General features: G+C 42.8%; 67 protein-coding genes and 1 tRNA gene (2 of these 68 running past the window's edge). 35 read left to right on the top strand and 33 right to left on the bottom strand.

The genetic code is table 11. The features are described 5' to 3' along the window. Positions 1-10: the 3' end of a phosphoribosylformylglycinamidine cyclo-ligase gene (purM, locus tag ASULF_RS08585; RefSeq protein ID WP_015591333.1), read on the top strand. It extends 977 nt beyond the left edge of the window; 10 of the gene's 987 nt are visible here — the last part of the coding sequence; the start codon falls outside the window, past its left edge; its stop codon occupies positions 8-10. Positions 11-29: 19 nt separating this feature from the next. On the opposite strand, the gene queC is transcribed toward purM, so the two are convergent. Further along, a complete protein-coding gene (gene queC / locus ASULF_RS08580; RefSeq protein WP_015591332.1) occupies positions 30-734 on the bottom strand; it encodes a 7-cyano-7-deazaguanine synthase QueC in 705 nt (234 codons plus the stop codon). A gap of 72 nt (positions 735-806) precedes the next feature. On the opposite strand from queC, the gene ASULF_RS08575 reads away from it, so the two are divergent. Then, complete coding sequence (locus ASULF_RS08575) at positions 807-1,934, top strand: radical SAM/SPASM domain-containing protein (protein WP_015591331.1); 1,128 nt, start codon at positions 807-809, stop codon at positions 1,932-1,934. A gap of 33 nt (positions 1,935-1,967) precedes the next feature. On the opposite strand, the gene ASULF_RS08570 is transcribed toward ASULF_RS08575, so the two are convergent. Then, positions 1,968-2,186 carry a hypothetical protein gene (locus ASULF_RS08570; RefSeq protein WP_015591330.1) on the bottom strand — a complete coding sequence of 73 codons (219 nt, stop codon included), beginning with the start codon at positions 2,184-2,186 and terminating at the stop codon, positions 1,968-1,970. A 52-nt stretch (positions 2,187-2,238) separates the two neighbouring features. Between ASULF_RS08570 and ASULF_RS08565 the strand changes: the two genes are divergently transcribed. Genes ASULF_RS08565 through ASULF_RS08545 form a run of 5 tightly spaced genes read left to right on the top strand, consistent with a single transcriptional unit; the run spans position 2,239 to position 5,960 of the window. Continuing rightward, positions 2,239-3,378, top strand: coding sequence for a hypothetical protein (locus ASULF_RS08565; protein ID WP_015591329.1), 1,140 nt, complete (start codon positions 2,239-2,241; stop codon positions 3,376-3,378). 14 nt (positions 3,379-3,392) lie between these two features. Continuing rightward, positions 3,393-4,754, top strand: a complete 1,362-nt coding sequence (serS, locus tag ASULF_RS08560; protein WP_015591328.1) for a serine--tRNA ligase — start codon at positions 3,393-3,395, stop codon at positions 4,752-4,754. A 10-nt stretch (positions 4,755-4,764) separates the two neighbouring features. Further along, complete coding sequence (locus tag ASULF_RS08555) at positions 4,765-4,965, top strand: hypothetical protein (RefSeq protein WP_015591327.1); 201 nt, start codon at positions 4,765-4,767, stop codon at positions 4,963-4,965. Positions 4,966-4,972: 7 nt separating this feature from the next. Next, positions 4,973-5,476 (top strand): flavodoxin family protein, encoded by a 504-nt coding sequence (locus tag ASULF_RS08550; RefSeq protein ID WP_015591326.1) that lies wholly within the window; start codon positions 4,973-4,975, stop codon positions 5,474-5,476. 43 nt (positions 5,477-5,519) lie between these two features. Beyond that, positions 5,520-5,960 (top strand): TIGR00725 family protein, encoded by a 441-nt coding sequence (locus tag ASULF_RS08545; protein ID WP_015591325.1) that lies wholly within the window; start codon positions 5,520-5,522, stop codon positions 5,958-5,960. Positions 5,961-6,094: 134 nt separating this feature from the next. On the opposite strand, the gene ASULF_RS08540 is transcribed toward ASULF_RS08545, so the two are convergent. The 4 genes from ASULF_RS08540 to ASULF_RS08525 all read right to left on the bottom strand — a co-directional run bounded on the left by ASULF_RS08540 (position 6,095) and on the right by ASULF_RS08525 (position 9,541). Further along, positions 6,095-7,243, bottom strand: coding sequence for a (Fe-S)-binding protein (locus tag ASULF_RS08540; RefSeq protein ID WP_015591324.1), 1,149 nt, complete (start codon positions 7,241-7,243; stop codon positions 6,095-6,097). Between the two features lie 160 nt (positions 7,244-7,403). After that, positions 7,404-8,486, bottom strand: coding sequence for an LLM class flavin-dependent oxidoreductase (locus tag ASULF_RS08535; RefSeq protein WP_015591323.1), 1,083 nt, complete (start codon positions 8,484-8,486; stop codon positions 7,404-7,406). Positions 8,487-8,631: 145 nt separating this feature from the next. Beyond that, a complete protein-coding gene (locus ASULF_RS08530) occupies positions 8,632-9,057 on the bottom strand; it encodes a DUF22 domain-containing protein (RefSeq protein WP_015591322.1) in 426 nt (141 codons plus the stop codon). Between the two features lie 16 nt (positions 9,058-9,073). Next, a complete protein-coding gene (locus ASULF_RS08525) occupies positions 9,074-9,541 on the bottom strand; it encodes a hypothetical protein (RefSeq protein ID WP_015591321.1) in 468 nt (155 codons plus the stop codon). 285 nt (positions 9,542-9,826) lie between these two features. On the opposite strand from ASULF_RS08525, the gene ASULF_RS08520 reads away from it, so the two are divergent. From ASULF_RS08520 to ASULF_RS08470, 11 genes are read left to right on the top strand one after another with little or no spacing between them, the layout of a single operon-like run. Next, on the top strand, positions 9,827-10,285 hold the full coding sequence (locus ASULF_RS08520; RefSeq protein ID WP_015591320.1) for an NADH-quinone oxidoreductase subunit J: 459 nt from the start codon (positions 9,827-9,829) through the stop codon (positions 10,283-10,285). Beyond that, the gene (locus ASULF_RS08515) at positions 10,278-10,589 is read left to right on the top strand and encodes an NADH-quinone oxidoreductase subunit K (protein WP_015591319.1); all 312 of its coding nucleotides are present in this window, start codon (positions 10,278-10,280) and stop codon (positions 10,587-10,589) included. The genes ASULF_RS08520 and ASULF_RS08515 overlap by 8 nt, the downstream gene beginning before the upstream one ends. Next, a complete protein-coding gene (locus tag ASULF_RS08510; RefSeq protein ID WP_015591318.1) occupies positions 10,586-12,025 on the top strand; it encodes a complex I subunit 5 family protein in 1,440 nt (479 codons plus the stop codon). The genes ASULF_RS08515 and ASULF_RS08510 overlap by 4 nt, the downstream gene beginning before the upstream one ends. Next, complete coding sequence (locus ASULF_RS08505; protein ID WP_015591317.1) at positions 12,025-13,935, top strand: NADH-quinone oxidoreductase subunit 5 family protein; 1,911 nt, start codon at positions 12,025-12,027, stop codon at positions 13,933-13,935. Before ASULF_RS08510 ends, ASULF_RS08505 begins: the two co-directional genes overlap by 1 nt. Beyond that, on the top strand, positions 13,936-15,165 hold the full coding sequence (locus tag ASULF_RS08500) for a proton-conducting transporter transmembrane domain-containing protein (protein WP_015591316.1): 1,230 nt from the start codon (positions 13,936-13,938) through the stop codon (positions 15,163-15,165). It abuts the gene before it with no gap. Between the two features lie 9 nt (positions 15,166-15,174). After that, positions 15,175-15,540, top strand: a complete 366-nt coding sequence (ndhC, locus tag ASULF_RS08495) for an NADH-quinone oxidoreductase subunit A (RefSeq protein WP_015591315.1) — start codon at positions 15,175-15,177, stop codon at positions 15,538-15,540. Then, positions 15,533-16,594: an NADH-quinone oxidoreductase subunit NuoB gene (gene nuoB / locus ASULF_RS08490; RefSeq protein WP_015591314.1), complete on the top strand. Its 1,062-nt coding sequence runs from the start codon at positions 15,533-15,535 to the stop codon at positions 16,592-16,594. The genes ndhC and nuoB overlap by 8 nt, the downstream gene beginning before the upstream one ends. 4 nt (positions 16,595-16,598) lie before the next feature. Beyond that, the gene (locus tag ASULF_RS08485; protein ID WP_015591313.1) at positions 16,599-17,840 is read left to right on the top strand and encodes an NADH-quinone oxidoreductase subunit D; all 1,242 of its coding nucleotides are present in this window, start codon (positions 16,599-16,601) and stop codon (positions 17,838-17,840) included. Between the two features lie 9 nt (positions 17,841-17,849). After that, on the top strand, positions 17,850-18,929 hold the full coding sequence (nuoH, locus tag ASULF_RS08480) for an NADH-quinone oxidoreductase subunit NuoH (RefSeq protein ID WP_015591312.1): 1,080 nt from the start codon (positions 17,850-17,852) through the stop codon (positions 18,927-18,929). Between the two features lies 1 nt (position 18,930). Next, a complete protein-coding gene (locus ASULF_RS08475) occupies positions 18,931-19,656 on the top strand; it encodes a 4Fe-4S binding protein (protein WP_015591311.1) in 726 nt (241 codons plus the stop codon). A 5-nt stretch (positions 19,657-19,661) separates the two neighbouring features. Beyond that, positions 19,662-20,708: a Coenzyme F420 hydrogenase/dehydrogenase, beta subunit C-terminal domain gene (locus ASULF_RS08470; RefSeq protein ID WP_015591310.1), complete on the top strand. Its 1,047-nt coding sequence runs from the start codon at positions 19,662-19,664 to the stop codon at positions 20,706-20,708. A 12-nt stretch (positions 20,709-20,720) separates the two neighbouring features. Here ASULF_RS08470 and ASULF_RS08465 read toward each other — a convergent pair whose 3' ends face one another. The 8 genes from ASULF_RS08465 to ASULF_RS08430 all read right to left on the bottom strand — a co-directional run bounded on the left by ASULF_RS08465 (position 20,721) and on the right by ASULF_RS08430 (position 28,187). Continuing rightward, complete coding sequence (locus ASULF_RS08465; RefSeq protein WP_015591309.1) at positions 20,721-21,287, bottom strand: DUF447 domain-containing protein; 567 nt, start codon at positions 21,285-21,287, stop codon at positions 20,721-20,723. 20 nt (positions 21,288-21,307) lie between these two features. Next, the gene (locus ASULF_RS08460) at positions 21,308-22,174 is read right to left on the bottom strand and encodes a triphosphoribosyl-dephospho-CoA synthase (protein ID WP_015591308.1); all 867 of its coding nucleotides are present in this window, start codon (positions 22,172-22,174) and stop codon (positions 21,308-21,310) included. Positions 22,175-22,486: 312 nt separating this feature from the next. Continuing rightward, positions 22,487-23,176: a DNA alkylation repair protein gene (locus ASULF_RS08455; protein WP_015591307.1), complete on the bottom strand. Its 690-nt coding sequence runs from the start codon at positions 23,174-23,176 to the stop codon at positions 22,487-22,489. A 1-nt stretch (position 23,177) separates the two neighbouring features. Next, positions 23,178-24,050 (bottom strand): SPL family radical SAM protein, encoded by an 873-nt coding sequence (locus tag ASULF_RS08450; RefSeq protein WP_015591306.1) that lies wholly within the window; start codon positions 24,048-24,050, stop codon positions 23,178-23,180. Positions 24,051-24,150: 100 nt separating this feature from the next. Beyond that, on the bottom strand, positions 24,151-24,561 hold the full coding sequence (locus ASULF_RS08445) for a hypothetical protein (RefSeq protein WP_015591305.1): 411 nt from the start codon (positions 24,559-24,561) through the stop codon (positions 24,151-24,153). Positions 24,562-24,708: 147 nt separating this feature from the next. Then, a complete protein-coding gene (locus ASULF_RS08440) occupies positions 24,709-25,410 on the bottom strand; it encodes a hypothetical protein (protein ID WP_015591304.1) in 702 nt (233 codons plus the stop codon). A 133-nt stretch (positions 25,411-25,543) separates the two neighbouring features. Next, positions 25,544-26,359 (bottom strand): hypothetical protein, encoded by an 816-nt coding sequence (locus ASULF_RS08435; protein WP_015591303.1) that lies wholly within the window; start codon positions 26,357-26,359, stop codon positions 25,544-25,546. A gap of 409 nt (positions 26,360-26,768) precedes the next feature. Further along, complete coding sequence (locus ASULF_RS08430) at positions 26,769-28,187, bottom strand: 4-hydroxyphenylacetate 3-hydroxylase N-terminal domain-containing protein (RefSeq protein WP_015591302.1); 1,419 nt, start codon at positions 28,185-28,187, stop codon at positions 26,769-26,771. 318 nt (positions 28,188-28,505) lie between these two features. Between ASULF_RS08430 and ASULF_RS08425 the strand changes: the two genes are divergently transcribed. After that, complete coding sequence (locus tag ASULF_RS08425; RefSeq protein ID WP_015591301.1) at positions 28,506-28,733, top strand: DUF5371 family protein; 228 nt, start codon at positions 28,506-28,508, stop codon at positions 28,731-28,733. Between the two features lie 37 nt (positions 28,734-28,770). After that, positions 28,771-29,394, top strand: a complete 624-nt coding sequence (locus ASULF_RS08420) for a hypothetical protein (protein WP_015591300.1) — start codon at positions 28,771-28,773, stop codon at positions 29,392-29,394. Here ASULF_RS08420 and ASULF_RS08415 read toward each other — a convergent pair whose 3' ends face one another. Together ASULF_RS08415 and ASULF_RS08410 are read right to left on the bottom strand one after the other, a co-directional pair. Then, positions 29,395-30,174 carry an enoyl-CoA hydratase/isomerase family protein gene (locus tag ASULF_RS08415; protein WP_015591299.1) on the bottom strand — a complete coding sequence of 260 codons (780 nt, stop codon included), beginning with the start codon at positions 30,172-30,174 and terminating at the stop codon, positions 29,395-29,397. Between the two features lie 44 nt (positions 30,175-30,218). Then, positions 30,219-30,413 (bottom strand): hypothetical protein, encoded by a 195-nt coding sequence (locus tag ASULF_RS08410; RefSeq protein WP_015591298.1) that lies wholly within the window; start codon positions 30,411-30,413, stop codon positions 30,219-30,221. Between the two features lie 116 nt (positions 30,414-30,529). Between ASULF_RS08410 and ASULF_RS08405 the strand changes: the two genes are divergently transcribed. Beyond that, positions 30,530-32,005, top strand: a complete 1,476-nt coding sequence (locus ASULF_RS08405) for a DNA-directed DNA polymerase II small subunit (protein WP_015591297.1) — start codon at positions 30,530-30,532, stop codon at positions 32,003-32,005. A 69-nt stretch (positions 32,006-32,074) separates the two neighbouring features. On the opposite strand, the gene ASULF_RS08400 is transcribed toward ASULF_RS08405, so the two are convergent. The 9 genes from ASULF_RS08400 to ASULF_RS08360 form a co-directional block, all read right to left on the bottom strand. Further along, positions 32,075-33,502, bottom strand: a complete 1,428-nt coding sequence (locus tag ASULF_RS08400) for a TrkH family potassium uptake protein (protein ID WP_015591296.1) — start codon at positions 33,500-33,502, stop codon at positions 32,075-32,077. 4 nt (positions 33,503-33,506) lie between these two features. Then, on the bottom strand, positions 33,507-34,823 hold the full coding sequence (trkA, locus tag ASULF_RS08395; RefSeq protein WP_015591295.1) for a Trk system potassium transporter TrkA: 1,317 nt from the start codon (positions 34,821-34,823) through the stop codon (positions 33,507-33,509). Positions 34,824-34,877: 54 nt separating this feature from the next. Next, positions 34,878-35,597: a twin-arginine translocase subunit TatC gene (gene tatC, locus ASULF_RS08390; RefSeq protein WP_015591294.1), complete on the bottom strand. Its 720-nt coding sequence runs from the start codon at positions 35,595-35,597 to the stop codon at positions 34,878-34,880. A 405-nt stretch (positions 35,598-36,002) separates the two neighbouring features. Then, positions 36,003-36,458 (bottom strand): hypothetical protein, encoded by a 456-nt coding sequence (locus ASULF_RS08385; protein WP_048098197.1) that lies wholly within the window; start codon positions 36,456-36,458, stop codon positions 36,003-36,005. A 63-nt stretch (positions 36,459-36,521) separates the two neighbouring features. Continuing rightward, positions 36,522-37,073, bottom strand: coding sequence for a hypothetical protein (locus tag ASULF_RS08380; RefSeq protein WP_015591292.1), 552 nt, complete (start codon positions 37,071-37,073; stop codon positions 36,522-36,524). 122 nt (positions 37,074-37,195) lie between these two features. Further along, positions 37,196-37,687 carry an FtsZ/tubulin family protein gene (locus ASULF_RS08375; RefSeq protein WP_015591291.1) on the bottom strand — a complete coding sequence of 164 codons (492 nt, stop codon included), beginning with the start codon at positions 37,685-37,687 and terminating at the stop codon, positions 37,196-37,198. A gap of 12 nt (positions 37,688-37,699) precedes the next feature. Then, on the bottom strand, positions 37,700-37,945 hold the full coding sequence (locus tag ASULF_RS08370) for a hypothetical protein (protein WP_048098196.1): 246 nt from the start codon (positions 37,943-37,945) through the stop codon (positions 37,700-37,702). Between the two features lie 134 nt (positions 37,946-38,079). Further along, a complete protein-coding gene (locus ASULF_RS08365; protein WP_015591289.1) occupies positions 38,080-38,418 on the bottom strand; it encodes a hypothetical protein in 339 nt (112 codons plus the stop codon). Beyond that, on the bottom strand, positions 38,415-38,744 hold the full coding sequence (locus ASULF_RS08360; RefSeq protein ID WP_015591288.1) for a protein disulfide isomerase family protein: 330 nt from the start codon (positions 38,742-38,744) through the stop codon (positions 38,415-38,417). Before ASULF_RS08360 ends, ASULF_RS08365 begins: the two co-directional genes overlap by 4 nt. Before the next feature lie 229 nt (positions 38,745-38,973). Here ASULF_RS08360 and ASULF_RS08355 point away from each other — a divergent pair, with 229 nt between their 5' ends. Genes ASULF_RS08355 through ASULF_RS08325 form a run of 7 tightly spaced genes read left to right on the top strand, consistent with a single transcriptional unit; the run spans position 38,974 to position 44,536 of the window. Continuing rightward, positions 38,974-40,671 (top strand): methylmalonyl-CoA mutase family protein, encoded by a 1,698-nt coding sequence (locus tag ASULF_RS08355; RefSeq protein ID WP_015591287.1) that lies wholly within the window; start codon positions 38,974-38,976, stop codon positions 40,669-40,671. A gap of 10 nt (positions 40,672-40,681) precedes the next feature. Then, positions 40,682-41,101, top strand: coding sequence for a cobalamin B12-binding domain-containing protein (locus ASULF_RS08350; protein WP_015591286.1), 420 nt, complete (start codon positions 40,682-40,684; stop codon positions 41,099-41,101). A gap of 13 nt (positions 41,102-41,114) precedes the next feature. Then, positions 41,115-42,152, top strand: coding sequence for a methylmalonyl Co-A mutase-associated GTPase MeaB (meaB, locus tag ASULF_RS08345; protein WP_015591285.1), 1,038 nt, complete (start codon positions 41,115-41,117; stop codon positions 42,150-42,152). 13 nt (positions 42,153-42,165) lie between these two features. Then, positions 42,166-42,663, top strand: a complete 498-nt coding sequence (locus tag ASULF_RS08340; protein ID WP_015591284.1) for an ATP:cob(I)alamin adenosyltransferase — start codon at positions 42,166-42,168, stop codon at positions 42,661-42,663. An 8-nt stretch (positions 42,664-42,671) separates the two neighbouring features. After that, positions 42,672-42,953 carry a winged helix-turn-helix domain-containing protein gene (locus tag ASULF_RS08335; RefSeq protein WP_015591283.1) on the top strand — a complete coding sequence of 94 codons (282 nt, stop codon included), beginning with the start codon at positions 42,672-42,674 and terminating at the stop codon, positions 42,951-42,953. 27 nt (positions 42,954-42,980) lie between these two features. Continuing rightward, complete coding sequence (locus tag ASULF_RS08330) at positions 42,981-43,763, top strand: carbon-nitrogen family hydrolase (RefSeq protein WP_015591282.1); 783 nt, start codon at positions 42,981-42,983, stop codon at positions 43,761-43,763. A 44-nt stretch (positions 43,764-43,807) separates the two neighbouring features. Continuing rightward, the gene (locus ASULF_RS08325) at positions 43,808-44,536 is read left to right on the top strand and encodes a histone deacetylase family protein (RefSeq protein ID WP_015591281.1); all 729 of its coding nucleotides are present in this window, start codon (positions 43,808-43,810) and stop codon (positions 44,534-44,536) included. 75 nt (positions 44,537-44,611) lie between these two features. Here ASULF_RS08325 and ASULF_RS08320 read toward each other — a convergent pair whose 3' ends face one another. After that, the gene (locus ASULF_RS08320) at positions 44,612-46,183 is read right to left on the bottom strand and encodes a PAS domain S-box protein (protein WP_015591280.1); all 1,572 of its coding nucleotides are present in this window, start codon (positions 46,181-46,183) and stop codon (positions 44,612-44,614) included. Then, entirely contained in the window at positions 46,170-46,325 is a 156-nt protein-coding gene (locus ASULF_RS12045; protein ID WP_015591279.1) for a hypothetical protein, read from the bottom strand. The genes ASULF_RS08320 and ASULF_RS12045 overlap by 14 nt, the downstream gene beginning before the upstream one ends. Positions 46,326-46,447: 122 nt before the next feature. Between ASULF_RS12045 and ASULF_RS08315 the strand changes: the two genes are divergently transcribed. From ASULF_RS08315 to ASULF_RS08305, 3 genes are read left to right on the top strand one after another with little or no spacing between them, the layout of a single operon-like run. Then, entirely contained in the window at positions 46,448-47,140 is a 693-nt protein-coding gene (locus tag ASULF_RS08315) for a peptidase U32 family protein (protein ID WP_015591278.1), read from the top strand. After that, positions 47,106-47,990, top strand: a complete 885-nt coding sequence (locus ASULF_RS08310; protein ID WP_236609677.1) for a peptidase U32 family protein — start codon at positions 47,106-47,108, stop codon at positions 47,988-47,990. Before ASULF_RS08315 ends, ASULF_RS08310 begins: the two co-directional genes overlap by 35 nt. After that, a complete protein-coding gene (locus ASULF_RS08305) occupies positions 47,991-48,929 on the top strand; it encodes a peptidase U32 family protein (protein ID WP_015591276.1) in 939 nt (312 codons plus the stop codon). It begins immediately after the preceding gene. A 250-nt stretch (positions 48,930-49,179) separates the two neighbouring features. Here the strand turns inward: ASULF_RS08305 and ASULF_RS08300 are convergent, their stop codons facing one another. The 6 genes from ASULF_RS08300 to ASULF_RS08285 form a co-directional block, all read right to left on the bottom strand. Then, complete coding sequence (locus tag ASULF_RS08300) at positions 49,180-49,656, bottom strand: VIT1/CCC1 transporter family protein (protein ID WP_048098374.1); 477 nt, start codon at positions 49,654-49,656, stop codon at positions 49,180-49,182. A gap of 419 nt (positions 49,657-50,075) precedes the next feature. Next, a complete protein-coding gene (locus tag ASULF_RS12040) occupies positions 50,076-50,231 on the bottom strand; it encodes a hypothetical protein (RefSeq protein ID WP_169336402.1) in 156 nt (51 codons plus the stop codon). A 15-nt stretch (positions 50,232-50,246) separates the two neighbouring features. After that, positions 50,247-50,642, bottom strand: coding sequence for a type II toxin-antitoxin system VapC family toxin (locus tag ASULF_RS08295; protein ID WP_015591273.1), 396 nt, complete (start codon positions 50,640-50,642; stop codon positions 50,247-50,249). Beyond that, a complete protein-coding gene (locus tag ASULF_RS08290; RefSeq protein WP_015591272.1) occupies positions 50,639-50,857 on the bottom strand; it encodes an AbrB/MazE/SpoVT family DNA-binding domain-containing protein in 219 nt (72 codons plus the stop codon). The genes ASULF_RS08295 and ASULF_RS08290 overlap by 4 nt, the downstream gene beginning before the upstream one ends. 102 nt (positions 50,858-50,959) lie before the next feature. Continuing rightward, positions 50,960-51,127: a hypothetical protein gene (locus ASULF_RS12035; RefSeq protein ID WP_015591271.1), complete on the bottom strand. Its 168-nt coding sequence runs from the start codon at positions 51,125-51,127 to the stop codon at positions 50,960-50,962. 177 nt (positions 51,128-51,304) lie between these two features. Continuing rightward, positions 51,305-51,379: transfer RNA gene (locus ASULF_RS08285), tRNA-Arg, on the bottom strand. A gap of 152 nt (positions 51,380-51,531) precedes the next feature. Here ASULF_RS08285 and ASULF_RS08280 point away from each other — a divergent pair. The 4 genes in view from ASULF_RS08280 to ASULF_RS11585 are tightly spaced (at most 29 nt apart) and all read left to right on the top strand, a layout consistent with a single transcriptional unit that may run on beyond the window. Next, positions 51,532-52,509 carry an ATP-grasp domain-containing protein gene (locus ASULF_RS08280; RefSeq protein ID WP_015591270.1) on the top strand — a complete coding sequence of 326 codons (978 nt, stop codon included), beginning with the start codon at positions 51,532-51,534 and terminating at the stop codon, positions 52,507-52,509. 3 nt (positions 52,510-52,512) lie between these two features. Further along, a complete protein-coding gene (locus ASULF_RS08275) occupies positions 52,513-53,223 on the top strand; it encodes a dolichyl-phosphate beta-glucosyltransferase (protein ID WP_015591269.1) in 711 nt (236 codons plus the stop codon). Positions 53,224-53,230: 7 nt separating this feature from the next. Continuing rightward, positions 53,231-54,196 carry a lysylphosphatidylglycerol synthase transmembrane domain-containing protein gene (locus ASULF_RS08270; protein WP_015591268.1) on the top strand — a complete coding sequence of 322 codons (966 nt, stop codon included), beginning with the start codon at positions 53,231-53,233 and terminating at the stop codon, positions 54,194-54,196. A gap of 29 nt (positions 54,197-54,225) precedes the next feature. After that, on the top strand, positions 54,226-55,487 hold the 5' portion of the coding sequence (locus ASULF_RS11585; RefSeq protein ID WP_015591267.1) for a flippase-like domain-containing protein. Its footprint extends 340 nt past the window's final position; only the first 1,262 of its 1,602 coding nucleotides appear in the window; the start codon lies at positions 54,226-54,228; its stop codon lies off the right edge, out of view.

Below are 55,487 nucleotides of genomic sequence, written 5' to 3'. Positions count from 1 at the left end.
AATCGATTGATTTTTGGTTGATTTAGCTGTCAAACTTCATTCTTCTTTTCCTCGTAAATTTTTACAGCTTCATTCCATTCTTTTTCAGTTAACAGAGGATCTCTCGCATTGTTCATGAGAAAAGCCTCTGTTCTTTCGAGGCATGTTCCGCAACTCAGACAGGGTCTTTCCTTACCTTCATAGCAACTCCATGTGAGCTCATAGGGCACACCGAGCTTCAGACCGAGGCCAACGATCTCTGATTTCTCTATGTCCACAAACGGAGCCTTAAGCTCAACAGGTGTCCAGAGGTTTGCCAGATACAAGGCTGCATCCATCACCTTTACGAACTCCTTTCTGCAGTCAGGATATATGCTGTAGTCGCTCTTGTGTGCGGCATAGTACACCTCTCTGATGTTCTCTTTGACCGCATAGCCTCCAGCTATTGCGAGCAGTATCATGTTCCTGTTTGGGACTATTGTCAACTTCTGCGTCTCTTCGGTATAGAAGTCCTTTGGAACCTCTTCTCCACCGGTTAGTGAGCCTCTGGAAATTAGTTCATGGATCGAAGTGATATCAACGACTTTGTGCTTAATTCCCAATAGTTTTGCTATTTTTTTCGATGCATCAACCTCTCTCGCATGTTTCTGCCCGTAGATGAAAGTCAGTGCGTGAACTTCGTAGCCCTTGCTGATCAGATAGTACAGCAGCGTTGTGGAGTCCACCCCACCGCTGAAGATCAGTACAGCATGCATGAATGAACCTCTTCAAACCTTCATAAAAATTTTCGGGAAAAGTAAGATAAAGGCTGGTGTCGTACTGGCTATATGATCCAGATTGAAGTTACAAGCTCATGCAATCTCAGATGCTCATACTGCTTCAGGAAAAATAATGGTAGAGATATTGATCTCGAGATAATCGAGAAAATAGCCGATAGCGATGATGAGTTCGTTCTCTATGGCTATGGAGAGCCCTTGCTGAATAAGAATCTTGAAAAGATCGTGAGCAGGCTGAATGGTAAGATAACGATAAACACGAATGGCACGATAGACGCTGAAATCCCGGCAGACAGGATAGGATTCTCAATGGACTCGCTGAACAGGTATTATCTGCAGAAGATGAGAGGAGTTGAGCCAGAGAAAATAGAGAGAAATCTGAAAAAAGCTGATGGTAGCTTCATACAGGCCGTAATCACGAGGGATAACCTCGATGACCTCAGCAACATTGTCAGGTTTGCTGGAGAAAACGGTCTGGATGTTTTTCTGACAAATGCTGTGCCACCGAATGAGAAGATTTATACCAAAGTGCTTTACTTCGAGCCAAGCAGGAAGGTTGTGGATCTCGTCCTAAGCCTGAATCTGGATGAAGATTTCATAATAAGAGCTCTTAAGGACTGCTCTGCTGGACATGGAGATTGCATCGAGCTCTACAGAAAGATTCATGATATTGCTGGCAGAGAGGGATACATGGTAAACATTCCGTACATCCTCGAATCCGTTGACAGGATTAACTTGGCTCTGAACTCAGAGAGAAGGATGCTTGAGCTTGAAGAGTTGGCGAGGGATTTTGGCATAGATCTAATCAAGCCAAAATTCTTTGGGGATGCAAATGCTAGAGAGTGTCCGTACAGAGATTCTCTTTTTGTTAGATCTGATGGAAAAGTTTCAAGCTGCATGATTCTATCGAGAAGTCATAGGGAATTTCTGAACAACCACTGGAGGGATGTTCCGGAATTTATTGTTGGAGATCTGAACTCCCAGGACATTGATGATGTCAGAGAGAGTCTGGCAAGCTTTGAAAGTATAAGAGCGAATATGAGGAACTTTCCATGGTGTGCAGACTGTGCACATGTCAACGGATGCTGGTATATTGCTCACAACGAGGACTGCTACACAAACCACCCGTCATGCGGGGAGTGTCTGTATAGTTCGGGAATAGCAAAGTGCCTTTTTTAAGCTCGTCAAGTTAGCTGCCAGATCTAAAAAACTTCAGAGAAATCTGATCTTCAGCTTACCCTCCTTCTCGAGCTTGCCGACATAGCTCAGAAACTCGGTTACTGTCATGTTCATGCTTTCAGCAACCTCGCTTATGCTACCACTCCTGAGCTTCTTCTCTTTTCTCTGTTTGGTATTCTTGAGGGTAAAATGCTCACATATCTCAGCCATACCTCCACAGCTTGAGAAGTAAATGCAGAAGATGCAGGACATCAGAAAATGTTTATGGAAAAAAGAAATAAAACTTTCGGTTTTTCAGATAAATATGGAAAAAAGTGCGGCAAGAAGGCTCGCGATAATTCTGCTGATCTCATTTACGGCATTTCTACTCTCTACATACACGGTTCATGACGTATACCAGGAAAGAACCATCAAGATTTACGATGAGGTAAGGCATACGATGGAGGAGATACGGCACAAGAAAATCGATGTTCCTGTCAAGGTTGTGGACATGGAGTGGGTTCTGGAAAGGTGGGGATCTTCAACCGTGTCTGAAGAGGAAGCAAAAAAGGAAGAGATGTTTTACAAATCCCTCCTTATCGTACCATCCAATTTCAGCTTTAAGAGGAAGGTGGATAGTGAGGTGGCTGGTTTCATGGCATTCTACTGGAAGGATGCCGTTTATGTGGTAAGGGAAAACTTCGATCCATACTCCAACAGCGGGAAGGAGGCTTTGGCCCACGAACTCGAACATGCGATTCAGGACAGATACTTCACCATCAAAGCGGGAGATACACACGATGGAGAGAAGGCTTACAGCGCGTTGATTGAAGGCTCTGCAGTAATCGCCGGATGGCTGTATGTAAACAAGAGCATTGAGAAAGAGCTATCAAAAATTGAAAACGAGACTGAGTGCAAGTTCGAGATAAACAGAGGTTTTGATGATAGCCTCCACTTGCTCTACTTTTTCCCGTACAAGTTCGGCACGCTGTATGCTGGAAAGATGTATCTTGAGACTGGGGATCTGGACAACGGCTATTTGAACCCTCCAAAAAGCACAAAGGAGATCTTAGAGGGCAAGAAATCCTTTATAAAAGTTGTCGGTAATTGGGATGTTGAGGGATACGATCTTATAAGAAACGATACGCTTGGGGAGTTCTTTACATACATTTTCCTGTCAACTCATTTAAGCGACTGCGAAGCCTTAGAATCAGCTAAAGGCTGGAATGGAGATAATTTCAAGCTGTTTCGATTGAACAACTCATTTGTCTTTTTCTGGAAGATATGCTTCGAAACTGAAAAAGATGCTGATGAATTTCAAAATAGCATTACTCAACTTTTAAATACAGTTGGGGTTAAAAAAGGCGATTACTGGGAAACTGGTTTGAAAGGAACCATCAACGAGATAATAAAATTTAAAAGGAATGGTAGAGAAATCTTGATTGAAGGGATGGGAAAGATCTGATAGGGTGAGAGCAAATGTGGAGCATCCTTAAATCTCTGAGGGAAAATCCCAAAATACTGATCGATTCTCAGAAAAAGAGAGACGGTGATCTTGAGATAGTGGAGAGAGCAATCGAACTCGATAAAAAGTGGAGGGAAATGAGATATCAGCTTGACAAGCTGAGACACGAGAGAAACAAGATCTCAAGGGAGATGAAAAATCTGAAGGGAAGGGAAAGAGAGAAAGCGATGAAGAAAGCGAAAGAAATAGCAAGTATGGTCAAGAGCAAGGAAAAAGAGCTTAAAGAGCTTGAAAATGAGCTGAATGAAGTTTTGCTTTCGATTCCAAACATCCTTCATGATTCTGTTCCCATCGGTAGGGATGACAGCGAGAATGTCGCGATAAAGTACTGGGGTAAGCCCAAGGTGCCGAAGGTATTTGAGGAGGAGTTTAGAAGGCAACATGGTTGTGAATACGAGGTCATAGAAAAACCGCCCGTGCCTCATGCCGATGCGGTTGAGGTCTTCGGGTTGGCTGATATCGAAAGAGCAGGGAAAGTTTCCGGTTCGAGGTTTTATTATCTGCTTGATGATTTGATATGGCTTGATTTTGCCCTGATAACCTATGCTTTAGATTATCTATCCAAAAAAGGTTTCAAGATAGTTTCTCCACCCTATATGATGAAGAGGAGGGCGTATGAAGGAGTTACAACTTTTGATGATTTTGAGGAGGTAATCTACAAGGTTGAGGATGAGGATCTCTATCTTATAGCAACCTCAGAACACCCCATAGCCGCGATGCACATGGATGAGGTGCTGGAGGAGAAGGAGTTGCCCCTGCTGTATGCTGGCGTTAGCCCGTGCTTCAGGAAGGAAGCTGGGGCACACGGGAAAGATACGAAGGGCATCTTTAGAGTCCATCAGTTCAACAAGGTTGAGCAGTTTATCTTCTGCCTGCCTGAGCAGTCATGGGACTGGCACGAAAAACTGCTGGAGAATGTTGAGGATCTCTGGCAGGGACTTGAGATACCGTATCGTATAGTAAACATATGCACTGGAGATATCGGGATAGTTGCAGCCAAGAAGTACGATCTTGAGGTCTGGATGCCGTCCCAGGGGAAGTACAGGGAGATGGTTTCATGCTCGAACTGCACTGACTGGCAGAGCTACAGGCTAAACATAAGGTTTGCAGAGGAGAGGGGCAAGCCGACCAAGGGCTTCGTGCATACGCTGAACTCCACAGCAATAGCAACCACGAGAGCTATAACCGCAATTATAGAGAATTTTCAGGAAGAGGATGGCAGGATAAGGATCCCGAAAGTTCTGAGGAAGTATCTTGAGAATATAGACTCTGCACCCAAGGACTATATCGTTCCGAAAATGAAAAAAGCTGAATAGGGGGGATTGGATGGGTTCTGGATCGGATTCCGAGTACTACCTGTTCGAGTGCCCGAAGTGCGGGGATGTGAACAAGCATAAAGGGAAGGTACTGGATAAGGCTGAGGGGGAGAACATCATCGTTTTGAAGGTGAAGTGTGAGGACTGCAATAGCGTTGGGCTGATAAAGATCCTTAAGCCCGGAAACATCGAAATCTTCGATTTTGATTGAGTTATGGATGAAAATTGATTTAATTTATTTTTCCTGGAGTGGGAGAACTGCTAAGGTCTTCAGCTATATTGAAAAGTTTTTGAAAGATAGGGGCTATGATGTTTCAAAAAAAGAGATAAAGCCCTTGAAGGGCAGGAGCTATGCATTCTGGCTTATCCTGTCTTTTATACCGAATCTCGGGGTTGAGATAGAAGACGTACGCATAAATTCTGACATAATCTTCCTTGGAAGCCCGAAATGGACACTCAACTGCCCCCCAGTTACAGAATTCATTAAAAAATACGATCTTTCTGGGAAGGAGATTTTCATCGTTTTAACTTACGGCGGATTTGATGAAGAGAGGTATCTCGAGAGTCTTAAGCAGAAAATAATGGAAAAGGGGGCAGCTGTTAGAGATACAATCCTTTTAAAGAGGAAAATAATCGATTCCGGAGGTTTTGTAGAAGTTGTTGAACCATGGCTGAAGGAAATCTCCAGAATTAATTTCGAGCAGAGGTTCGAGCAGTATTAAATTTGGCAGTATTATATTTAAATCTCTCAAATAGATATCGATTATGAAGCAGATTGGAGTTATAGGGGCTTCGAGATGCGATGCTGAGATTTATGAGATAGCTTATGAAGTTGGAAGGCTGATCGCAAGGAGGGGATACATTCTGATAAACGGTGGGCTTGGTGGGGTTATGGAGGCAAGTGCAAAGGGTGCGATGGATGAAGGTGGGTTGGTCATAGGTGTGATTCCCTATTCAGACAAGAATTTGGCGAATGAGTACTGCACGGCAGTTATAGCAACCAACATGGGACATGCGAGGAATATGATCATTGTGCACTCGAGCGATGCTTTAATCGCTGTGGATGGTGGTTATGGGACTGTTTCTGAGATGGCAATCGCCTTAAAGGAGGGAAAGAGGGTTGTGGCGATAAAACCGAAGGTAATTCTAGATGGGCTTTTGGTTGCGGAGAATGCTGAGCAGGCTGTGGATATGATTTCTGATTGACTTGCTTTCTTTTCCACTTTACAGCAGATGGTAGGATTATTGTCATCACAGCTAACTTAAGTAGCAGATTAAGCAATAAAAATTCAAAAATTCAAAAATATTGTAAAATGACCAAATAGCAAAAAATGAAGAAATCACTCGTATGCTGACTCGTAAATAAGCTCGATTATATCCTTGACAGTTACTCTGTCATCCACCTTCTCCATCTTGACTCCATCCTCTAACATCAGCAGGCAGAACGGACAGGCTACTGCGAGAATTTCTGCACCAGATTCGGCAGCTTCAATTGCTCTAACTCTCGCTGGCTGGATCTCCCCTTCGTAGTCTCCAACTATGTTTCCAGCACCTCCACCACAGCAGAGAGACATCTCCCTGTTGCTCTTCATCTCCACAAGCTCGACACCCGGAATCATCTGCAGGATCTCTCTAGGGAGGTCGTATATCTTGTTGTATCTGCCGAGGAAGCAGGAGTCGTGGTAGGTTACCTTCTTGTTTATTGGCTTTTTGAGTTCAAGCTTTCCACTTTTTATCGCATCATAAATTATTTCAAGAATCAGCTTGACTTCATACCCCTCGTACTCATTCTTAAAAGCGTTAAAGCAGTGCGGGGAGTGAGTGAACAGCCTTTCCACTCCGTACTTGTCGAAAGTTTTAGCATTCTCGTCCATCAGCAGCTCAAAAAGCCCCTCCTCTCCAGCTCTTCTGACATCGTTTCCGCAGCATCCCTCTTCCCTTCCGAGTATCGCGAAGTTCACACCAATATCGTTGAGAATTCTCGCGAGCTTCTTTGTAACCTCGATGTTTCTGTTGTCAAAGCTGTGGGCACATCCAACGAACCACAGCCATTCGAATTCCGGATTGTCCTTGACCTTTGGAACCTCAGCATCAGCTTTCTTAACCCAGTCTTCCCTCTTGAACTTACCCAGGCCCCATGGGTTTTTCTGCTTGTGTATGTTCGTGAAGAAGTCCCTGATGTATGGTGGAGTATTGCCGCTCTCAACGGCCATTCTCTTGATGGCGAGCATAACCTCGCTCGGCTGCGCATCCCTTGGGCAGAACTCTGTGCAGAGCTTGCATGACAAACAGAGCCATGCTTCAGGAGCATCAAGAAGCTTTTCCTCAATGCCAAGCTGGCTGTAGAGCACAAACCTTCTGGGAAAGTTCTGATCGGTTGTTGATACCGGGCAGATTCCTGTGCAGGTCCCGCACTGGTAGCACTTCAGGGAACTCTCTGCTCCAAACTCTTTCACTACCTCAAAATACTCTGGATTTATTTTAACCATTTATTCAACCCCCTGGATGGAATCAATCTCACTGCGTTTTTGATGTAAAGGGCTTCTATCAAAGGTAGAAAAACTTTTCTAATTAAGCAATGGAAGAATTTAAAGCCCGTAAAGAAAAAATAATGATAGATAATTATTTTTATCGGTATTTTATTGTGTTTCAGCTTTTGAAGTGTGTCATCAGTTCGTCTATTAGCTGGTAGGATGTTTTCAGCTTCGTAACATCTCCGAAGTATGTCAGGTTCCAGATAACAAAATGCTCAACTCCAGCCCTGGCATACTCATCGAATTTCTGAATTACTTCCTCAAGCGTTCCGGCAACATAGGCGAGCCTGACGACCTCATCAGGTATTTTTTCAACGAGGCTCAGGATCTCCTCTTTGTTGTAGTTGGTCGGGATGTAATCCAGTAGGCCATAGAACTTTCCGAGCGGGTGCTCGTAGCCAAGTTGCCTGTAGTACTCTGATGGCAGGAGTAAAGCATGAACCTTCATTATCGGCTGCCTTAGAATATTCTCAACTCCTTTCTCGCTTTCATCTATAACGAGGCTTACAAAGAGAGCCTTCTCTATGGTTTTGTCTCCAGCATATTGATCGAGTTTTTCCGCCTTTCTTGCGTACTCCTCTGGGGGGATTGTGGTTGGTAACCATCCGTCACCATATTTTGCTGTGAGCTTAAGCATCCTGTCTCCATGTGCACCAATCCAGATCGGTACCTTTCTGATCGGCTTCAAATCGAAGACAGCATTCCTGAACCGATAGAATCTTCCTTCAAAGTTTATTGTCTCCCCATAGTCAGTTTCCAGCATGATTTTCATCAACTCAAGAGCCTCTTCAAGCCTCGAGACATGATTTTTGAACTCAATACCGTACGGAACGGTGTTCTCAGCCTCTCCAGCTCCAATACCCAAAATAAATCTGCCGTTTGTTGCATGATCTGCTGTAACTGCTTGCTGCAGTAGTACAGCAGGATGCCTCCTGAACACCTCGGTCACTCCGGTTCCCAGGTTTATTCTCTCTGTGGATGTGGAGGCATAGCAGATGGCACAGAACGCATCGTAAAACATATGGCATGATGGATATTTCATGGCGAATACAGTCTCTTTCCACAGATCATGGGGATACCAACCCATCAGGTGGTCTGCAAACCAAAGCGATGAGTAACCTTTCTCCTCCAGCCTTTTAGCCGTTTTGGACACTTCAGATATTGGCGGGAAAGTTGGGGCAACTGTTCCGAACCTCATGACACCCTCTCGCAAAAACGACTATTTATCCGTTGCTAATTCAATACCGGGTATTCGAATAGTATCGGCTTAAAACAAATTTGTCACCACAGAATACAAACAAAATAAAAATATCAAAAATCTTATTGTAATGGCATTCTTGAAATTATTCCTCTCTCACTTTCTTAGGTTTCTTTGCTCTTCTTACCATCATCACTGGGAATATGTTAACGACACCTATTAGATCCCCTTTCCTGATTGTTCCATTATCAAGGGCTTTAAAAATCACATAATTCAATTCTCTGTCTTCTTCTATGGGCTGTGGCTCCCCCCTCCTTCCTAACGAAGCCACATAACCAAAAGCGTGCCTTGTAACAGGACACCTCAAAACAATAGACTCCCTTGGAAGAGGAGTTCTCCTTATCCTTACAGGCTTAACCTCTCCAGCTTTGAATTCGACATCTTCATCTGCTATCAACATTTTCCAGCTTCCTCTGGTTGCTATGGTGAATTCATAGTCTTCAGTATCGACTATTTCGGCTTTCAACTCTCCAGTTTTCTCATCCCTATAAACAATTCTAACTTCTGGCATAAAATCCCTCCAAAATTTAAAGCTCAGTTTTAGGAGCGTAATGCTTCGAAATTAACTTACCACATGTCCCGCAGTAAACCTTAACCCAGTCACCATCTTTTTCAATATCCAAACACTGTCTCGTAAAATCAGCTCCGCATGCGGGACAGGTTTTATAATTCTCTTTTATTATCTTCTCAAACCAAACCCTGTCTAAATCGAGCTTATTTAAAACCATTCTAAACCTTTCATAATATTTCGCATCTGAGGAGAATTCTTCTAAATCTTCAAAGAATTCAACCCAATCCACCACCTCGTCGAGATATTTGATGATCATGTTCAGCGTTATTCCATCGAATTCTTGCTGGGCACACTTCATCGCCACCATTTCAAGATATTTGGCGATTATATCGTCGAGAATGTCTCCACAAATAGGGCATGTCTCATAGTCCTCGAACTTCCCACCGACAATTTCTTCGCCACAAATTTTGCAGAGCTTAACCATTGAATTACCCCCTAATTTTGTATATATTAATAATGTAGTTAATTCTCTTTAAATATTTTTCTCAGGTCTTAGTTTTAGCTATCCAAAGTTCGTAGGGAGCTATATATTCTTTTTTATTCTTTTCCGCCTGTACCATTTTATTAGAATTTAAGAGATATACTTTTTATAAAATTGGTATCTAATCAACCCTATAAAAAATTAACTTAATTAATCATTTATGATCTTGTAATAACTCCCTAAAAAGAAATAGTAAAACTTATTAATTATCTAAATATGGTTCAAAGCATGGTGATTGAGATTTATGTCCTGCTGGCTTTGGCAGCGATCGCATTTCTATCATCACTGGGTGCTCTCCTTACCAAAGACAACTTCTACTCTGCCCTGTACATGGCACTGACAATGATATCGATAGCAACCATCTATGCTATGGCTGATGTACAGGAAGTTTTCGTTCTGATTGTATTTATATTCGTCGGAGCCATTGGCATCGTAACGGTTGCACTTGCAGCAGTTTATAAGTTCAAACCGAAAACTCAGCTATCAAAGGCTTGGCTGATACCATCTGCTGTTACAGCAGCAGTGCTGGGTTATGTCTTCTACTCGAACTCTGAGGTTGTATCTCTTAGCAAGCCAGATCTTGCACTCGGTTCAGAGTATGTTACGGTAATAGCAGCGTTGATCTCGCTGATGATTCTGCTGATGCTTTCCGTTATGCTCGTTTCAAGGGGGGATGGGGTTGATTGATGTAGCTGTTGTTTTGATAACCTCTGTGCTTGTGTTGATGGTAGGATACACGATGGCGATATCCAGCAAAGACCTGATAAGACTCCTGATCTCACTGGAGATGATGTTCGGGGCGGTCTTTCTGGCTTTGATTCCTCTCTTTTCGATAAAATCACTGATCAGTGAGAGTTTCATGCTCGCTGTAATTACAGTGTTTACGAGCAGCAGTGAGCTTTTGATTCTTATTGGAGCCATTGTAAAGCTTGACAGGATTAAGAAGGACATCTCAGTGGATTCGATTTCTGTAGGGGGTGATACGCTTTGAACCTCCTTGTTTACAGCTTGATCGTTCCGGTTATTGCATCGCTGGTTGCACCATCTCTGTCACCAAAGAAAGCAACGCATATCGTATCTCTCTCATTCCTAGTTCCATTCGTGGTAGCCTTTGCCGGGTTGTTTACAATGGATAAGCAGAACATCATTCTTGCTGAGTTATCCAGACCCATTGGTGACTTCTATCTGCTGATTGACCCAATTTCTAACGCGATTGGGCTGACCGTGTGTCTTGTATCAGCGATGGTTGGATACTACTCCCTGCCTTACATGCTGCACAGGTTCGAGGAGATGGGGTATGGTGAGAGCGAGTACAGGAAATACATAATCATCTATGGGTTCTATGCAGTCTCAATGCTCTGGCTCGTTTACAGCGGAAACTTCGTTTTGCTCTACATTTTCCTCGAGATTTCGCTGATCACATCATTCTTGCTGATATACCTGTACGGCTACGGAAACAGAAGATGGGTTGCAGTACTGTACTTCATCTGGACAAATGTGGCTGGAGTTTTAACGCTCATAGGTTTCATAATCGCGGGACTGGACAACTCAAGCTTCGCAATAAAGGACATATCGTTCATATCCTTCACTGCATGGCTTCTGATATTCATTGGGATGCTCATCAAGCTTCCGGGTCTCGGGCCGCACATATGGCTCCCTTGGGCACATGCAGAAGCTCCAACTCCCGTTAGTGCGTTGCTAAGCCCCCTGACAGTCGGTCTGGCTGGCTACATACTGCTGAGGGTTTATCTGATAGATCCGTCTTTCATCAGCACTTACAGAGATATAATACTGGTTTATGCAATCATCTCAAGCATATATGCTGGATTTGCTGTTTTCAAGCAAACTGACTACAAGAGATTGCTTGCATATTCGACGGTTTCACAGATGGGGTATATCCTGATAGGGCTCTGTCTCGGAACCTATGGCCTGATAGGGGTTGTTATCCAGTACATGTCCCATGCATTCGGAAAGTCGATCCTCTTCATGGGTGCCGGTGGTATAATAGCAGTATATCATGGTTTAAGGGACTTGAGAAAGATGGGCGGATTGCATGAATATGTCCCATCGATATCTAACGCAACGCTAATGGGCTTCATGAACCTCGGAGGAATTCTCACAATAGGAATGTTCGGCGAATTCTTCATTCTCAGAGGGATTGTTGATGTGTTTGGCAGCAATCTGATGTCAGAGCTACCGCTGATCGTAGCGGTGGTGTTCATATTCATACTCTCAGGATGGTACAGCTTCTACACGCTCAAGAGAGTGTTCTATGGTCTGCCCAAGGAGATGAGCAGACCGAAGGTTAGCAGGTATCTCGATGTTCCGCTGTACATGATAGGAATACTCTCGATACTGTTCATATTCCCACCGCTCGTAACAGTCCTTCTTAATGGGCTTAAAGCCGTAATTGGGGGTGGAATTTAATGAATGAGATTCTACAATTTGCTATCCTCTTTTTAACTCCAGTGATCTCAAGCATACCGATAGCCCTTGCATGGATCTACAGGCCAGGAGAAAGCTGGGCGAGAAAGCTGCCGTACCTCTCAGTACTGGGGCTATTTGTATCACTACTCATAACACTAAACATCCTGTTCAACTTTGAAGAGGGGTTCTACTCATACCCGTGGATTGAATCATTCAACATCAACTTCGTGTTCGTTGTTGATTACCTGAGCAAGTACATGGGTGCCTTAACGGCATTCATCGCCTTCCTGATCGGTGTTTATGGCTTGGAATACATGAAAGACGACTACAGGCTTGGATGGTACTGGTTCTTCTTCAACACATTCACAGCCTCTATGCTGATGGTCGTCTATAGCGACAATCTATTTACCTTGCTGATAGGATGGGAAGGACTTGGCATAGCCTCATGGGGGCTGATTGGACACTGGTTCAGGGATGACGATGACATAGCCTTCGTCGGGACAAAGGGCAGAAAGGTTGGACCGCTTGAGATGAGCTGGTCTCCGAGCTTTGGAGGCTGGAGAGCAATTTCAACGATAAGGTTCGGAGATATGCCAATGTTCTTTGCAATAGCAGCAATATATGCACTGACGGGAACGCTCGACATTCATTCGATACCCTGGCACAGCATGTTCGAGAAAATAGGCTATGCCGGTACAGTACTGCTCTTCATTATGTTCATGATGGGTCCGTTCACTAAATCTGCACAGCTACCTTTCAGCGAGTGGTTGATGACAGCCATGACAGGTCCAACAACGGTTAGCGCTTTGCTCCATTCGGCAACAATGGTTGCAGCGGGAACCTATCTGTTCATGAGGATCTCATGGTATATCCAGCCATGGACAATGGAGCTGCCAGCCATCGAGGCAATCTACCTCTTCATACTGTTCCTCGGACTTATCTCTGCTTTGTATGGAGCCACGGTAGCATTGGGGCTTAGGGAGAGAAAGGTTCTGCTTGCGGCATCCACCATGTCGAGCCTGGGATTGATGTTTGCCAGCGCATCAGCATCTTACTGGCTCGGTCAGATCGCTTTGATCGTTGCCTTCTGGTATTTGATCGTTCATGCCTTTGCCAAGGCATCGCTTTTCCTTGTGGCTGGACATCTAATCCATGCAACTCATGACAGGTTCTGCAGCGGAAATCTGAAATTTGCGAAAAAGATGAAGGTTGCATTCTTGGTAACCATCATAGCAACAGTATTTCTTGCCGGAATACCTCCATTCACAGCATACTGGGTTAAATCGGCTATGGATGGCCTGATGGAGCATCTGATGGAGGAGCACCTCGTGCTACCACTCTACCTGCTGGTTCTGGTTTCAGTATTTTACTCAGGCTTCCTTGCGAAGTTCCTGAGCCTGAACTTTATCAAGGGAGAAACCCCACACCATGAGCATACGGAAGGCGGGGGACTGATGAAGCTCGCCTATTCTATCATGGTATCAATGCAATTTGTGTTGCTTGCGGTGATACTCCTTCATCTCGACGAGAAGGCTGAGTTCGTGGAAGAGGGATTCATGGTTGCATCAATGAGCGTTGGAGCATTGGTTACAGTAGCCTACCTGTTCGCGTTGTACAAACCGAGCATAAAATCTCTCTCAGCTATAGGAAACTTCCTCACAGACAGAATGTACATGCCGTTCCTGAACGATTACATCGTTCCAAAAATTGGCTGGGTTATAGCTGATGTGGTCGATGCCTGCAATAAGGTCATAGACTTATGCGTACATCAGGCAATTCCATCGATCTTTGATACCTATTCTCTCGGAATCAGAAGCATCCAGACAGGGTACCTCAAAACCTACATAAAGATGGTTTTGGGCTCGGTGATGGTTATTCTAGTAGCAATATCCGTGATGGGGTGGTTGTAAATGGAAGCGTTAATCGTTTCAATAATTCTTTTAACCCTCGGAGCCATATTCTCGCTTAAAGATTCCCGGATTGGATTCATAGCGAGCATTCTAGCCTTGGTTGCCGCGATGCTGACATTGAGCCCTGATGTTTACTTCTATGGTGTCCTGATATTCGCCATAGCCATACTAAACCTGATAACGCTGTACATAACGAAGAATCAGATTAAGGGTGTGGATTACGCCCTTTCAGCGATAATGGCTGTGGCAACATTGCTCGTAATCATGACAAACGATTTTGCCACACTGATGGCAACATTCGTTCTGGTTTCAGTACCAACATATGTGCTCGTGATGCTTGGAGATGAGCCAAAAGTCGACCTCGGCATAAAGTACATAACCTTCATGGTTCTTGCAACGATTCTCTTCATAATCGGAGCTTTCATAACAGTCTATTCATACCAATCGAATCCAGCACTGTATGTGCTCGGATATGTGATGCTGATACTGGGCCTGGCATTGGAAGTTGGAGTTGCTCCCCTGCACGAGTGGGTTCCGGATGTGTTCGCATCAGCAGACCCGATACCGATCTCGATCATAGCATCGATAGCCAAGTTCGTTCCATTCATCGTTGCCTTCAAGATATTGATCTCCACCGCAAATCCAGCGCTTGAAACAATAACAATGTTCTCGGCCTTGCTCGCAGTAGTATCGATGTTCGTTGGGAATATTGGTGCACTCACAAGCAAGGAACATGGCAGGGTTCTTGGTTACTCAACCGTTGCGAACATGGGGTATGTCCTTGCAACCTTCGTTGCTATAGTAAACCTCAACTACATCTATCTCGCCATCTCAGGTGCTCTGCTGCAGCTAATGGCAAACTCAGCAGGGAAGATAGGATTCTTCACAGCCATAAAGAAAAACGAGGTTGGCTCACCTGTCACCTTCGCATTAGCTTTCTCTTTCGTTGGGATGCCACCGTTCATGGGATTCTGGAGCAAGCTGTTCATAGTTCTGTCAATAGTAAACACCGGCTACCTGTGGCTGGCAATTCTGCTGGTTATAAACTCGGCGATATCGGTTCCATATTACTTCAGACTTGCCAGAGAGCTTGGAAGAGGATGGGGCAGTGGAATAGCAAACCTGGTAGGAATTCTGACAGTGCTCATAACATTGATAACGATTTACCCACCTGACTGGTTCGTTCAGTCTGTGAAAGTAATAGTATCTAGTTTCAACATTGCGATGTGAGGGATGTTTATGCTGGATAATGTGATTGTGATCGGAGCGGTAATAGTAATAAGCCTGTTGGTGGATGCAGCCATACTGGTTCTGGCCAAGATACTTCCAAAGTACAATTTAACTGAAATAAAAACCTCAAGGTATGAGGCAGGGAACATACCGATAAGAGAGCCGAAAAAGAGGCTGCCGATGCAGTACTTTGGTTACATGTACATGTTCATGGCTTTAGAGCCTGTGCTTGTGATAGTTCTCTTGCTATCCATAAAACCAACCATAAGTTTCTTCGCAATTCTCGGAATATCAGTGATACTGTTCATTCCGGCAATTTACTTTGGCTATAATCTTGCGAATGATATCGCATACAGGAGGGAGGTGTATGAGTAACACATCTCAGGACTTTTCAGGCCCTCTTGGTTTGATAAAGAAGTGGGGAACCAAGTGGAGCCTGTGGCCAGTTCACCTCGTCACTGCCTGCTGTGGTGTTGAACTCGCTCATGCTTATGCGAGCGGTTACGATGGTGAAAGGTTAGGATCTCTTAATTACGGTATATCGAGGCAGACGAACCTCATAATTGTCGAAGGGGCAATATCAAGAAAAATGGCAAGGGTTTTGAAGATAACTTACGAGCAAATGCCAGATCCAAAGTTCGTCATAGTCATGGGGGCCTGTGGGCTTAAAGGAGGCCTGTTCTGGAATGGTTACCACATGGTGAGACCCTCTGATGTCGTTCCAGTAGATTTCTTCATTCCCGGATGTCCTCCAACTCCTGAATCACTACTGAGAGCTATAAGAGAGCTGCAGGAAAAGATAATGAAGGGAGAGTCGAGGAACACGATAGAGTTTGAAAGGTGCGACATCTCAGCAGAAGGACGAAGCTGCAGGGCTTTAGCACCATCTTCGCCAAAATACCTTGCTCCAACTCCATCCATAGCTGTTGATGTTCCCAAAGAGGTTGAATGGGAATTTGGAGCGAAACTGGTTGAGGAGCTGAGATCCGAGCTTGATGGGCTATACGATCAGATAACCATAACCGGCAAGAACAGAATAGCGATCAGGACCTGCAGAAGGAGAATTTCTGCAATAGCGAGCAAACTGTGCAGTAAATTTGACCATGTTAAGAATGTGAATGTCATAGATCTCCCACACGAAAACAGCTTCATAGTCGAGTATCAGGTATCGAGCTACTCTGTCAGGGACCTCATGCCTGTTGTTGTGAACATCTTTGCCAGAATTCCGAGAGATAATCCAAGGTTCCCGAGTCTGAGATCCTTCTGGGAGAGCGCGGACTACATGGAGAGGGAAATGCACGAGTTCTTCGGTGTGTGGTTTGAGGGAAATCCAGCGATGGGTGAGAGGTTTCTGCTTGCTCCAGACACTCCAGACTACCCGCTGAGGAAGGACAGGAAAGTTGTTGAGGAAAGATATGTTGAGGGGTGATTTTATGGAAGAAATAACGCTTGATGTTCCCGTAAGCCCTCCTACTGAGATGTTTATGCCAATCCCCAAGAAATTCCTGGAGAGGGCATATCAGAATGACGATTATCTGGTACTCGTAGGACCTCAGCATCCCGGAAGCGGGCACATGAGGATCATTTTGAGGATTAAAGGAGATATCATCGTCGAAGCGATTCCCGATCCTGGATATGTTCACAGATCCATGGAGAAACTGGCTGAAAACAGGCTGTATATCCAGAACATACCTCTCTTCGAAAGACCGGCCATAATGGACACTGGAAACATGACGCTTGGCTATGTCAGAGCTATCGAGCAAGCTCTTGATATCGAAGTGCCGGAGAGAGCGAAGTATATCAGGATGATAGTGGCTGAGCTTGGTAGAATCGGAACCCACCTCTACGATGCTGGAATTCTTGCGGTATTTCTTGGCCATACAACGGGCTTCATGTGGCCATTCGCCTTGAGAGAACCGATTATCGAGGCTTTAACAAAGATAAGCGGTACGAGAATTACAGCGTCCTATATAATCCCCGGAGGAGTTAGAAGAGATGTTGATCTCAGAACCTTGGAGTTTATCAGGAAGGTTACCTTCGTGATCGAGAGAAGATTAAAGAGTTTTGAAAGAATATTCATCAAAAATCCAACCGTGATCACGAGGCTCAGGGATGTTGGTATTCTGAGCAAGGAGGAAGCAATAAAGTACGGTGTTGTCGGGCCATTCCTGAGGGCAAGCGGTGTTGAGTACGATGTAAGGGTTGTTGAGCCGTATGAGGCATACGACTCAGTGAACTTCGACATTCCAGTTGCTGATGAAGGGGATTCGTATTCAAGATTTCTTGTTAGAGTAGAGGAAATCTCACAGAGCTTCTCAATAATAAGACAGGCAATAAACGAGCTGAGAAAAATGAAGGAAGGTAACATTCTGAGCGATCAGCTTGCAGAGTTCGAGCCGTCGAAGTCAGATGTAAGGGGATACTTCTACAGGATATTTGGCGATCTGATTCTGCCGAGAGGTGAGTTTACAGCACTTACTGAAGCCTCCAGAGGCAGTCTGCTTTACTCGATAATAAGCGATGGCGAGTCGAATGTTCCGTACAGAGTTAGGATCGTTACTCCCGGGTGGTACTATCTTAAGGGATTCATGGAGTCTCTCAGGGGGGAGAGGGTTGCTGATCTGCAGGCGATTTACGGTAGCTTCGGGTATTTCCCTCCGGAGGCTGACAGGTGAGGTGATTTTATGGAGATGTTGAGTATGAGTTATTTTATGAACAACCTCGTTGAGATCCCGTTGATTCAACCGGCCATAGATTACTTGCTCCAGATTCCGGTTATTGGATACATCGTCGCACTACTGCTGTGGAAGCCACTATTTGCTCTGATATTCTTCCCCGGGCTAGTCACATTGCTCATAGTCCTACTTTTCATAATCTGGTTCGAGAGGAAGCTCACGGCAAGAATCCAATGGAGGAGAGGACCACTTGAGATAGCAAGGCCTGTAGGAGGTATAATCCAGCCACTTGCAGATGGTATGAGATACTTCTTCCAGGAGGTTATAGTTCACAGGGATGCACATAGACCGTACTTCCTCCAGTTCCCGATATTGATATTCATTCCGGTTCTGCTCCCTCTTGTGATGATCCCTGCCGGCACGATAGTTGGCATAAAAACACCCTATGCCTTGCCGATAGCCGTGGCCATAATTTCCCTAATCCCGGTTTTCGTTGTCGCTATAGGATGGGCATCGAACAGCAGGTTTGCGTATATAGGCACGGTGAGAGAAGCCTTCATGTACTTCGCCTACGAGGTTCCATTCATAATCTCGGTTATTTCCATGATCCTGATCTATGGAACAGCCGATCTGATTGAGATAGTGAACAAGCAAGCAATTCCCGGAATAATCCTGAACCCCGTAGCTGCCTTTGTGTTCTTCATAGCGATGGTGATGGCGACCTCCCGACTGCCCTTTGAGATCCCTGAGGCAGATCAGGAAATAGCTTTCGGGCCGTTCGTGGAGTACAGCGGTATAATGTTTGGGCTGGTTATGACCATCGCGTATGAGAAAATGTATGTCATGGCACTGTTGTTTTCAGTACTGTTTCTTGGAGGAGGTAATGGATTCAACATCGCGATTCTGGGGGATCTGAGTCCGACAGTATGGCTGTTCATAAAAACCATGGTTATCATGGTAGCTCTATCGTTCTTGAGGTCTATCTATGCGAGAATAAGGCTAGATCAGGCACTGAAGTTCAGCTGGAGCATGATGATGAAGCTCTCTCTGCTATCACTGCTCATAGCATGTATAATGGTGGTGGTGTGAGATGATAAGGATCAACCTTCCAAAACTGGATACGGTTGAGAACATCAAACTCCACATCTCAGCTTTAATTACAGGGGCAAAGGAAGCCATAAAGCCAGGAACAATAACCATAGAATATCCAAGGGAGAGGAGAAAGCTCCCGGATAATTTCAGAGGATACATACTGTTTCAGCCAGAGAACTGCATAAGCTGCTTCAGATGCTCCTTCATCTGCCCAGCAAATGCCATAACCATGGAGCTTGCAAAGAATAACAGATACTATCCCTCCATAGATTATGCTAAGTGCATATTCTGCCACTTCTGCGTAGACTCATGTCCCGGGAATGCACTGAAACCAACCAAGATCCATGATGTTGTATACAAGGACATGGAGGAGATGACTGTTAAGGCTGAGGAGATGGTTAAAGAGCCAAAGATCGTAAGGGAGGATGAATTTACTGTAGAGTACGTCTTCGAAGATGATATAGAGATGGTTAAGGTAAAGGGAAGAGACTATCTCGTCCCAGAGATCAGACCATTCGAAAAGATAAGGGAATACAGTTCATGTAAGGATCCAAAGAGCTGTCTTGCTTGCCGCATATGTGTCAACTCCTGCCCAAGCGAAGCTATTGAGGTGAAAGAGGAGGAGGGCAAAAGAACTCTGAGGATCGATAAGGATAAGTGTACTGGATGTGGAATATGTGTTAAAGAGTGTCCAGTTCAGATACTGGAGCTTGTGAGGGAGTGATCAGGATGGTTTCATCGCTTGAGTGGGAAGTAAGCGTCCCCGAAAAGGTTTTTGAGGGGACATACTGGATCAATCTGAAGAAAAGGGTTATTGAGAGGGGGTTATGCAGTCACTGCTCAACCTGTGCTGCAATATGTCCCGTTGAGGGCATAATTTCCGGAGATCAGGAAATTGACTTCCCTGACTGGGAGGAAAGGTGTGTCGATTGCTCTGCCTGCGTGAGGGTCTGCCCGAGATGGAACTACGAGCCGAAGTGTGACATCGGAGAATACATCGAGCTGACCGCTGCAAGATCCAAGCGATTCAAGGGACAGGACGGTGCCATGGCCACAGAGTTCATGGCTTCTGCCCTCGAGATGGGCCTGATTGATAGAACGCTGTTCGTTGGAAGGGATGAAGAGTGGAGAACCAAGGTCTATCACATAAGGAGCGTTGATCAGCTTAAGGATACAAAGCTTACCGGAACGAAGTACTCGTTTGCAAGCGTGCTGCCGGAGTTGAAAAAAGCCGTGATGAAGAGTAAGAAGGGAGTTGGAGTTGTCGGAACTCCCTGTATGGTTAGCGGGATCAGAAAGCTGCAGAGCGAGATAAACCTCTTTAGAGAGAAAGTAAAGCTTATATGTGGGTTATTCTGTACAGAGAATTTCTATCACCATCAGCTCCACGCCTATTTGATAGAAAAGGGGGTCGATTTCAGCAAGCTGATAAAGACAGATATTACCAAGGGTAAGTTTATCGCGACGATGACGGATTCCGTTGTAAGCTTTCCTGTAAAGGAGCTGAACGAGATAGTCCCTCATGGCTGTGAGGTTTGCATAGATTTTACTGCTGTAGAGAGCGACTTCAGCGTTGGGAGTGTTGGGAGCGATGCTGGTTTTTCAACCGTTGTCGTGAGAACTGAGACCGCCAAAAGTGTGCTGGAGTTCATAAAGGAGAACGACTATGCAGACTTCGGCAAGGTGATAATGGATATCATAACGAAGCTCAGCAATCTGAAAAAGAAGAGGAAGAAGAACATACCGGAAGAGTTCAGAAATGCATGCATGGAGTGATTGATGGTAGATTCAACGTTCTATTTTTTCCCTTATAATTTTTGCAGCCTCAATCTCTCTTTCTCCTCCACATTTTTCTGCAAGTGCTAGGTAGTATTCAACCCTTTCTTTTAACTCAACCCTCTTCGATGGATCTTTAAAAGCCACGAGTCTTGTGGCATGCACCAGAGCCTCGATGATCGCGTTGAACCCTCTGTTAACAGCCCTGACATCTTTCCGAATAACTTCTCCGCTCAAGAGCTCCAGTTCAGCGAAAGCTCCTTTCAGCTTGGCTCTCATCCCACACCAGGCGAGTGAGTTAATCAAAATGGGAGGGTTTAATGACTCAAAGAAATCCTCACTGAGATCCTCGAATGAAGCCAGTGCAAACAGAACCGCATCGTTAACAACATTCACCCACAATCTATCGTTCCGTTTGATGTTCTCTCGCGTATGGTTCGAGTATAGTCTTACTCTCGCAAATCTGCTATCTGGGTTATCTACTATGATCCCGAGAGGTGCAGTGTTTATCCATTCGCCAACCGTTATTCCAATTATTTCGTTAATGCCCTTCTGAAATCCGAAATCCTTTAGTTTCATGAATAACACATCCTGATCAATCAAAACCTCAGACCATCCAGCATTGCGAGATATATTGTAGAGATTGTGAGATCTGCAACACTTCCGGGATTTATTCCCTTTTCTATTAGCTCTTCATCGAACTCCTTTATCTTATCAAGCCTCTGTTTTTCTGGAAGGTTCATGATCTCTCCCGCTTTTTTAGAGACTTCGAGGGCAGCATCCCTGCCGAATTTGGAGATTATTAGAGGATCGATCAGCCTTGATAGCATGTCGTGATAGCACAGAACTATTGCATGATTCAGATCATCAAGCTCCTTATACCATTCAATCAGCTTTCTGGACTGCTTAACGCTGATTGTGTATGAGTTTATTATCTCCTTTGCAATTATGTTGTCCTTTGGGGCCATGCTCATCCATTTGTAAAGGTTTACCCTTTCTTCTGTAATGAACCTTTCAGTATCGTCATCCCTCAGATCTAGCTTTTTAGATCCCATAACTCTTGCAGAGGAAATTCTGAACGCATTTAGAACATGAAGCGAGTCCTTGTATGTGGTATTTTTGAGATACTGTAACGATAACTCCCCAGCCTTTGCTGAATTCTCTGCATCCCAGTTTGCAAGGAGGGGAATCAAAAGCAGAAAAGCTCCGAAATGGACATTTTTCGCTTTATGCCACTTCGAGCTATCCTCCACAGCCCTAAGGATGAGCTCTCCACAGCTGAGCTCTTTTTTTGCAGCCATTCTGAACACAGGAAAACTTGATACTGCTGAGGCAATGAAATGCTCGTACTTTAGATCTGGGAAATTGTGATCTCTATCAACATTTCCAGCTTTGGGATTCCCGGAAACCTCCAGTATCATCGCCATAACGGCGGATGTTACTGCCTCATCCTCGTTTTTGAACATCAGAATTGGTTGGAGTGAAGCAAATTAAATTTTTTCCGGTAATCTGCTTTGCTGACAGGACTATATAGTTCTGCTTTATTTGAGTCAGAGTATCAAAAATTGTATCGGCGAATTTTGTCCCAAAACCATGCAGCATTGATGTTTTATTTTTATTTCATTTTTCAACCCGTCAAGTTGCCAGTTCCGGGGATATGTGAAGTTTGCGATAGCAAATTTGGGCGTAGTCGAAGGCAAAGCCACACATCCACCTGTTAAGTGACCCCGATAGGGGCAAGGTGCGGAGCACCGCAAAGTGCCCAAGCCCACCAATTTTTACTTCCCTCTTTTTTTAAATCGTTCCTGAACCGCTTCGCTTGTTAATTCTCTTATAGCATCTGAAGCAATCCATTTTGCACTTCTTGAATTTATCTTTTGAATTTCCTTAGCTGTTTCAATTGCTTTTTTATTTAAATCTGGATTTCGTTTTCCAATTTGCCTTAAAGCCCAGCTAACAGCTTTCTTAACGTAATTCCTGTTATCGCTAGCTTCCCTTTTTATAATTGGAAAGAACTGTTCAAACTTCCTGTCATCGGCTTTTTTATCGCTTATCGCGAGTTTTGCCATTAGCGCAAATCCGGCTCTTTTTGTAAATTCACAATCACTTTGACACCACACCATTGCTTTTTTATAAGCATGCTTTGTTTTCCAGAACAGGTTCATAGCACACTGATCGCATAAATCCCAGTTATCTATTTCGGAAACCCATCTATCCATTAAATCATCAGTAAATTTTTCAGGGTCGGCAATCATGCATGCTAAAATTCTGGCTTCGTGAATTCCACTTTCCCATAATTCAATCGACAATTCCTGATTTTTGCCAATTTTTTTAGCAATTTCTCTTAGTTCTGGCTTTGAAACTCCAAGAATTTTCGCTCTGGATGTAATTCCAAATCTCTGCATTCCCTCAACATTTTTCTTGCTTCCGAGAGATTCCAGCTCTTTGATTATTTCATCAACGCTCATGTCATTTTCCTCCCAGTTTTACGTTGTATTTCTTACAGAGGTTAATAATCCTTCTAAAGAATTGATCAGAGTACGTTTTCTCCGGATACCACTTTTTATAAATAGCCTCATATTTTTCTACCAAATCCGGAAAATACTTCTCTAGGACTTTGAAGTAAAGTTCTCTTCCAGCATCGTGCATGGTTAGAGGACTGAAATATACGTGCCTAACATCCAGTTCTCTGGCGGTTTTTACCATCTCTTCCAGTTCTTCATTGGAATCTGAGATAAACGGCAAAACAGGCATGAATGCTATCCCAGCATAAAAGCCATTATCAATAAGCTCTTTCAGTGCATTTAACCTTTCCCTTGGCTTGGGGGAGTTCGGTTCAAAAACTTTTGCTACGCTTTCATCCAGAGTTGACAGGGATACAGTTATCAAAACTCCACGATTCAGTTTATTTTTTAAGTCTTCTGGTAAAACTGCGTGTTTATCAATTTCATCCAGTAAATCGACATCTCTCAAAATTAGTGGAGATTTTGTTAAGCAATGAACAGGAAATTTAAATCTGGCAATTACTTCAAGACATTTTCTCGTTACTTTGTATTTTTCTTCAATGTACATCCAGGGTTCTGTAGCAGAGCTCAAAGCGATAAATCCATATTCTTTCTTTCTAGCCCTTTTGTAAAGCTCTTTTTCCAGTAAAGTTGGTGCGTTGATTTTGACTGCTAAACCATGCTTCGTATTCTCTCCATACTTGCTTCCCCGAATATAGCAATAGACACAATTAAACTCACAAAGCTGGTAAGGATTTAAGGAATAATCATCCAAGAACCATGCATCACGCTTTCTGTGTTTGTTCAGAGCTGTTTTAACAAAGACATCCTTTACCATTTTACTCCCTTTCTTTTACAGGCTGTCTTAAAATCGTTTTAATCTTTTCGGGTGATGTCCTTCTCGGGTCTGAAAGGTATCTGAACACATTTACCTTCCTTCATTTTCTCGAACCTAATTTCTTTTGCAAGTTCATATTTTTCTTCTTTATGACTTCTTTCCTTGCTTTTTCAACCATTTCATAAGTCACAAATTCTGGCATGTGAATAAGAAGTTTCCATCTCCACTCTTCACGTGGCACTTCTAAAGCTGGCTTATCTGATTCAACCCACCACAGTCCTTCTAATTTCGGAACAACAAAATCTTTCCCTTCTCTTTTACAGATATTCTTCACTCCATAGGCAAGAGAATACAGAGCACTAACCTTGGCTTGAAATTCATCGCCATCAGGAGAACCCTTTCCTTCAATGGTTAAAAATTGTCCTTCTTCAATCTCAACAATTTCGGGCGTGGTTTTTGCTGTGTAATAGGTCTTATATTCTTTTGTTAAATCAAGTTTTGTTTGCTTCATGGTTTCACCCCATATTTATAAGTTTAAATCCATATAAAAACATTCTTTTTCAAAGGCAGGCTTGGACATTTCACTTAACGTTTTGAGGGTATGCGAAGCCTGCCTTGGTGGGGTTTGGGTGAGCGATGGCAAACCGCACACCCACTGTTAGCCGTCGTTTTTAATAGTTGCCTTGATATAGAGAACATTATTAACTTTATACTCCTCAGCAAAAGTAGCTAAAGTTTTCACGTCTTTATAAATAGGAGCTATTTTATGATCACCTACAAAACATTTGAAAAATTCTTCATAAAATACTCCAAAAGTATGGTAGTGAAGCTCCTCTGTATTAATACTATTTTTACAAGTTGAGCATACTTCTATTGCAGGAATCACGTATATTCCTTGTTTAGTGTATAAGAAGAAAAAGGAATCTGAAGTTATGTTTAGCATTTTACTTGCCTGATCATTTATATTTTTGTCGTAGCAATAAATTACTGGATTTCCAACTCTATCTTCCCTTTTTATTTGGCAAACTTTAGCTTGAGCCAAATAAGCTTTAGAGGTTTTCTTTCCATTAACCTCTATTTCAAGCACTCCCGCCAAATCCGCACCTGTTAATTTTTCTTCCTTTTTCTTTTTGTAAGTATATACATCAAACTTAACTCCGTTTAATTCTTCCCCGTCGAGCCTTTTCTTTATTTCTTCAATAAGATGAATGGTTATTTCACTCCCCAGTTGAGCCGTGATATCTTCTTCTCTCCCTCTAATATTCCCTTTATAAATATCTAAAATTCTTTGTACCACTTCCTCACTCGCTTCCCGTACTATAGTTCCAAGCCTTCTTGTAATCCTATGTTTTTTTAACATATTCTTATCACCTCACCGACCATTAAAATGACGGCTAACGGCTGGCGGGTATCTGAAGTTTGCGGTAGCAAATTTGGGCGAGGCAAAGCAAAGCCATATATCCTCTCGTTAGGCGATGCGCTCCATTGCGGCATTACTCATGCCCCTTTCTCTCTAAAACTCGTTGTCGAAAGTCTCTTAAATAAGGAATTGCTTTTAAGAATGCCTCGTCAAGGTGTTCACGATTAAATTCAACGTATTCAAGCTCACCGTGAATTCCTTTCCTTTCAGTTTGTGCAATACAATTCTCAAAGAAAAGAAGAACAGGTTTGCCTCTACCCATAGCATATGCTTTCTCATCCGTTAACCATCTTGAAGTAGTCCAGCCACCATCTTTCAACTCTTTTTCTCTAGTGAATATAATAATGACCCCTTCACTTTGGTCAATCAATTTTTTAACTTTTTTATCTATATCTTCAGCTTTAGCAGTTTTCCCAGATACGCACTTAAATCCCTCAAGTTCAAATAATTGAATAAATTTATTTGCCAGTTTCTCATCTTCTGCAGTGTAACGATACCCTATAAAAATGGTGGGTTTCGCCACCACTCTAACTGAAAGATGTCCTGCAAGACGCATTAATTGTGTTGATAATTCTGCGTATCCAAGCGGATTTGTAGGATGATCTGCCCATTGCTTTGCTTCCGAGAGAATTGGTCGTATGCGCTCAGTAATTGCTTTATCTTCCCCCTCCAATAATGCCTCAATTTCAGCAAGTACTTTTTGTACATTAGGAAGAACTTCAACCCCTGCTCTTCTCATAAAATTACTTGATGCTTCCATCGACATTCGGGTTCTTTCTTCCCATGGAATGTCAAAATTTAAGGTGCGAAGTTCTTCATTATGATATTCACCTAAGAGCTCCTGTATTTTACGGGCCAATTTCTCTAATTGTTTAATGGGATAGTTCATATTCCATCACCTCCTTAGGAGCGTTTCGCCTAACTCGTTCATATACGCATTGCGTATATCATTCCAATTTAGAGTCATATCTGCATTGCATATATACTCATTCTGGATAGTCCCCTTCTCAGCATATCTAAAGGACTCTTGTTTTTACTCATATCTTCAATGCTTACACAAGTATAAATCTCTTTCGTTTTAGAATGTCTATCGCCTCAATAGCTATTGAATATAATTAAATCTACATTACTTTCAAGCAAATGGATGGTAGATGGGTGGCATGAATAGTGTAATCTGTGAACAAAGTTTAAAAGGAAAAATTTTATTAGAATATGTAAAAGACAGTAAAAGCCAATTTAAAAATGTGGAACATGTAGCATGTAGAATCAAAACCCACTACCAAAAATTAAAAAATGGATTATCTCTTAAGACCTATTATATCCCTAACAGCTTCTTCTCTCTCTTTCATGTCTGCAAGTATCTGCAGGAAGACTACTGCTGCAGCAGGAGAACCACCTCCATGCACAGCACCAAGCAAATGAGAGCTGGTAATCCAGAACTCCACGAACTTTATAACTTTCATCCTCTCCTCAGCGGAAAACTCTGGATTGGCAACGAGGTACTTTTCGACATACTTACCCACTTCTTCGCTCTTAAGGTCGAACTCTGAGGGAGCTGTAACCGGGATACCTCCTGCTATCTCAGCGAGATTCATTATGACCTTGTTGAACCCCTCAACCCCTATGACTTTGCCTGAGTTGGCCATGAGCATGTTCGGAAGCCATGTGCCATAGCTCTCAAAGCCTTTCGTTGCGGAACCAACGGCTATGGCATGAGCAGCCTCGCTAACACCAACCATCTCTCCTATCTTCTGCCTGAGAACCGGAACCCTATCAAGCCCGTTTACCTTGAGCATGAGGCTTGCAGCTCCTGTCATCGAGTCGATGAAACCGGCCTTGCATGAAGCTCCAACACATCTATGTGATATTGCAAAATTCGTTAACAAGTTTCTTGTAGCCTTTAAATCCTCAAACACGAAAACTCTCTCCCATGGGATAAATACATTGTCGAAGATTACTGTGCAGGTTATTCTGTCTCCATATGGATTTCCGATCTCAAACTCCCCGCCTTCCCTGAACTTTGCCTGATATCCGGTATTCTGCAGTATGTACTTCACACCCTCATCCTCTGGCTTAACAGCAAAGGCGATGGCAAACTCCTCCTCACCCTCTTTGAATGTCTGGGTGGGAAGAACGAAGTTTATATCTGCAGCGAAAGCTCCGCTCTGATGGATCTTGGCTCCGCTGACAACTATTCCATCTTCTCTTTTCTCCACCACATGGACATACATGTCTTTTGCCTCTTTCGGCCTCTTCGATCTATCTCCCTTTGTGTCTGTTAGTGCTGCAGTGCATGCATAGTCTTTCCTCTGTATCTCCTTCAAAAGCTCAAGAAACCTCTTGTGGTAGTCCGTTCCAAGTCTCTCATCCATCTCTTTGGTTGCTGGATAGAGGGAGTTTATCGCATCGCACCCTGTGCATCTGTAGTTGCAGGTTCCCAGCCTCATACTTAGTTCCCTCTGGAAATCGTATCTTGCTATGAGGTCCTCTGCATTCTCATTTACATAATTCAGCCTGTTTACCTTATCATCCACGAGTTTGGAGTATGGAGAATACTCATCCTTTTTCCCAGCAAGCTCGTAAGTAAGGGCTATGGATTTAACAACAGGCTTTATATTCGGGTGGTTTGTAAAATCTTCAACTTTTTCTCCCCTGACATAGATTTCTCGTTCATAGCCTGAGAGCCTCTCCACATACTTATCTCCAGAAATCAACATGCTATCACCATTCCTCGTTAATTTTTTAAAATTAAAAAACTTTCTATTTTTATTTTTTAGATAGGTATATCTCTCTCTGATCGTAGATTTCTTTTGTGTAGATATTTCAAGTAAAAATGGAGATTTTTAGGTTCAGTTGAATGCAATGTAACAAATTATTTACTTTTGAGCATTCTAAGTTCTTTACTATATTTTACATATTTACAGTTTATTTATTTTTGGTTATGTTTATATTTCCTGTAGATGAATCTTTATCGAAATGTTTATTAAGTGTATGGTTGCTGACTATAGTGATTGTTATTATAATGATGTGGTAGAGTGGAGAAATATCTGATAGTTCAAACAAGACTGCCTAAAAACATGTTAGACGATTTAAAAGAGGCTACTGGTAAAAAAACAGTTAAAGAGGCTTTGTATCAGGCAGTAATTCACTATATTGAATGCCACAACATAGAAAGAATTAGAGAAATCCATAAAGTTAACAAAAAAAGAGGCAGGTTCCCGGTGCATTTGGCCAAACTGATGGCATCAATCGAAAGTAAATAACGAAAGTGTTTTATTGGTTTTCTTACTCAAATACTCAATGAGCATGAATTCGCTGCTTTTGATATCGGAGGACGGATTAGACAGTTCGTCGATTTTAGTTGATATATCAAGTTCAGTTTCGGATATGGTTATATGGGTCGCGTCAGAACCTCCTGATGTCATATCAAAAGTGATAGATGCTTACGATCTAAAGGGTAGAATCCATGTTCTATCTTTAATCCAGAGTAGAAAATACAAAAGTGTTAATGTAAACAATCTGAGTGAGATAGGTATCCTTCTATCCAAAATAAGCGAGGGTATGGAGGACTTCGTTGTTTTAATGACAGCAATTCCTGAACTCCTTCTGATTCATGGACTTGAAAGAACATATGTATTCCTGATGAATGTCATTGGAAAGACAACCAATCAGGGAAGAAAGTTTATCGGAGGGATTACAAAGGATGCACAGAATAAGAGGGATGAGATTATGATTTCAAGGCTTTTTTCAATAGTTCTGAGATATAGAAAGTGGCTGGAAGGCGAGAAATGGGTTAGAAACTTAATTATTGAAACACCCATCGGGGACCTAGATAAGGATGTTGTGGAGCTATATCTTAGAGAGAACAGGATTGTGATTCCAAAAAATGTAAAGGATGCAATAGTTCACGAACTGATGGACTGATTATGTTCTCTTCTTCTTGAAGTTGGGCATTCTTTTCTCTACAAACGCTGAAAAGCCCTCTTTGGCATCCTCTGAAGAAAATGCTAGGGCGAAGAGATCCCTCTCGTAAGCCAGCCCATCTTTCAACGACATTTTATATCCTCTGTTAACAGCCTGCTTGACCAGCATCACAGCAGTTGGAGACTTCTCTGCTATTGTCCTGGCAAGCTCCATCGCTGCCTTTTCAAGCTCCTCGGCTTTCACAACTTTATTCACAAGTCCGAGCTTTTCGGCTTCTTTCGCACTTATTTTCTCTCCAGTTAGACAGTATTCCATAGCTTTCTTCCATCCTATGAGCCTTGCCAGTCTCTGTGTGCCTCCAGCACCAGGTATTATCCCTATGTTTATTTCTGGCTGCCCGAAAACAGCATTCTCGCTTGCAATGATCATATCGCAGGCCATCGCCAGTTCACAGCCACCCCCGAGTGCGAATCCATTGATGGCTGCTATTATCGGCACATCAAGATCTTCAAACTCTTCCAGCACTCTACCTAATCTCTCTATGATATCTCTTGCCTGAAAGGTCTCGGATCTCAGGAACATCTTGATGTCTGCTCCGGCACTGAATGCCCGTCCACTTCCGGTTATGATTACAGCTCTTATATCCTTCTCAGTCCTGACCTTTCTGATCAGTTCTTCTAATCCATCAACAACCTCTTCGTTCAATGCGTTGAATGCATTCGGTCTGTTCAGCCTTGCGATGAGGATACCATCCGATTTCTCAAAAACCACCGCACTCATCCAGATATCATTAATTATGACAATTATAAGATTTACGATTTTGTTCAGTACTTAAGCCTCGAATCCACGGCTTTAACGGCCTCTCTAATGCAGTAAAATTCCCTCCTGATTCTCAGCAGGTACTTGCACTTCTTTCCAGTATATCCAGAAATGCATAGCTGACAGTCTTCCGGATATACTCTCTTAATCTTTAATTTGTATTTCTCGGACAAAAACTCGATCGTCATTTCAACAGGCATAATTGTTTTAATCTTTTTTAAATTTATTGTCTATTTAACAATCAACTAAACTTCGAACACCTCCAAGCAAAAGTGTTTAGAACTTTAGATATTATCAAGAAGAAGAGGTGTTCACTTTGGTTCTGGACACGAGTTTGGGAAACTCTGGAAGCTACAGAAGCATAATAGCCGAGTTTGCTGAAAGAGGATACAACATTCATCCTGAAGCAGTTGAAATAATCCGGAAAAGGAATTTTGAAAATGCCATAGATGAAATCTGCAAGGTTTTGGGAAACTGCGTCATAATTACTCCCGAAGATGTTCTGAAAGCCCTTGAGATCCTGAACATAAAGAATGATGGTAAGGTTGGAGTTGAGGATGGGGTAAAAACCAAAGTAGAAAAGATAGTTGAAAAGTTCGAGCTGAAGGTTAGAGATATAACTGGTAGATCCTCTTGCGAGGGTGTGGTTGACGATTTCATTCAGAATTTCTCATCGAGATATGAGAAAATCAGGAAAATATTTAGAGGAAGGATAAACTCAATCCCGATAGCCTCTCTCAAAAAGGTGAACCAAAAGGAAGTTAGCATTATCGGGATTGTTACGGATGTCAGGGAGACTTCAAAGGGTAACTACATCATCGAAATTGAAGACAAAACGGGCAAGATTTCTGTTTTGGCTACTGCAAAGCTCAGAGAGGTTGCATCGGAGCTTTTGGGAGATGAAGTTATTGCCGTGAGCGGATCTTTCAGGAACAACATGATAATAGCCAACAGAATCGTCTTTCCTGATGTTCCTCAAAACGACAGGAAGGTTGAGAAGGATTTCGGAATGGTATTTATCTCGGACATCCACTTCGGGAGCAATACATTCTTGGAAAAATCCTGGAATGCGTTTGTTAAATGGCTTAACTGTGAGGTCGGGAATGAGTACATGCAGGAAATAGCCGAGAAAGTCAGATATCTGTTTATAGCCGGTGATGTGGTTGATGGCGTGGGCATATATCCCGGACAGGAAAAGGAGCTTGAGATATTCGATATATACGGACAGTATGAGGAGGCTGGAGAACAGCTTGAAAAGATACCCAAGAGGATAAAGATCATCCTGTCTCCCGGAAACCACGACGCTGTAAGACAAGCTGAACCACAGCCAGCATTGCCAAAGGAGTTTGCAGACCTCTTTCCGAGGAACGTCAAACATGTTGGCAATCCGGCATGGGTGGATGCCGATGGCGTTAAAGTTCTGATCTATCACGGGAGGAGCATAGACGACATGATAATGAAGATCCCAAGGCTCGATTACTCGGATCCATCTGGAGTTATTGAGGAAATGCTGAAGCGAAGGCATCTCTGCCCCATTTATGGGGGAAGAACCCCACTGGCTCCTGAGAAAGAAGATCTGCTTGTGATAGATGAGGTGCCTGATATCGTCCACACAGGGCATGTTCACACATATGGTGCGAGGTACTATCGAGGCATTCTCGCTCTCAACTCATCCACATGGCAGGCTCAGACGGAATTTCAGAAAAAAGTAAATCTCAACCCCATGCCAGGCAATGTTCCGGTTTATGTGAACGGCAAGCTCCACAGACTCAGGTTTTACAGGTCATCTTAGCTGGCTTAGTTGGCTTAACTAAAGTCTTAATGATACTTTTTGCTTTTACTATCTCTTCCTATCTCTTGCTTACCATCTCTCCTTCCAGAAGGATGGTATGAAAAGCGATAGCACCGTGAAGAGTTCAAGCCTTCCAGCCCACATGTTGAAAAAGAGTATGAGCTTTACAACTGGATGCAGGGCTGAGTAGCTTTCTGTTGCTCCAACCGCTCCAAGTCCGGGACCGACATTGCTCATAGTGGCAACAACTGCTGAAACCGCAGATAACAGATCCATACCGAACAGGGATATCACCACACTGCTCACAGCAAAAATCAGGACATAAAGCACGAAAAAGGCTGTGATATCGTCGATAATCTCCTTTTTCAGAATCCTGTCATTCATCTTTATAACCCTCGCAGTCCTCGGATCCGCTTCTTTTAGAATCTGATGGATGGAGTACTTTTCGAGCAGGTAAATTCTTATGACCTTTATCCCTCCAGCAGTTGATCCGGAGCAGCCACCTATGAACATGAGAGTCAGTATGATGAGTTTGGAGGAATCCATCCATCTGTCGAAGTCATAGCTAGCATAGCCAGTGGTTGTCATCAGCGATACAGCGTTAAATGCAGAATATCTGAACGACTCGATCAGATCTCCTTTGCTGTTCAAAATTGTTAAACAGGCTATCGCTATCGCCAGGAGGGATATGTATGCTTTGAACTCAGGATCCCTGAGTATTCTCGCATCTCCTTTCAGCCAGTAGTAGTGCAGACTGAAGTTCACTCCGGCGACTATCATAAAAATCGTGATGATTGTTTCGATAAGCGGGCTTCTGTAATACGCTATACTCTCTGTATGGGTTGAGAAACCACCCGTGCTCATGGTTGTGAACGAGTGGTTTATCGCATCGAAAAGGTTTAATCCTGCTAGGTACAGCAAGGCTACCTCCAATACCGTGAAAAGGAGGTATATCTCCCACAGCCTTAATGCGGTATCTTTCAGTCTGGGGGTTACCTTGCTTACAGTTATTCCCGGAACTTCAGCCTGAAATAAAGCATAACCTTTTTTGGCTATAGATGGAAAAACGGCAACGAAAAGCACAATTATTCCCATCCCTCCAACCCACTCAGTGAGGCTTCTCCATAGCAGAATGGATTTTGGCAGAACCTCTATTCTGTCAAATATCGTTGCCCCGGTGGTTGTGAATCCTGACATCGACTCGAAGATTGCATCTATGAAGCCCGTGCCGATCATGCAGTAGGGTATTGCCCCGATAAGGCTTATCAGAAACCATCCGAGTCCAACAATAGCAAAACCTTCTTTGTATCTGAAGACTTCGCTCTTTGGCTTTACAGAGTACAGAATCAGCGATATTATCAGGTTTACCGCTATGGCAACAAGGAATGGATAGAACGACTCTTTAAATATGAAGGCAGTTATGAGCGGGAGAGAGAAAAGGGCTGTGAAATAAAGCATTATCCTCCCCAGGAAATTGATAACCAGGAGGTAGTTCATTCGATCACCCGAAGTAATCCTCGATCTCCTCAACTTCGCTCCATGGTGTGAAAATTAGCAACCTATCTCCCTTGAGGATCTGGGTTTCGCCCTTAGGTATGAGACAATCATCTCCCCGGAGGATACCTCCAATCAATGCTCTTTCCGGGATCTTTAACTCAGATATCTTTTTACCAGATAGCTTTTCATTCTCAAGCTCTATCTCAAGAACAACAGCCTCTCCACCCTCTATTTCTGCCAGTGTCTCAAGGGTCAGCAATCGCAAGTGCTTGAGAACCTCCAGATATGTTATCGTTCTCGGAGATAGCACAACATCTATTCCGACCTTCTCAAAGAGCTTCATATAATTGCCCTTACTAACCTGAGCTATTGCCTTCCTCGTCCCCAAATTCTTCGAAAGGAGAGAGACAAGAAGGTTCTTTTCATCGTTTTCCAGGCAGGAGGCAACAACATCCGATCTCCCAACATCCTCTTCATACAGAAGATCCAGATCTGTTGGATCTCCAATGACAACCCTGACTCTGTTATAGGCACTGCAGAGGTTCTCGCATAATTCTTCATTCTTTTCAATAAGTTTGATGTTCAGATTGCTTGAATCAAGCACTCTCGCAAGATAGCTTCCAACAGTACCTCCACCGAAAATAACAACTTTCCTTGTGGTGTCACTTCCAAAAATATCCTGAATTGTAATCAGATCCTGTGACTTCCCGACTATTGCAACCTTATCTCCCGGAAGAACCTTGGTCTGACCTCGAGGGACGAGAAGCTCTCCGTCGCGGTATATTGCGGTTATTATAACATTTTCCGGGAGGTGCAAATCCTCAATTTTCTTGTTTGCAAGAACAGAATTTTCATCCACAACTATCTCAATTAAATTGAGCTTACCACCGCTCAGCGATACAAAATCCACAGCACCGCTGAACATGATTATGTTCGCCATCGCCCTTGCTAGGGCAAGCTGGGGGCATATAACCAGATCGAATCCCAGAGGGTGGTTCTTGACGAGTGGTCTGTCAACATACTCTGGATTTCCAACTCTAACAATCGTTTTTTTAGCTCCCATTTTCTTTGCTGCGATCCCGGACAGGAGATTTACTTCATCCACTCCAGTTACACCCAAGAAGATGTCAGCTTTAGATACCTTCGCCTTGCTCAGAACATTTATGTTCGCTGCATTTCCTTCGATAACCTCAACATTAAGTTTATATATCTCATCTATTTTCTTTTCATCCTTTTCTATAACAAAGACATCGTGATTATCGCACAATGCCTTTGCTACATTGTATCCAACTTCTCCTGCTCCGGCAACTACAATGTGCATTTAGAAGCTTAGGGCTCTCAATTAATTAAAAGCTTTACTCTTTGCCACACCGGCCTATGATTTTCTTTCGAGAAATCTCGCAAGAATTATGCTGATTTCATACATCACAACAACTATTGCCAGCACAATAAGCTGGCTCATGCCGGAGATATCAAAAGTTATGTTGGTCGCAAGTATAAAGACGAGAATGTAGACGATAACCCTCTTTCCCTTCAGCCAGTCGGAATCGATCATGCCGAGCTTTACGGCAATTAAGGCCAGAACCGGTATCTGAAATGACAGACCGAAAGCCATGAATATTTTAAAAGCACCGTATATTGTTTTCTTGACAGAAAGATGTGGCTCCGCACCGAAATATGGTACAACAGCCCAGTTGTAAAGCCTTGGTATCACAACCTCGTAGGCAAGCAAGGTTCCGATCAGAAATAGGATGTATGAGAAGGGTATGAAAGTTTTAACGAATTTTCTTTCATGCTCGAACAAACCCGGTTTTGCAAACTGATATAGCTGATATACGATATATGGATATGAGAAAAAGAAAACAAAAACGAATGAAAAAATGAGCCTCGTAACAATCCACTCTGTTGGTGTGTAGATTACCATGTCCAGTTTTTTATTGAAGATACCCTGCCAGAAGGAGTCAATCAGTTCGGGAGAATAGGGATACACAATGATGATCCCGATCAGGATAACAATAGATATTCTGATTGTTCTTTTCTTCAGCTCAGCGAGATGCTCCCTTAACTCCATTTCTCTGTCTTCTGGGGGCTCCACGAATTTTTTTGACCTGTGGAGTTTATAGTTTTTCTTGTAATTTTTGTAGGTTATACAACTTAACTGGCCATGTGATCACAACCCGTATTATCTCAACGAGCATAGATTAACGAGACCATAGAAAGTGACACTCAATTTCTTGCCTAAATACCCTATACAACTGGATAAGACATCTATAAGAAGAATAAAACCATTATTACTTCTTTCAGGCTTAAATAATTCCCTTCAAACTTCAATACAAATTTATCTCTTTAGAAGAATGAAGAATATAAGTTTTTTAAGGTATGGTGGAAAAACGACCAGTTCTAAGAGATCTTAGAGAAAGAATAAAGTACTTTTTAAGATATTGAGATATTTGTAATAACAAAACAAAAACAAGTAATCCCAACATCAAATTATAAGTTTTTACACTTCTTCAATCGTGATATATTCACGTTTTTTAACATTGAGTTTTTCTGCATCCTTTACGACCTCAAATTTTCTCTTCGAGTATTCGTACCCGAGAATGCCCACTTTTCCCAATTCTCCGAAAAAGATTTCGGGAGCTCCTTCCCACAATTGTTTCAACCAATCATAGGGACCAACTAACCACACTCTGTCAAAGACTCCTAACTTCATATACGTGTAAAGCTGCTGAAGAACTCTAATCGCCTTTCTCTCACTTGTAAACTCCTTTGGTATTTTAACTTCGAAACAATTTACTTCATTTCCGTCGTAAGAGCATAGGTCAACACGTACTGGGACTTCCTTGGGTACTGGAGAAGCAGGAGATTCGTGTTTCCAGCCAGAGAACTTTGTAAATCTTTCCGGTTTCCAGCTTACAATACCTTCATTGGATGAAATCTTGATTTCATCTGGCACAAAAACGTGGCCACTCTCGCTCACATCAATTTCAGCGGAACATAAACTTCCAGAGTCCTTTAGCTATCTAAACAACTCATATTGGACCCAAGTATGGGGCTTACCTGTGGGATATGAATTCTCGTCCATTTGTATTTTTACCGGTTCACCTTTGATTACCGATATGCTTGTTTTGCCTGTGATTGGATCTACAAAGTAAAGGTCTGGAGATTCCACGAGCTTTTTGCATTTCCAAGTTAGAGCGCAACCATAAAAAGGATAACTATTTTCCTCGAACAGCCACAAATATTCATAAAAGTGTTCCAAAGGGTCTGGGTTGTAAAAGTTCTCGACCTCGATGAAGAAGCCGTATTCTGGAATAAATATGTCTGGGTAAAACATACTCGTCTTTGTTTCGAATCCTAATTCAGGAAAGTTAATTCCATGAATTTTAATAGGATATTCTCTGCTTATGGGAATTGCAGGCTCTAAAATATGTTTGACACCCTGTTTTTCCAAATCTTCGGCAACTGCGAACATTAAATAATGTTCGTTGAATGGGAAAAGCAACTTTGGAATATTCTTGTAATCTGATAATCCGAGATATATATTAATATCTAGCTCAGAGACTTCCATGCTTAAAAATTGAATTTAAGAAGTTAAAATTTTTTTGCTTTTAATAAAAGTAGAAGGGCTTAAATATGCATATTTAAAAGAAAAACATGCCAAATTGGAAAAACATCCAAAACTATATGGGATTATTTTTGCTCGGAGTAAAACAATCTTTGAATGATCTTAGTAATCTCCTCAACCAATTCCATATCTAAAGTCATTAATCCATCGTGTATTGCTATATCGGGCATCTTCTCAATCAATTCGTCTAAATTTTTCAATACCACATTACTCTTTAGCAACTTTATCTGTTCTTCAGCTCTTTCAACCCTCGATCTCTCAATCCTGAAAGGTTTGCACACAACAATACCTGCAATGTTATCCAACTCATTTGCCAGCTTTACTAGTGCATCTCCGCCCCTTCCACCAAGTCCTGCAGTTAGTATAACATGGTCGTACTCAGACAGTACTTTGATAAGTTTATCAAGTTGCTTAAATTTGTAAAATTCAACACAATCAACCCATTTTTCACCATTGACGACATAAATATCTACATTTTCGTATTCAGACTCTCTTTTGAATATGTTAACAATGTTCTGTCCGGCTCCTCCCGAACCAACTACTGCGATTGTCTTCATAAAATTATCACCTCAGGATGAAGTTTCCACCATTATATGTTTCGACCTGCTGGATGAAAGCACCCTCTTATCGCCGATGACTCTCTTAATGAGAAGTATGCCATCTCTGAACCAGTTCCTGATGCTCGAAACATACCTAATAGCCTTCAGAATCGCCATGCTCATTGGAGATTCCATAACGGGTACACTTTCGCCGAGCAGGGCTATGTTCCCGCAGTGTTCAAAGTTAAATCCTGCCTCATTCATCGATTCTGTCATGATATTGTGAAGCAAAATGAGTATAGATACATGTTTATTATTTAATTTGTGTTTACAATTCATAGGTAACTTTTGTTGAAATTATATACTAAATGCTTTTTGTTCACACTATAGAAGCTTAAGTATGCAAAAAGTTAGTTTCCTCCAAGGTAGTCCGAAACTATCAAACTCAAGCCAAGGAAATATGCAAAGAAGCAGTACGGGCAGAAGTAAGAATTCAGGATTGCATAAGAGCCAAGCGAGCCTATTCCAGCCACTCCCAGAATTTTCCATATGCTGAGCATTTTTCCTTTAAGGAATCCGTAAAGCAAAAACCACATCAAACCAAAAAGCGCTGGAATGTTTAGACCATACATTGTTAGATTCGTTGAACAGCCACTGGTTGGGCAGAAGTCTGGAGTGTATGTTGAGATGAGCAAATACCCCGAGTCGAGTAGACCAAGAGAAATCAGCATCAGCTTTAGCTTGTTCATTTCATGATCTCCAGCATCAGGTTTTTAACCTTCGTTTCACCTGAGTACACATACACTTTATCCTTTTCAACCACTACTGCTGTTGGAACTCCACGGAGCTTTATTTTCTCTGCAATCTCCTTGCATGTATCGGTGAGGTTTTCCACCTGACAGAAATTGATCTCTACCTTTTTGCTTGCGTTAATTACATACGGCTCAACATTCTTGCAGTGTGGACAGTTCGGGGAGAAAAAGAAGTATATGTCGCCCTTAACCACCTGATCTTCGGTTTTTTCTGTTACACATCCCGCTAAAAAGACGATCAGTATGAGCAATAGCCAGCGCATTGGGGGTGAATATGAGTTCAAGTTAAAAATCGTTTCGGTTATCTACAAACAGTCAAGAGGAATTTCGTGGACAATTCTATTTTTCAAAATTCTTTTTCAAAATTCTTTATTGCCAATGGTGTAAAAAGCCGGAATAAAAAGCTAAACCATTAACAATTAAAAATCAAAAACCTTAAATCCAAGTCAAGTAAGTGTATGATAAACAATTGGGTTATTAAGGGTGATATGGATGGAAAGTGATGAGGTTAGTGGTAGAATTAAGAAAAGAAGGGATGAATGGAATGAGAAATGCCTTAAACCCTTCCTTGAAAAATCAGGTGAAAGGCAAGAAAAATTTGAAAACCTGTCTTGGATTGAAATAAACCGAGTTTACGATCCATCAGATATTGAACACCTCGATTTTGAGCGTGATATTGGGTATCCGGGAGAATTTCCCTATACAAGAGGAGTCTATCCTACAATGTACAGAGGGAGATTGTGGACGATGAGGCAGTTCTCCGGGTTTGGCAGTGCCGAGGACACAAACCAGAGGTGGAAGATGCTGCTGAAAGAGGGACAAACCGGTCTGAGCACGGCATTCGACTTTCCAACGTTGATGGGATTGGACAGCGATGATCCGCTTTCTGATGGGGAAGTTGGTAAGGTTGGAGTTGCCATTGACACACTTAAGGACTTTGAAATCCTTTTTGAGGGAATACCACTGGACAGAGTCTCGACCTCCTTTACAATCAACCCTCCAGCGGGAATAATACTAGCAATGTACACGGCCATTGGTGACGCTCAGGGAGTTCCAAGAGATCAGCTTAGAGGTACAATCCAGAACGACATGCTCAAGGAGTTCCATGCACAGAACACTCTGGTTTTACCACCAGAACCATCGGTGAAAATAATTACTGACATATTCGAGTGGGGTGTGGAGAATGTTCCGAAATTCAACCTCATCAGCATCTCCGGCTACCATATAAGAGAAGCCGGTTCCACTGCCGTGCAGGAACTGGCCTTCACAATTGCCGATGGAATGGCCTATGTTGAGGCTGCGATAGAGAGAGGAATCGATATAGACAAGCTTGCTCCACAACTCAGCTTCTTCTTCAACTCCCACAACGACTTCTTCGAGGAGATTGCAAAGTTCAGGGCTGCGAGAAGGATGTGGGCAAAGATAATGAGAGACGAATACGGGGCGAAAAATCCTCGTTCATGGTGGCTCAAATTCCATACACAGACTGCTGGATGCTCTCTAACTGCCCAGCAACCGTTAAACAACATAGTCAGGACAACGATACAGGCGATGGCTGCAGTGCTTGGAGGAACTCAGAGCCTGCATACGAACAGCTTTGATGAAGCCTGGGCACTGCCAAGTGAGGAGGCGGTCAGGGTGGCCTTAAGGACTCAGCAGATCATAGCCTATGAGAGCGGAATACCGAACACAATAGATCCGTTAGCTGGAAGCTACTATGTGGAGTGGCTCACGGATAAGATGGAGAAGCTCGCATGGGATTACATCGAAAGAATCAGAAAAATGGGTGAAGGCAGCATGCTGAGAGGTGTCCTTGCAGGAATTGAGAATGGATTCTTTGTCAAGGAGATCACGAATGCTGCAGCCAAGTTCCAGAGAGAGGTTGAGGAGGGCAAGAGGGTTATTGTTGGAGTTAACAAGTACGCAATAGACGAGAAGCTGAAAATACCGATACTGAAGGTTGATCCTGAAGTCCAGAGAAGGCAGATCGAGAGGCTGAAGAAGATCAAGAGCGAGAGAGATAATGTTGCTGTGAAGGAAGCACTTGAGTGGCTCAGAAATGCTGCAGAGAACAATGAGAATGTTATGCCGGCAATTCTTGAAGCTGTAAAAGCATATGCAAGTGTTGGGGAGATAATGAGTGTGCTTAAACAGGTTTACGGCACATACAAGAAACCGATAATAATCTGAGGTGGGTGTTATGGAGAAGAAGATAAGGGTTCTTGTGGCAAAGGTAGGTCTCGATGGGCATGACAGGGGAGCCAAGGTTGTTGCGAGATTTCTGAGAGATGCCGGATTTGAGGTTATCTACAGCGGTTTGCACAGAACGCCAGAAGAGGTCGCGATGGCTGCAGTGCAGGAGGATGTGGATGTCATAGGCATAAGCCTCCACAGCGGAGCGCACATGACACTCGTTCCAAAGGTTTTGAACTACATAAAGGAGTATGGCGGGGATCCATCAGAGATGGTCGTACTCGTTGGTGGTATAATCCCCGAAGATGAGTTTGATGATCTAAAGGCTCTCGGTGTTGATGGGGTTTTCATCCCTGGAACACCGATGAGCGAAATAATAAACTTCATAAACGAGAAAGTTAAGGAGAAAAAAGGAATAAAGGGTTAGCGAGGGTAATCAAATGGATGTAGATGCGATTGTAGAGGGCATATTTAGCAAAAACAAGAGGGCTCTGGCAAGAGCAATAACCTATGTGGAAAACGATTATCCTGAGGGTAAGGAGATCCTGAAAAGGATCTATCCAAAAACCGGAAGTGCACATGTCATTGGTATTACAGGCTTTCCGGGAGTTGGAAAGAGCACGATTGTTAGCAAACTGACTCAGGAATTCAGGACAAGAGGGAAAACAGTAGGCATAGTCGCTGTCGATCCTGGATCGCCCTTTACGGGTGGAGCTCTGCTTGGTGACAGGCTGAGAATGGATGGACTAGATACGAACAGACAGCTTTGGGTCGATCCAGGGGTGTTCTTCAGGAGCATGAGCTCAAGGGGAAGAGCTGGTGGACTGTCTGCTAAAACTGGTGATGTTATAAGGCTGATGGATGCTTTTGGCTTTGATGTGATCTTCGTCGAGACCGTTGGAGCTGGGCAGAGCGAGGTTGACATAATCGAGGTAGCAGATACATCCATAGTTGCACTGATGCCGGAGATGGGTGATGACATTCAGATAAACAAGGCTGGAATTCTCGAGATTGGTGATATCTATGTTGTCAACAAAGCCGATCTCGGAGGGGCGGAGAAGACCGAAAGGTGGATCAAGGCGATGCTGATGATGGATCAGGAGGCTGTGGAGATTCTGTCGAAGACAACCCATGCGGATGAAGCTTTGGTTCAGAGCGGTCAGATATATGAAAAGATAAGGAGATCTGAATGGATTCCTCCAGTCATAAAAACAGTAGCAGAGAAAGGAGAAGGAATAGATCAGCTGGCTGATGCAATTGAAGACCACTTTGATTACCTCAAGAAATCTGGAAGACTCATTGAGACGAGGAAGAAGAGGCTCAGCAGGGAGATGGTTGAGATACTCGTGAATGAGATAAGGAATTATCTCGAGAAGGATAGCAAGGTAAAATTCGACGAGCTGGTTGAAAAAGTCTCCAAAAATGATCTTGATCCACATACAGCAATAGAGAACCTCCTGGAAGAGATTCTAAAGTAATAACGGTGAGAGGATGGCGAAGGATGTCAGGAAGACCCACTTACTGGATAGAAGTCTCGTTGATAAGGACTCCGAGTTGATTAAAGGCTTAGGCACCCTCGATGAGGCCAATGCGTTCATAGGACTCGCAAAGGTTTTTGCCAGGGATGAACTTGTTAAAAAGTACCTCGAGAAAATCCAGATGATGATATTCAAGGCTGGACTGGAGCTAATCTCAGACTACAGAATGAGTGAGAAGGAGTACGATGAGCTGTTGAATATCATACAAGAGTTCGAAAGTATCGTCAAAAAACCAAGAAATTTTATTTTGCTTGAGAAAAACGAGAGCTCGGCTTTTCTGAGTGTGGCGAGAACCGTGGTAAGAAGAGCAGAGAGGGAAATCGTTGGGCTTGAGAAAGCAGGAAAAGTCTCACTCCTTCTTGTTGAGTGGCTGAACAAGCTCAGCTATCTGATATATCTAATGAACCTGAGAGAGCTTGATGAGAAATACGATACTGTAAATTTCGAGTGATCCGTTGTATGACTGATGAGGGTAGCTGGAAGGAGTACAGCACATCTCTTGAAAAGAGCAAGGAGTATCATAGGAGGTACCACATAGCAGTCTCAAGCCCATTAAGGAGGAAGATTCTAAAGCTCATCGCGGAGGGAAAGAATAAGCAGGAGATTGCTAAATCTCTTGGATTGAGCGAAAAAAATCTTGATTACCATTTGAAGATTCTTGAGCATGGATTCTGCATAAAGATCAATGGAGACAGGATTTCACTGACTAAAGAGGGAGAGATAATATATTATGTCGATTGAATTTAAAATTTATAAAGCTTTGAATTCATGAGAGAGATGAACATGATTTCAGCCATCGGACAGCTCAGGATCTCCCCGGACAGGGATGTAAATCTGATGAAGGCTCTGAGCCTCATAAAGAGAGCCATTCAGGTTAATGCAAAACTTGTGGTTCTGCCGGAGTTGTTCAACACAGGCTTCTATCCGAAAAACTACGAACTAGTGGAGGACAATATAGAGGATGAAATCGATCTGATACTGAAGCTTTCTGAGAGGAGAGATATCACGATAGTGGGCAGTGTCGCAGAGAAGGAAAACGGTAAGCTTTACAACTCCGCAGTAGTTATACATCGCGGAGAGATTCTGGGGAAGTACAGAAAGACTCATCTCTTTCCTTTAACTGAGGAGAGAAAGTACTTCTCCACGGGAAATGAGCTGAAGGTTGTCGATACTCCTGTTGGTAAGATCGGGCTTATGATATGCTATGAGGTCAGATTTCCGGAGATAGCGAGGTATCTTGTGAGAAAGGGTGCTGAAATACTCGCGATCCCTGCGGAATTTCCAAAAGAGAGGATCAACCACTGGAAAATTCTGCTGAAAGCCAGAGCAATAGAGAACCAGTGCTTTGTTTTCGGTGCGAACTGTGCGGAAGGCGAGGATGCGTATCCCGGAAGCTCGATGATAGTAGATCCGTGGGGCAATGTGCTGGTTGAGGGAGGAGACAGGCAGGAGATCATAATGGCGGAGATAGATATCGGTGAGGTGGAGAAAACCAGGAGAAAATTCCCATTTTTGAGGGATTTCAGGAACGACCTCTTCAGCGGGTTATAATTGTAAAAAAAGTGATTGTAAAAAGTGCAAATTGGAGGGATAGAATGAAAATAGTGTTTGACGAGAGATTTTATGATGTATATACTCATGATCCTGCAGCATCTCCCGGAAGGCTTGAATGCATAGTTGAAGAATTGAGAGATTATGAGTTCGTAGAACCTTCTCCAGCCAGCGAGTCTGACATACTTCTCGTTCACACTCCCTCACATTTAGAGTTCGTAAAGACAATGCAGAGTGTATATGAAATCTCGTGCCTTTCAGCCGGATCAGCAATCAGAGCTTCAGAAATAGCCTTTGAAGAGCCAGCATTCTCTCTTGCCCGCCCGCCTGGACACCACGCCAGTCCAAACAGCTCATGGGGATTCTGCTACTTCAACAACATAGCCATATCAGTCAGGAGATTGATAGTGAACTCAAAAATAGAGAAGGCTGTTATAGTTGACTTCGATCTCCATTATGGTGATGGCACAGCCAACACATTCGAGGATGATGGGAGAGTTAAATACTACCACATGCCCAAAGATGACATTGATGGTATCGTAGAGTTCCTTGAAAAAAGTGAGTACGATATCATAGCAGTTTCCGCAGGATTCGACAAGCATGTAGACGACTGGGGGAGCTATCTCATGACAGAGGATTATAGGGAGATCGGCAAGATAATCAGAGAGTTCTCTGAGAGGTGCGATGGAAGGAGATATGCAGTTTTAGAGGGAGGGTACTCCACAAAAGTTCTAGGTAAGAATGTAAAAGCTTTTATAAGAGGATTTGAATGACTTTACTTCCTTTTTAGCTGGAGGATATTCATATAACCCTTTTCTAAATCAGAAAACCGATGGCGGCAATTCTCTTTAGACCAGCATTTTTCCCCATACAGCCTTAAATCTCAAAACAAAAACAGCGCCTTTTGGGTTGTTATCCTCAATGCTAATACTGCCACCATACCTCTCCATTACCTTCTTGGCCACATAAAGTCCTAAGCCTGTGCCCTTTGTTTCACCATGGCTGAACCCTTCATCAAATATCTTCTTCTTAATTTCATTGGGGATACCTCTACCATAATCAGCAATCCTGACCTCACAGACCCCGTTCTTTCTCTTCACTTTTATATCAATTCTGTTTGTTTTTCCATGGATCACAGCATTCCTTATGATGTTATCAAAAAGCGACGAAATAGCCTCATCAGCCAGAACTATGCAATTACCATCTATGTTAATGGGAATCGAGTAATATTTTGCTAGTTCCTCAAGAACAGGTTTAATCGGGGTTGGCTTTAATGTTTTACCTGATAAAGCTAAGGATTCAAGTTGTCTTATCTCTTTTATGAGATTAATTGATTTATATGCGGCTTTAATCGCTTTTTCAATGAGGAATACATCTTTATTTTCCATGTAAAGCTCAAGAGCTCCGACAACAATTGAAAGATCGTTAAGTATATCGTGACGCATTATTTTGTTTATCACTCTAAAAAGCTCAGATAATTCCTCAGCCCTTCTTCTTGCACTCACCTCGTCAGTTATATCGTTCCCGATAGCGACTATTATTCTCTCACCTTCTCGTTCCACAACAGTATTACTCCAAGATATGATCTTTTCTCCGGTCTTTGCTCTGATAGGATGTATGTAGCTGTTCCAACCTATTTCAAGGGTTTTCTTAAATATTTTTAAGGTGTATTCCACCCTAGGCACGAAAATATCGAACCAGTTTTTTCCGAGAACCTCTTCTCGAGCATATCCTGTTATTTCCTCGCATTTTCTGTTGAACATAACTATTCTGCCCTTTTCGTCCAAACCAACTATCAGTGAGTTAGCGGTCTCAATTATCTTTTCAACAAACTCTTTTTCCTTTTCAAGTTTTACTTTTTCAGTGATGTCGCTTACAATTACCACCTTTCCAACATCTTTCAAATTGTAAATCGATGAACTGTAAAATCTGCCTTCATGCGTTATAAAACCATCATACCATTTCTTATCAAGTTTTTTTCCAATTATCTTTCCAAGAACTTTTTCAGCAGCGTTATTTGCTTCAACAACGACCCCATCGTTATTAACGAGAATGATTATATCTTTTATGTTCTCAACAATCTTTCTGTATCTTTCGTCGGCAAGTAAGAGACATTCAAGTACAGAGTCAAGCTTTTCAACTAGTAGCTCAATAGCGGAAAAGTATTCGGCTGGTATCTCCTTTTTCCCTCCAAAAATGATCCTGCAAGCCTTCTTTTCAAATGAGATTTTATGGGCATAAACGGCTTTCTTTGGAATCTCTATTTTTAGATTGAGCTTTGGCACTTCTGCATAGGCGTAACTGAATCCAAAATTCCTGGATGTAGTTATGAGAAAGGTTTCTACGAGTTTTCCTGGATTTTCAGGTTTTATGTTCATGGAGATTTCATATAACGCGGAAATTAACCTATTTTTGTCCACCAGTACCACCTAAAACAATCGTTTTATTGTAGAATTCAACAAAAGTTTCTGAGTTTGCTATTTCACTTATTGATAGCATACCAAAACTTTCTTTGTTTATAGTTATTAGCTCTTTAACGAAATAAATCAGATCCAGTTCCATACGATACAAGTAGAGTTAACTAAATTTAAAAGGTTTTAGATATCTGTAAAATTATTATCTTACCGATTTATAATTACCAAATTTAGCAAGATTTAAGTATTTTGCCACCGTTTATTTTAAAAATGCAGGTAATGTCCCCCGATATCAGAGCAGAAACAGTATATGTGGGATTAAGAGGATTCAGCAGGTACTCAGATAAAAATGCTCTATCTATCGATGAAATCAATGAACTGAGTAAGGATAAAAATGTTTTCGTCGCATTGAACAGGATAAGAGGTTTAGATCCTGTTGCCGAGGTTGTCGAGGTTATTGAACGATTAAAATGTAAGGGTGTTATCCTGAACGATGCTGGACTGATATGGAAAGTTTCTGTTATGAAAAATAAAAAGAAGATCGTTTCAAGTGTCGGATTAAACCCATTAAACGAACTCGACATTGAATTTTTAAAAAGTATCGGGGCCGATGTCGTCGTGATCCCCCCAGAGCTGAATTCTGATATTTCAATCAAGAAGGATGTTGAGATCGAAGCTTTTGGATTCGCATTGATTGAGATGTTTTATAAGGGTAAGTGTATGATCTCGTCATACTTTAATGGTATCAGCACGAAAAAATCCGGCTTATGCACAAAGAAGTGTTGCAGAAGGTGGAAAGTTGTTTTTGAGGATAAGGAGGTTTGTGAGGTGTCTTTTAATCCTAAAGCAGTTATGTTTGAATTTGATGAAAGATCAGATTTCAGGCCAGATTATGTGAAACTGGAAGGAAGACAGTTCAGGAGGTTTGATGATGGAGCTGGTAACCAACATCCCGACGCTTGAGCAGATGAGTAAATGCAGTATAGAGCCGTACGATGCGATATATCTTGGAAATCCATACTGTATGAAGTACGATGGAAACCTGACATCCAACTTCGAAGACCTCAGGATCGCGGTGGAGATGCTGAGGGAGATGGGAAAGAGGGTGTATATCTCCACATTCTCTGCCCCAAGAAATTCGGATCTGCCTGAGGTTTTCAGACTGATAGATCTGGTTGCCGATCTAGAGGTGGATGCGATAGAATCGACGAATTTTGGAGTTATAAGCTATGTGAAGAGAGAGTACGATCTGAGGGTTCATGCCGGAGGGTTAACGAACATCTACACATCGGCAACTGTAGAGTTACTCAAAAGCATAGGTGTGGAGAGGGTTATGCCAGCATATGAGCTACCGCTTGAAGACATTGCAGGAATTAAGGCTGCAGGTGTGGAAGTGGAAGTTGTTGTTCATGGCAAGATTCCACTAGGGATTTCACATGAATGCTTCCTGCTCGAGTTCGAGAAAAATGTGGGAGTTGAGTGTCCGCATATCTGCAAGAGGGAGATGGTTTTCAGGAGCGGAGATCTGGTGCTCAAACCTTTCGGGCATGCCACACTCAGCGGAAAGGACGTTTGCATGTATGAGCACATTGATGAGCTGAGAAAGGTTGGTGTCGATGCTCTGAGGGTGGAAACGATATCTGAAAGAATTGGTTACAGGGAAAAGGTAGGAAATATTTACAGGAATTTGCTGGAGAGAGGTTTTGACAGAAATGATTTTGAAAAACTCATGGAGATTGCGAAGTATGGTATATGCAACGGATTCTACTTCAACAAAGCTGGACAGATATATGTTGGATCCGAGGTGGTGTAAATGGTTGAACTTTTAGCTCCCGGCGGGAATGCTGAGATGGTTAAGGCTGTTTTTGAGGCTGGCGCTGATAGCGTTTATGTTGGAGTTAAGGGATGGAGCAGAAGGGCATTGAGGTATGAAATGTCAGATTCAGAAATAGTTGAGGTTGTAAAAATTGCCCATGATTTCGGTGGTAAGCTCAGAGCAGCGATAAATGCTATGCCTAAGCCATCGGAAATTGACATGTTCAGAGAGAGGCTAGATTTTCTGTATTCTGCTGGAGTGGATGCAATTATACTGAACGATGCTGGTTTGATGAGGGTTGTTAGTGATACCTATCCGGACATTGATATAGTCGCAAGCATTGGATGCAACATACTGAACTATGAGGAGGCTCTGTTCTACAGGAAAGCTGGAGCGGGTATGGTTGTTGCCGACTGCAAACTCACGATAGATGAGATGAGGGAGATCAAAGATAAGGCGGGAGTTGGAATAGAGGTGCTGGTGCATGCCAATACGGATTTCACATACCTCGGTAAGTGCTGGATGAGTAGCTACAAGGCTTTGAAGTATGAGGAGCTGAATGGAAAGAGTTACTATATTGGGAGTCCAAACAGAGGTGGAGTTTGCTTCCGGCCTTGCCTGATGAGGTGGTCTCTGCTTGGTGATGATGTTTATGCGAGGGACTTCAATCTCCCCAACAGTATGTTCCTCCTACTTGAGGAGATTCCGTCACTTCTGGAGGTTGTTGACTGCCTCAAAATCCAGGGTAGAGAGTATTCAGTTGGACTTATAAAAGAGATAGTCAGGTTCTACAGGGATTTTGTTGAAGCTTGCAGCGGTGGAGAGGTTGATTTTGCTGTATGGAAGAAAAAGCTGATGGATATAGCTTCGAGAAGAGACGCCGAGAGACTCAGAAAGACCATGGAGCTTATAAAGTTGTCTGAGGTGGGAGTTTAGTTGTTTTTTAATTTTGTTTTTGGCTAGATGATCGTTGGTTGTTGCTGATATGGTTACATGTAACCTTGATTTGCAATTAGAGGAACTGAGATTGCAACTCACTCCAGGAACTTAATGATAGAGCGATTCTTGGCTGCCCACGATCTCAATGTATTCAATCGAAGATCGATAACAACTTCGAAAGGAGAGCGAAGAGAGATGATGTACCAAGAGTTTTGAGAATGCCCAACCAAAATGTTTAATCGAATGTTTAGCTAAATGTTGAACCAATCCAATCACCGACATAATGTGTTATGACTATAACTATTAATGCAATAACTAGGTGTTCTGTTACCACTTTCCAGGGTTTTGTTTTTTGCTCTTTAGCGATTTGGAAGCTGAAAATCCCCAGCAAAGATAGACCCCAGATAACACTTACTATAATCGCCGTTGATAATTGAAACAATAGAAGAGGAACAACAAATGTCAATGCAAAAACAAATTTGGACAAAAAAGTGGAAATAGTTGATTCCCATATTTCCTTTGTAGTGTGCTTATTCTCAGCCTCTTCGGAAACATGTATCCCCAATGCATCTGAAAATGCATCTGCTATTGCTATTGTCAATATACCTCCGATAACCACGATCTTTGAGTGAGTTCCAGAATGTAAACCAACCATTAATCCAAGAGTTGTGATTACTGCAGAGGTTAAACCAAAGCTAAAACCTGTTTTAAATGAGTGTTTCATCATAATGTTTTAACTCCTCTAATCTAAATAGCTTTTTGGGTCGGGTAATTTCAGAGAACGTTTTGGGGTATGAAGTTTGCAGAGCGATAGCGGAGCAAATTTGGGCGAGCGTTAGCGAGTCATATATCCACCTGTTGCACGACCCTGTAGGGGCGAACGAACGAAGTGAGCGAAGAGTTTTTGAGTTGCCGAGAATCCCTTGCGAGCGTAGTTTTCTCCACCTTCACCCACTCATGCTGCTTTTTCTCTCTCAATCAGCCTAAGGATTCAAATAAAGTCAAATATTTCCTTTTTCTTCCCTCCTTCTAACCTTAGTTTTCTCAGGAGTTCTCAATCTTTCAAGTATGGATGACTCTCTTCTTTAAAGAACTCTTTGTTTTCGATATAGTCTAACAACGCGTATGAATTGCTAAGATCTCTCAAGAGAGAGGGTGAGAGTTTTTAGCGAGGCATTCGGCTGTTTTCTGACTTAAAAGAACCATTCCTGACAGGTAGCATTCGGCTACCCTTCTGACGAGTTCAATGGCCTTCCAGTATCTGCTACCATCCCTTATCATTCTTTCACCCGTTTTCACCCTTTTTACCCGTTTTCACGCGTGGGCATCCAAAAACTCGTCGGGCGTGTAAATCTCGTTCTCGCTGATCCACTCAAAATCTTTTACATTGTATGTTATCATCGGGCATCTGAGCTTAACAGCCAGACTTCCGATCATGTAGTCTCTCACCTTCTTTCTGAAGTCCCATCTTCCTATCGCCGCATTGCTTGCAATTCTGGCGCACTCTCTATCGAACGGCATCACCTGAACTTTCAATGCGTCGAGAAAGGCGTCAACGAATTCTCTGCCATCTTTTCCCTTTTTCTTCAGGTAGTGGTAGAGGAGTTCGGTGTATGTTATGGTCGAGATTCTCGCGTCGTGGTTACCCTTCTTCAGCCACTCGCAGAACCTCCTGTTCTGGAAAACATTGGTGTCCAGAACGATTTTCAATCAAAGCCCTCCTGCAACCCTGCTTTCATTTCCTCTATCGTCTCGTCTATGTCCTTGAATATTTCCACACCTTCTTTGATAACATCATCTGCCCTCACGATCTTGTATCCGTCTTCTGTTTTGATGAAGACAACTTCATCTCCTGCTTTAATGTTAAGTTCCTCTCTGACTCTCTTAGGTATCGTGATCTGGTACTTCCTGGTAACTAACACCATTACAAAACACCTCCAGTAATGAAATATCTAAAAAGTAATACATATATCTTTTTGTACTTCTGTTTCAAACTTCAAACACAAAACCAAAAGAAATGATTATTTTCAGGGCTGAAGCTCCTCTTCGAGTCTCCTGTAGGCCTCGTCCACGCCCTGCTTTAAAGTGACACCGATTTCGTCTGCCAGCCTCTCAAAATCCTCTAGCCCCTTAACAAGCTCTTCATACAGATCGACATCGATTAGCTCCTCGTTCTGACAGTTTGGGCAGTACACACTTGCAAGATCGCTGTTATCGTTTATATCCTCACCGAAACCGTTGTAGTCGATAAAATCCTAGTAGTATTTGGTATAGCCAAAACAGAAACACCCCCACAGAACTTAACCAAAGTTTCACCTTACTTTGCAAAAATTCAAAACCAAAAAAGAAAGTGTATTGAAATGTAAATTAGACGGACCCGGCGGGATTTGAACCCGCGATCTACGGCTTAGAAGGCCGTCGCCCTATCCATGCTAGGCCACGGGCCCTTTTGGTTCCCTAACTTTTGGTTACCTAACTAAATCTGAGAATCATATCTCGATTGAGTTTATGAACTTTATGGTACTTCATCAGCCACTCTTATCGATCAGACATCAAACACACAGTAATTTTTAAGTTATCTGAGCCATTCGTTTGTTCCATGGATGTCTTTCTCTTCGAATATATTTCGTGCGGAGGTGAAGCTGAAGAGGATATAGTTGTGGAAGGTTTATCGATGTTCAAATCCCTTTATACAGGATTTACAAAATTCTCGAATGTGCTCTCTTTTGTAAATCCAGAATACAGCCTTTCCACCATGTATAACATCCCGCCAGTCAGGAATTTTGAAGAAGACTTCAGAGAATGCTGCGAAAACGCTGATTACGCGTTGATCATAGCTCCTGAAGATGAAGGTATTCTCGAAACTCTCACAAAAATTGCAGAAAAGAGGTGTGAGAACCTTGGATCAAGTTCTAAAGCTATAGCCATCACCTCCAGTAAATGGCTAACATACCTCAGGCTGAAAGACAGGGTTAACATGCCGTTAACCTCAAAAGAACCGCTAGATGTGAGCTATGTAATCAAACCTGAAAGGTCGTGCGGAGGAGCGGGCATAGACTTTGGTTCCGGAACAGTCCCGGACGGATTCGTCGCACAGGAATTTGTCGAGGGCAAGAACCTGAGCGTGAGCTTTATTGTAGGTGATGAGATAACCCCACTGAGCGTAAACTCTCAGCTTCTCGATCACTTCAAATACAGCGGTGCGTTGGTTCCTGCAAATATTGGAAAAAAGGAGGAAAAAATGGTTGTTGAGGAAGCTACAGAGGCTGTAGGCTGCATTAAGGGTCTTCACGGATATGTTGGTGTGGATGTCGTTTTATCTGACTCCCCATACATCATAGAGATAAACGCGAGACTGACAACACCCTCAATAGCATTCGAGCAGGTTTATGGATTCAATCTTGCAGAACTGATCTACAAAAATCATGCTGAAGGCCATCTAACTTTCAGAAGCAAAGCGAGAAGAGTCTGCAGTATTTCGAAGGTGAATGGAGTGAGAGAGAGTGCAATGGCCTATCACAAGGAAACATCTCTGGTTGTTGAAGAGGTTGACTTGAGTGTTGGCCGAGGAGGTTGACAGTTGAAGAATGGAAGCATGGCAAGAATCACCATAGTCCTCCCAGCATACAACGAAGCTGACAAGCTGGAGATAGCAGTTGAGGAAGTCAGAAAGGAAATGAGTAAATACTTCAGCGAGGAAGATTACGAGATAATAATAGCCGAAGATGGTTCCACAGACGGTACTGATGTTATAGCAAGGAATCTTGCCGAAAGGTATGATAATGTATTTCATGTGCATTCGGATGAGAGGCTTGGAAAGGGCAGGGCGATTTTAAACGCCTTCAGACAGTCTAAAGGGGATGTTCTGGTATTCATGGATGTAGACCTCTCCACAGACATCTCCCACCTCAAAGAACTCATAGATCTAACCCAGAACTACGACTTCGTAACAGGAAGCAGACTGCTCAAGGATAGCGAGACAGAGAGACCATTCAAGCGGGACTTCGCCTCTAAAGGCTACAACTTCCTTGTAAGGTTGCTGTTAAGATCAAAACTGAAGGATCATCAGTGTGGATTTAAAGCATTCAGGAGGAAAGCTTTCTTCAAGGTTGTTGAACATGTTAAGGACAACCACTGGTTCTGGGATACAGAGCTTATGATCCTCGCCCAGAGAATGGGTTACAGGGTTAAGGAGTTCCCCGTCAGGTGGAGACAGGGGGAGAGGAGTAAGGTCAGGTTCAGGGACATGTTTTACATGATATCCAGCATAGTCAGAATGTTCCTGAAATGAACGGAAGATGAATATGATCAGAAACCTAACAAAAAGACTAGTTCAGCTCCTGATTGGGCTTATAATCCTATACGTGATCTACTCCAGAGTCAACTTCAGCCTTACGAGTATAAAAAAGGTTGATGTAGCAGGAATAGTATTTGCATCCCTGTGCTACATGACCCTCAACCTTCTGCTGTCTTTCAGGCTAAAAGTTCTTGTGAATGGAATGGGCTGCTCTATAGACTATTCAAAGGCACTTCAGTCTCACTTTGGAGGTATGCTTCTATCGGAATTCACCCCGGGAAGGAGTGGTTACCTCTCGACACCCTTTTTCATCAAAAAACTCGGTGGATGCAATCTGAATGTGGGAATGGCTGGAATTTTAGTACCTCAGGCAGTAGAGTTTCTGATAAAAATTTTTGGAAGTATTCTTGCTCTGCTCCTAATATTCCATCATACTGAGAAATTCAAGGAGCTGGTTGCCGTCTCCGCGATCTCACTCTTGTTCATTTTTGTAATATCTGTCATTTTGCTTTTAGCTTCTTGGTACAACAGGGGTCCGAGCAGAATCAGATTGCCAAAGAGGTTGAGATTCATGGCGAATTTTTTGCTTAGATATTCCGAACATTCTGCTAAAACTAAAGACATGTTCTGGTTTATTCTGGTTACTGGATTACTCGGATGGGTTATAACATCTCTTCAGTGGTACTTTGTCGGAAAATCTCTTGCATTAGATCTCAATTTTTATGTTTACCTCCTCATCCAGCCGTTAATAAGCTCGCTCATGTTTCTGCCCATAACTCCTGCCGGGCTCGGTCTCATGGAAGGAGGGGCTGTCACAGCGTTCTATCTTCTTGGAGTGGATGCATCTACAGCATTGCTTTACTCACTTCTTGTCAGAACAACAAACATCTTTGGTGATATTCCTGGAATTTACACTCTCCTCAAATTTCCGGAGATTCTGAAAGGGAGAGAAAGGAAGAAGAATTAAATAACAGAACCTCAAAGCAGGGGGTGAACATGGCAAGAATCACCATAGTCCTCCCAGCATACAACGAAGCTGACAAGCTGGAGATAGCAGTTGAGGAAGTCAGAAAGGAAATGAGCAAATACTTCAGCGAGGAAGATTACGAGATAATAATAGCCGAAGATGGTTCCACAGACGGTACTGATGTTATAGCAAGGAATCTTGCCGAAAGGTATGATAATGTATTTCATGTGCATTCGGATGAGAGGCTGGGCAGGGGAAAAGCCCTCCTGAATGCGTTCAGACAATCAAGCGGAGATGTGCTTGTTTATCTGGATGTAGACCTCTCCACAGACATCTCCCACCTCAAAGAACTCATAGATCTAACCCAGAACTACGACTTCGTAACAGGAAGCAGACTGCTCAAGGATAGCGAGACAGAGAGACCATTCAAGCGGGACTTCGCCTCTAAAGGCTACAACTTCCTTGTAAGGTTGCTGTTAAGATCAAAACTGAAGGATCATCAGTGTGGATTTAAAGCATTCAGGAGGAAAGCTTTCTTCAAGGTTGTTGAACATGTTAAGGACAACCACTGGTTCTGGGATACAGAGCTTATGATCCTCGCCCAGAGAATGGGTTACAGGGTTAAGGAGTTCCCCGTCAGGTGGAGACAGGGGGAGAGGAGTAAGGTCAGAATTGGACGGGATATCGCTTACATGTTCTCCCAGATCCTCAGGATGTTCTTTGACAGTCTTAAGGAGAGAAGGGGAGAGAGAAAGTTCCTCGCGGTTTCGATATCCATTGCACTTCTCATTCTATTCGCGATCGCCGGGTACATTGGTTTTGGGTCGGTTGCGAACACTATTGGCAAGGCTGATATTAAGGCGATTATCTTGGCCTCATCAATCTATGCTGGATCATTTATCGTTCGCGGATGGAGGTACAGCTACATAATGTCCATTCTCGGATATGATGCCCCGCTAATTTTCTCCACAGAAAGCATCGCGATAAGTCAGACCCTCAATGTGATCACGCCCGTCAGAATAGGTGATCTCGGAAGGGCGTATGTGTTCAAACTGCAGGATGTTCCTTATTCTACATCCTTCAGTGCGTTAGCTGTGGAGAGGGTTTTTGATCTGATATCAGTTATTATATTATCCTTTACATCCATTTTGTTGCTGAGTGCGATTGAACTTGCGAAAACTCCGCTGTATGCAACAGCACTTCTAGTGGTCATAGTTATTGCGTTATATTTTGCCTCGAGAATCCAGAACATAATCGGTGATATAGTCAGAGATGCGAACAGGGTTATGAG

It is taken from the genome of Archaeoglobus sulfaticallidus PM70-1 (assembly GCF_000385565.1).
GTDB classification, from domain to species: Archaea; Halobacteriota; Archaeoglobi; order Archaeoglobales; family Archaeoglobaceae; genus Archaeoglobus_A; species Archaeoglobus_A sulfaticallidus.
This window is presented reverse-complemented; position numbering and strand designations above follow the sequence as displayed.

Excerpts from the sequence above, each read along its gene's own strand:
- ASULF_RS08460 (WP_015591308.1), bottom strand. The coding sequence starts at position 22,174 with ATGTTCAAAAACGAGGATGAGGCAGTAACATCCGCCGTTATGGCGATG.
- ASULF_RS08310 (WP_236609677.1), top strand. The coding sequence starts at position 47,106 with ATGATGGAGCTGGTAACCAACATCCCGACGCTTGAGCAGATGAGTAAA.
- trkA (WP_015591295.1), bottom strand. The coding sequence starts at position 34,823 with ATGCACATTGTAGTTGCCGGAGCAGGAGAAGTTGGATACAATGTAGCA.
- ASULF_RS08370 (WP_048098196.1), bottom strand. The coding sequence starts at position 37,945 with ATGACAGAATCGATGAATGAGGCAGGATTTAACTTTGAACACTGCGGG.
- ASULF_RS08455 (WP_015591307.1), bottom strand. The coding sequence starts at position 23,176 with ATGAGCGTTGATGAAATAATCAAAGAGCTGGAATCTCTCGGAAGCAAG.
- ASULF_RS08400 (WP_015591296.1), bottom strand. The coding sequence starts at position 33,502 with ATGAACTACCTCCTGGTTATCAATTTCCTGGGGAGGATAATGCTTTAT.
- ASULF_RS08280 (WP_015591270.1), top strand. The coding sequence starts at position 51,532 with ATGGATGTCTTTCTCTTCGAATATATTTCGTGCGGAGGTGAAGCTGAA.
- ASULF_RS08445 (WP_015591305.1), bottom strand. The coding sequence starts at position 24,561 with ATGAAGCAAACAAAACTTGATTTAACAAAAGAATATAAGACCTATTAC.
- nuoH (WP_015591312.1), top strand. The coding sequence starts at position 17,850 with ATGGAGATGTTGAGTATGAGTTATTTTATGAACAACCTCGTTGAGATC.
- ASULF_RS12045 (WP_015591279.1), bottom strand. The coding sequence starts at position 46,325 with ATGGAACTGGATCTGATTTATTTCGTTAAAGAGCTAATAACTATAAAC.
- ASULF_RS08430 (WP_015591302.1), bottom strand. The coding sequence starts at position 28,187 with ATGTTGATTTCTGGAGATAAGTATGTGGAGAGGCTCTCAGGCTATGAA.
- ASULF_RS08535 (WP_015591323.1), bottom strand. The coding sequence starts at position 8,486 with ATGAGGTTCGGAACAGTTGCCCCAACTTTCCCGCCAATATCTGAAGTG.
- ASULF_RS08325 (WP_015591281.1), top strand. The coding sequence starts at position 43,808 with ATGAAAATAGTGTTTGACGAGAGATTTTATGATGTATATACTCATGAT.
- ASULF_RS08350 (WP_015591286.1), top strand. The coding sequence starts at position 40,682 with ATGGAGAAGAAGATAAGGGTTCTTGTGGCAAAGGTAGGTCTCGATGGG.
- queC (WP_015591332.1), bottom strand. The coding sequence starts at position 734 with ATGCATGCTGTACTGATCTTCAGCGGTGGGGTGGACTCCACAACGCTG.
- ASULF_RS08500 (WP_015591316.1), top strand. The coding sequence starts at position 13,936 with ATGGAAGCGTTAATCGTTTCAATAATTCTTTTAACCCTCGGAGCCATA.
- nuoB (WP_015591314.1), top strand. The coding sequence starts at position 15,533 with ATGAGTAACACATCTCAGGACTTTTCAGGCCCTCTTGGTTTGATAAAG.
- meaB (WP_015591285.1), top strand. The coding sequence starts at position 41,115 with ATGGATGTAGATGCGATTGTAGAGGGCATATTTAGCAAAAACAAGAGG.
- ndhC (WP_015591315.1), top strand. The coding sequence starts at position 15,175 with ATGCTGGATAATGTGATTGTGATCGGAGCGGTAATAGTAATAAGCCTG.
- serS (WP_015591328.1), top strand. The coding sequence starts at position 3,393 with ATGTGGAGCATCCTTAAATCTCTGAGGGAAAATCCCAAAATACTGATC.
- ASULF_RS08555 (WP_015591327.1), top strand. The coding sequence starts at position 4,765 with ATGGGTTCTGGATCGGATTCCGAGTACTACCTGTTCGAGTGCCCGAAG.
- ASULF_RS08550 (WP_015591326.1), top strand. The coding sequence starts at position 4,973 with ATGAAAATTGATTTAATTTATTTTTCCTGGAGTGGGAGAACTGCTAAG.
- ASULF_RS08545 (WP_015591325.1), top strand. The coding sequence starts at position 5,520 with ATGAAGCAGATTGGAGTTATAGGGGCTTCGAGATGCGATGCTGAGATT.
- ASULF_RS08375 (WP_015591291.1), bottom strand. The coding sequence starts at position 37,687 with ATGAAGACAATCGCAGTAGTTGGTTCGGGAGGAGCCGGACAGAACATT.
- ASULF_RS08290 (WP_015591272.1), bottom strand. The coding sequence starts at position 50,857 with ATGGTGTTAGTTACCAGGAAGTACCAGATCACGATACCTAAGAGAGTC.
- ASULF_RS08530 (WP_015591322.1), bottom strand. The coding sequence starts at position 9,057 with ATGCCAGAAGTTAGAATTGTTTATAGGGATGAGAAAACTGGAGAGTTG.
- ASULF_RS08315 (WP_015591278.1), top strand. The coding sequence starts at position 46,448 with ATGCAGGTAATGTCCCCCGATATCAGAGCAGAAACAGTATATGTGGGA.
- ASULF_RS08470 (WP_015591310.1), top strand. The coding sequence starts at position 19,662 with ATGGTTTCATCGCTTGAGTGGGAAGTAAGCGTCCCCGAAAAGGTTTTT.
- ASULF_RS08485 (WP_015591313.1), top strand. The coding sequence starts at position 16,599 with ATGGAAGAAATAACGCTTGATGTTCCCGTAAGCCCTCCTACTGAGATG.
- ASULF_RS08450 (WP_015591306.1), bottom strand. The coding sequence starts at position 24,050 with ATGGTAAAGGATGTCTTTGTTAAAACAGCTCTGAACAAACACAGAAAG.
- ASULF_RS08520 (WP_015591320.1), top strand. The coding sequence starts at position 9,827 with ATGGTGATTGAGATTTATGTCCTGCTGGCTTTGGCAGCGATCGCATTT.
- ASULF_RS08300 (WP_048098374.1), bottom strand. The coding sequence starts at position 49,656 with ATGAAACACTCATTTAAAACAGGTTTTAGCTTTGGTTTAACCTCTGCA.
- ASULF_RS08465 (WP_015591309.1), bottom strand. The coding sequence starts at position 21,287 with ATGAAACTAAAGGATTTCGGATTTCAGAAGGGCATTAACGAAATAATT.
- ASULF_RS08355 (WP_015591287.1), top strand. The coding sequence starts at position 38,974 with ATGGAAAGTGATGAGGTTAGTGGTAGAATTAAGAAAAGAAGGGATGAA.
- ASULF_RS08505 (WP_015591317.1), top strand. The coding sequence starts at position 12,025 with ATGAATGAGATTCTACAATTTGCTATCCTCTTTTTAACTCCAGTGATC.
- ASULF_RS08575 (WP_015591331.1), top strand. The coding sequence starts at position 807 with ATGATCCAGATTGAAGTTACAAGCTCATGCAATCTCAGATGCTCATAC.
- ASULF_RS08305 (WP_015591276.1), top strand. The coding sequence starts at position 47,991 with ATGGTTGAACTTTTAGCTCCCGGCGGGAATGCTGAGATGGTTAAGGCT.
- ASULF_RS08540 (WP_015591324.1), bottom strand. The coding sequence starts at position 7,243 with ATGGTTAAAATAAATCCAGAGTATTTTGAGGTAGTGAAAGAGTTTGGA.
- ASULF_RS08335 (WP_015591283.1), top strand. The coding sequence starts at position 42,672 with ATGACTGATGAGGGTAGCTGGAAGGAGTACAGCACATCTCTTGAAAAG.
- ASULF_RS08270 (WP_015591268.1), top strand. The coding sequence starts at position 53,231 with ATGAATATGATCAGAAACCTAACAAAAAGACTAGTTCAGCTCCTGATT.
- ASULF_RS08380 (WP_015591292.1), bottom strand. The coding sequence starts at position 37,073 with ATGGAAGTCTCTGAGCTAGATATTAATATATATCTCGGATTATCAGAT.
- ASULF_RS08410 (WP_015591298.1), bottom strand. The coding sequence starts at position 30,413 with ATGCCTGTTGAAATGACGATCGAGTTTTTGTCCGAGAAATACAAATTA.
- ASULF_RS08415 (WP_015591299.1), bottom strand. The coding sequence starts at position 30,174 with ATGAGTGCGGTGGTTTTTGAGAAATCGGATGGTATCCTCATCGCAAGG.
- ASULF_RS08570 (WP_015591330.1), bottom strand. The coding sequence starts at position 2,186 with ATGTCCTGCATCTTCTGCATTTACTTCTCAAGCTGTGGAGGTATGGCT.
- ASULF_RS08565 (WP_015591329.1), top strand. The coding sequence starts at position 2,239 with ATGGAAAAAAGTGCGGCAAGAAGGCTCGCGATAATTCTGCTGATCTCA.
- ASULF_RS08420 (WP_015591300.1), top strand. The coding sequence starts at position 28,771 with ATGAGCATGAATTCGCTGCTTTTGATATCGGAGGACGGATTAGACAGT.
- ASULF_RS08365 (WP_015591289.1), bottom strand. The coding sequence starts at position 38,418 with ATGAACAAGCTAAAGCTGATGCTGATTTCTCTTGGTCTACTCGACTCG.
- ASULF_RS08475 (WP_015591311.1), top strand. The coding sequence starts at position 18,931 with ATGATAAGGATCAACCTTCCAAAACTGGATACGGTTGAGAACATCAAA.
- ASULF_RS08330 (WP_015591282.1), top strand. The coding sequence starts at position 42,981 with ATGAGAGAGATGAACATGATTTCAGCCATCGGACAGCTCAGGATCTCC.
- ASULF_RS08340 (WP_015591284.1), top strand. The coding sequence starts at position 42,166 with ATGGCGAAGGATGTCAGGAAGACCCACTTACTGGATAGAAGTCTCGTT.
- ASULF_RS08525 (WP_015591321.1), bottom strand. The coding sequence starts at position 9,541 with ATGGTTAAGCTCTGCAAAATTTGTGGCGAAGAAATTGTCGGTGGGAAG.
- ASULF_RS08435 (WP_015591303.1), bottom strand. The coding sequence starts at position 26,359 with ATGAACTATCCCATTAAACAATTAGAGAAATTGGCCCGTAAAATACAG.
- ASULF_RS08440 (WP_015591304.1), bottom strand. The coding sequence starts at position 25,410 with ATGTTAAAAAAACATAGGATTACAAGAAGGCTTGGAACTATAGTACGG.
- ASULF_RS08360 (WP_015591288.1), bottom strand. The coding sequence starts at position 38,744 with ATGCGCTGGCTATTGCTCATACTGATCGTCTTTTTAGCGGGATGTGTA.